Annotated in this window: 47 protein-coding genes and 1 pseudogene; 22 read left to right on the top strand and 26 right to left on the bottom strand. The window is 42.6% G+C overall.

The window, feature by feature from the left end:
• Positions 1-87: 87 nt before the first annotated feature.
• From uvrC to ACEYJ7_RS10645, 3 genes are all read right to left on the bottom strand, one after another.
• Positions 88-1923 (bottom strand): excinuclease ABC subunit UvrC, encoded by a 1836-nt coding sequence (uvrC, locus tag ACEYJ7_RS10655; RefSeq protein ID WP_373779074.1) that lies wholly within the window; start codon positions 1921-1923, stop codon positions 88-90.
• A 42-nt stretch (positions 1924-1965) separates the two neighbouring features.
• Positions 1966-2514: a CDP-diacylglycerol--glycerol-3-phosphate 3-phosphatidyltransferase gene (gene pgsA, locus ACEYJ7_RS10650; RefSeq protein ID WP_373779073.1), complete on the bottom strand. Its 549-nt coding sequence runs from the start codon at positions 2512-2514 to the stop codon at positions 1966-1968.
• A gap of 138 nt (positions 2515-2652) precedes the next feature.
• Positions 2653-3183: a hypothetical protein gene (locus tag ACEYJ7_RS10645; RefSeq protein ID WP_373779072.1), complete on the bottom strand. Its 531-nt coding sequence runs from the start codon at positions 3181-3183 to the stop codon at positions 2653-2655.
• A 90-nt stretch (positions 3184-3273) separates the two neighbouring features.
• On the opposite strand from ACEYJ7_RS10645, the gene ACEYJ7_RS10640 reads away from it, so the two are divergent.
• From ACEYJ7_RS10640 to ACEYJ7_RS10615, 6 genes are all read left to right on the top strand, one after another.
• Positions 3274-4125, top strand: coding sequence for a thymidylate synthase (locus ACEYJ7_RS10640; protein WP_373779071.1), 852 nt, complete (start codon positions 3274-3276; stop codon positions 4123-4125).
• A gap of 157 nt (positions 4126-4282) precedes the next feature.
• Positions 4283-5866, top strand: a complete 1584-nt coding sequence (locus ACEYJ7_RS10635) for an ABC transporter substrate-binding protein (RefSeq protein ID WP_373779070.1) — start codon at positions 4283-4285, stop codon at positions 5864-5866.
• A 134-nt stretch (positions 5867-6000) separates the two neighbouring features.
• Positions 6001-6945, top strand: coding sequence for an ABC transporter permease (locus ACEYJ7_RS10630; protein WP_373779078.1), 945 nt, complete (start codon positions 6001-6003; stop codon positions 6943-6945).
• Positions 6942-7724, top strand: coding sequence for an ABC transporter permease (locus ACEYJ7_RS10625; RefSeq protein ID WP_373768190.1), 783 nt, complete (start codon positions 6942-6944; stop codon positions 7722-7724). Before ACEYJ7_RS10630 ends, ACEYJ7_RS10625 begins: the two co-directional genes overlap by 4 nt.
• A 70-nt stretch (positions 7725-7794) precedes the next feature.
• Positions 7795-9195: an ABC transporter ATP-binding protein gene (locus tag ACEYJ7_RS10620; RefSeq protein ID WP_373779069.1), complete on the top strand. Its 1401-nt coding sequence runs from the start codon at positions 7795-7797 to the stop codon at positions 9193-9195.
• A 103-nt stretch (positions 9196-9298) separates the two neighbouring features.
• Entirely contained in the window at positions 9299-10012 is a 714-nt protein-coding gene (locus tag ACEYJ7_RS10615) for a YwiC-like family protein (RefSeq protein WP_373779077.1), read from the top strand.
• A gap of 38 nt (positions 10013-10050) precedes the next feature.
• On the opposite strand, the gene rluD is transcribed toward ACEYJ7_RS10615, so the two are convergent.
• Positions 10051-11028, bottom strand: coding sequence for a 23S rRNA pseudouridine(1911/1915/1917) synthase RluD (gene rluD / locus ACEYJ7_RS10610; protein WP_373779068.1), 978 nt, complete (start codon positions 11026-11028; stop codon positions 10051-10053).
• 144 nt (positions 11029-11172) lie between these two features.
• Here rluD and ACEYJ7_RS10605 point away from each other — a divergent pair, with 144 nt between their 5' ends.
• Positions 11173-11952 carry an outer membrane protein assembly factor BamD gene (locus tag ACEYJ7_RS10605; protein WP_373779067.1) on the top strand — a complete coding sequence of 260 codons (780 nt, stop codon included), beginning with the start codon at positions 11173-11175 and terminating at the stop codon, positions 11950-11952.
• An 85-nt stretch (positions 11953-12037) separates the two neighbouring features.
• Positions 12038-13072, top strand: coding sequence for a tRNA (adenosine(37)-N6)-threonylcarbamoyltransferase complex transferase subunit TsaD (gene tsaD, locus ACEYJ7_RS10600; RefSeq protein ID WP_373779066.1), 1035 nt, complete (start codon positions 12038-12040; stop codon positions 13070-13072).
• Between the two features lie 37 nt (positions 13073-13109).
• Here the strand turns inward: tsaD and ACEYJ7_RS10595 are convergent, their stop codons facing one another.
• From ACEYJ7_RS10595 to rsxA, 10 genes are all read right to left on the bottom strand, one after another.
• Positions 13110-14393, bottom strand: a complete 1284-nt coding sequence (locus ACEYJ7_RS10595; RefSeq protein WP_373779065.1) for an NAD(P)/FAD-dependent oxidoreductase — start codon at positions 14391-14393, stop codon at positions 13110-13112.
• A 343-nt stretch (positions 14394-14736) separates the two neighbouring features.
• On the bottom strand, positions 14737-15489 hold the full coding sequence (locus ACEYJ7_RS10590; RefSeq protein ID WP_373779076.1) for a class I SAM-dependent methyltransferase: 753 nt from the start codon (positions 15487-15489) through the stop codon (positions 14737-14739).
• A 119-nt stretch (positions 15490-15608) separates the two neighbouring features.
• Positions 15609-16556 (bottom strand): lauroyl-Kdo(2)-lipid IV(A) myristoyltransferase, encoded by a 948-nt coding sequence (gene lpxM, locus ACEYJ7_RS10585; protein ID WP_373779064.1) that lies wholly within the window; start codon positions 16554-16556, stop codon positions 15609-15611.
• An 8-nt stretch (positions 16557-16564) separates the two neighbouring features.
• On the bottom strand, positions 16565-17260 hold the full coding sequence (locus ACEYJ7_RS10580) for an electron transport complex subunit E (protein ID WP_373779063.1): 696 nt from the start codon (positions 17258-17260) through the stop codon (positions 16565-16567).
• A 42-nt stretch (positions 17261-17302) separates the two neighbouring features.
• The gene (rsxG, locus tag ACEYJ7_RS10575; RefSeq protein ID WP_373779062.1) at positions 17303-17935 is read right to left on the bottom strand and encodes an electron transport complex subunit RsxG; all 633 of its coding nucleotides are present in this window, start codon (positions 17933-17935) and stop codon (positions 17303-17305) included.
• Positions 17935-18990: an electron transport complex subunit RsxD gene (rsxD, locus tag ACEYJ7_RS10570; protein ID WP_373779061.1), complete on the bottom strand. Its 1056-nt coding sequence runs from the start codon at positions 18988-18990 to the stop codon at positions 17935-17937. Before rsxD ends, rsxG begins: the two co-directional genes overlap by 1 nt.
• A 106-nt stretch (positions 18991-19096) precedes the next feature.
• Positions 19097-19732, bottom strand: coding sequence for a trimeric intracellular cation channel family protein (locus tag ACEYJ7_RS10565; protein WP_373779060.1), 636 nt, complete (start codon positions 19730-19732; stop codon positions 19097-19099).
• Positions 19732-22068, bottom strand: a complete 2337-nt coding sequence (rsxC, locus tag ACEYJ7_RS10560) for an electron transport complex subunit RsxC (RefSeq protein WP_373779059.1) — start codon at positions 22066-22068, stop codon at positions 19732-19734. Before rsxC ends, ACEYJ7_RS10565 begins: the two co-directional genes overlap by 1 nt.
• Positions 22068-22670 carry an electron transport complex subunit RsxB gene (rsxB, locus tag ACEYJ7_RS10555; RefSeq protein WP_373779058.1) on the bottom strand — a complete coding sequence of 201 codons (603 nt, stop codon included), beginning with the start codon at positions 22668-22670 and terminating at the stop codon, positions 22068-22070. The genes rsxC and rsxB overlap by 1 nt, the downstream gene beginning before the upstream one ends.
• Positions 22670-23251 (bottom strand): electron transport complex subunit RsxA, encoded by a 582-nt coding sequence (gene rsxA / locus ACEYJ7_RS10550; RefSeq protein ID WP_373779057.1) that lies wholly within the window; start codon positions 23249-23251, stop codon positions 22670-22672. Before rsxA ends, rsxB begins: the two co-directional genes overlap by 1 nt.
• A 134-nt stretch (positions 23252-23385) precedes the next feature.
• Between rsxA and ACEYJ7_RS10545 the strand changes: the two genes are divergently transcribed.
• The 4 genes from ACEYJ7_RS10545 (at position 23386) to ACEYJ7_RS10530 (ending at position 27548) form a co-directional block, all read left to right on the top strand.
• Complete coding sequence (locus ACEYJ7_RS10545) at positions 23386-23661, top strand: acylphosphatase (RefSeq protein WP_373779056.1); 276 nt, start codon at positions 23386-23388, stop codon at positions 23659-23661.
• A gap of 117 nt (positions 23662-23778) precedes the next feature.
• Positions 23779-24798 carry a Fe(3+) ABC transporter substrate-binding protein gene (locus ACEYJ7_RS10540; protein WP_373779055.1) on the top strand — a complete coding sequence of 340 codons (1020 nt, stop codon included), beginning with the start codon at positions 23779-23781 and terminating at the stop codon, positions 24796-24798.
• A gap of 82 nt (positions 24799-24880) precedes the next feature.
• On the top strand, positions 24881-26533 hold the full coding sequence (locus tag ACEYJ7_RS10535; protein ID WP_373779054.1) for an ABC transporter permease: 1653 nt from the start codon (positions 24881-24883) through the stop codon (positions 26531-26533).
• 1 nt (position 26534) lies between these two features.
• Positions 26535-27548 (top strand): ABC transporter ATP-binding protein, encoded by a 1014-nt coding sequence (locus tag ACEYJ7_RS10530; protein ID WP_373779053.1) that lies wholly within the window; start codon positions 26535-26537, stop codon positions 27546-27548.
• Positions 27549-27581: 33 nt separating this feature from the next.
• On the opposite strand, the gene dusA is transcribed toward ACEYJ7_RS10530, so the two are convergent.
• The 8 genes from dusA to nfuA form a co-directional block, all read right to left on the bottom strand.
• A complete protein-coding gene (dusA, locus tag ACEYJ7_RS10525; protein ID WP_373779052.1) occupies positions 27582-28550 on the bottom strand; it encodes a tRNA dihydrouridine(20/20a) synthase DusA in 969 nt (322 codons plus the stop codon).
• 139 nt (positions 28551-28689) lie between these two features.
• The gene (locus tag ACEYJ7_RS10520) at positions 28690-30849 is read right to left on the bottom strand and encodes a TonB-dependent hemoglobin/transferrin/lactoferrin family receptor (RefSeq protein ID WP_373779051.1); all 2160 of its coding nucleotides are present in this window, start codon (positions 30847-30849) and stop codon (positions 28690-28692) included.
• Positions 30850-30866: 17 nt separating this feature from the next.
• On the bottom strand, positions 30867-31397 hold the full coding sequence (gene hutZ, locus ACEYJ7_RS10515) for a heme utilization protein HutZ (RefSeq protein ID WP_373779050.1): 531 nt from the start codon (positions 31395-31397) through the stop codon (positions 30867-30869).
• 10 nt (positions 31398-31407) lie between these two features.
• Positions 31408-31902, bottom strand: a complete 495-nt coding sequence (hutX, locus tag ACEYJ7_RS10510; protein ID WP_373779049.1) for a heme utilization cystosolic carrier protein HutX — start codon at positions 31900-31902, stop codon at positions 31408-31410.
• Between the two features lie 12 nt (positions 31903-31914).
• On the bottom strand, positions 31915-32718 hold the full coding sequence (locus ACEYJ7_RS10505) for a heme ABC transporter ATP-binding protein (RefSeq protein ID WP_373779048.1): 804 nt from the start codon (positions 32716-32718) through the stop codon (positions 31915-31917).
• On the bottom strand, positions 32715-33707 hold the full coding sequence (locus ACEYJ7_RS10500; protein WP_373779047.1) for a FecCD family ABC transporter permease: 993 nt from the start codon (positions 33705-33707) through the stop codon (positions 32715-32717). The genes ACEYJ7_RS10505 and ACEYJ7_RS10500 overlap by 4 nt, the downstream gene beginning before the upstream one ends.
• Positions 33707-34516: a hemin ABC transporter substrate-binding protein gene (locus ACEYJ7_RS10495; protein WP_373779075.1), complete on the bottom strand. Its 810-nt coding sequence runs from the start codon at positions 34514-34516 to the stop codon at positions 33707-33709. Before ACEYJ7_RS10495 ends, ACEYJ7_RS10500 begins: the two co-directional genes overlap by 1 nt.
• A 218-nt stretch (positions 34517-34734) precedes the next feature.
• A complete protein-coding gene (gene nfuA / locus ACEYJ7_RS10490; protein WP_373779046.1) occupies positions 34735-35328 on the bottom strand; it encodes a Fe-S biogenesis protein NfuA in 594 nt (197 codons plus the stop codon).
• Positions 35329-35753: 425 nt separating this feature from the next.
• Between nfuA and ACEYJ7_RS10485 the strand changes: the two genes are divergently transcribed.
• The 9 genes from ACEYJ7_RS10485 (at position 35754) to mnmA (ending at position 44240) form a co-directional block, all read left to right on the top strand.
• Positions 35754-37097, top strand: coding sequence for a Na(+)-translocating NADH-quinone reductase subunit A (locus ACEYJ7_RS10485; RefSeq protein ID WP_373779045.1), 1344 nt, complete (start codon positions 35754-35756; stop codon positions 37095-37097).
• A gap of 1 nt (position 37098) precedes the next feature.
• Positions 37099-38325 (top strand): NADH:ubiquinone reductase (Na(+)-transporting) subunit B, encoded by a 1227-nt coding sequence (locus ACEYJ7_RS10480; protein WP_373779044.1) that lies wholly within the window; start codon positions 37099-37101, stop codon positions 38323-38325.
• Entirely contained in the window at positions 38318-39085 is a 768-nt protein-coding gene (locus tag ACEYJ7_RS10475) for a Na(+)-translocating NADH-quinone reductase subunit C (RefSeq protein WP_373779043.1), read from the top strand. The genes ACEYJ7_RS10480 and ACEYJ7_RS10475 overlap by 8 nt, the downstream gene beginning before the upstream one ends.
• Positions 39085-39711 carry an NADH:ubiquinone reductase (Na(+)-transporting) subunit D gene (locus ACEYJ7_RS10470; protein WP_373779042.1) on the top strand — a complete coding sequence of 209 codons (627 nt, stop codon included), beginning with the start codon at positions 39085-39087 and terminating at the stop codon, positions 39709-39711. The genes ACEYJ7_RS10475 and ACEYJ7_RS10470 overlap by 1 nt, the downstream gene beginning before the upstream one ends.
• A 1-nt stretch (position 39712) precedes the next feature.
• Entirely contained in the window at positions 39713-40309 is a 597-nt protein-coding gene (gene nqrE, locus ACEYJ7_RS10465) for an NADH:ubiquinone reductase (Na(+)-transporting) subunit E (RefSeq protein ID WP_373779041.1), read from the top strand.
• Positions 40310-40319: 10 nt separating this feature from the next.
• Positions 40320-41546, top strand: coding sequence for an NADH:ubiquinone reductase (Na(+)-transporting) subunit F (gene nqrF / locus ACEYJ7_RS10460; protein WP_373779040.1), 1227 nt, complete (start codon positions 40320-40322; stop codon positions 41544-41546).
• Between the two features lie 149 nt (positions 41547-41695).
• Positions 41696-42757, top strand: a complete 1062-nt coding sequence (locus ACEYJ7_RS10455) for an FAD:protein FMN transferase (protein ID WP_373779039.1) — start codon at positions 41696-41698, stop codon at positions 42755-42757.
• A gap of 15 nt (positions 42758-42772) precedes the next feature.
• Positions 42773-43021 (top strand): (Na+)-NQR maturation NqrM, encoded by a 249-nt coding sequence (gene nqrM / locus ACEYJ7_RS10450; RefSeq protein WP_373779038.1) that lies wholly within the window; start codon positions 42773-42775, stop codon positions 43019-43021.
• Positions 43022-43088: 67 nt separating this feature from the next.
• A complete protein-coding gene (gene mnmA / locus ACEYJ7_RS10445) occupies positions 43089-44240 on the top strand; it encodes a tRNA 2-thiouridine(34) synthase MnmA (protein WP_373779037.1) in 1152 nt (383 codons plus the stop codon).
• 54 nt (positions 44241-44294) lie between these two features.
• Here mnmA and pyrE read toward each other — a convergent pair whose 3' ends face one another.
• Positions 44295-44936: an orotate phosphoribosyltransferase gene (pyrE, locus tag ACEYJ7_RS10440; protein ID WP_373779036.1), complete on the bottom strand. Its 642-nt coding sequence runs from the start codon at positions 44934-44936 to the stop codon at positions 44295-44297.
• Between the two features lie 12 nt (positions 44937-44948).
• A complete protein-coding gene (locus ACEYJ7_RS10435) occupies positions 44949-45788 on the bottom strand; it encodes a 23S rRNA (adenine(2030)-N(6))-methyltransferase RlmJ (protein WP_373779035.1) in 840 nt (279 codons plus the stop codon).
• 57 nt (positions 45789-45845) lie between these two features.
• Here ACEYJ7_RS10435 and ampD point away from each other — a divergent pair, with 57 nt between their 5' ends.
• Positions 45846-46397 (top strand): 1,6-anhydro-N-acetylmuramyl-L-alanine amidase AmpD, encoded by a 552-nt coding sequence (ampD, locus tag ACEYJ7_RS10430; protein WP_373779034.1) that lies wholly within the window; start codon positions 45846-45848, stop codon positions 46395-46397.
• A gap of 65 nt (positions 46398-46462) precedes the next feature.
• Here the strand turns inward: ampD and ACEYJ7_RS10425 are convergent, their stop codons facing one another.
• A complete protein-coding gene (locus ACEYJ7_RS10425; RefSeq protein ID WP_373779033.1) occupies positions 46463-47449 on the bottom strand; it encodes an amidohydrolase family protein in 987 nt (328 codons plus the stop codon).
• 234 nt (positions 47450-47683) lie between these two features.
• Positions 47684-47900: pseudogene (locus ACEYJ7_RS10420) on the bottom strand (tRNA cyclic N6-threonylcarbamoyladenosine(37) synthase TcdA); the annotation flags it as partial.

Raw genomic sequence — 47900 nt, 5'->3', positions numbered from 1 at the left:
GTTTAAGTGATTCATCAGGCGATTACCTTGCTTATTTGCCTTAAAAATTAAGGCGAATAATAGCATTATTCGCCTGATGGGTGCAATTTAACCATGATGTAAGGTATCAAAAATCGTTTCCGCAAGGGAAGCGGAAATCCCCGGTACAGACTGAATTTCTTCTAAAGTCGCTGCTTTTACCCCTTGCATACCGCCAAGATATTTCAGTAAGGCTTGACGGCGTTTAGCTCCGACACCGGCGATTGACTCTAAACCACTTTCGGTAAAGGCTTTTTGCCGTTTTTTACGGTGTCCGCTAATGGCGTGGTTATGGGATTCATCACGGATATGCTGAATTAAATGTAACGCAGGGCTGTCGGGCGGTAAGTGGATTTCCTTGTCCCATTTGCTGATCAGCAAGGTTTCTAGCCCCGCTTTGCGTTCTACGCCTTTTGCCACGCCGATAAGTAACGGTTTGGATTTATCCCATTCCACCTTGAGATTGGCAAAGGTGTCTAAAGCTCGGTTTAACTGCCCTTTTCCGCCATCAATAAAGATAATATCGGGGATTTTTTCAGGCGGAAGCGGTTTATCGTAACGCTTAAGCAGGGCTTGTTCCATCGCAGCATAATCATCGCCCCCGGTAATGCCTTCAATGTTGAAACGGCGATAGTCGGATTTTAGCGGCCCATTTTCATCAAACACCACGCAAGAAGCGACCGTTTGTTCGCCCATCGTGTGACTGATGTCAAAACATTCCATTCTTGCAATTTTTGGCAAAGAAAGCACCGCTTGTAAGGCTTCATAACGGGTTTGAATACGAGCGTCTTGCTTGAGCTGTAAGGTCAATGCCGCCATTGCATTCGTTTTGGCAAGCGCAAGATAACGGCTTTTTTCGCCACGCACCTTATCGGTAATACTCACTTTATGTCCTGCCTGTTCCGACAATACCTTTTCTAAGGCTTCCACTTCGCTCACGGGGTGATCGATAATGATTTGATGCGGAATGGTGCGATGTTGGTTCATCTGCAAATAAAACTGCCCGATAAAAGTGTCGCTTAATTCGGCAAGTTCCGTATGGCTCGGTACTTTCGGGAAATAGCTTCGGCTACCTAACACTTTCCCTTGTCGTACAAACAGAATATGCACGCAAGCAATGCCATGTTGATAGGCAATCGAAATAATATCGAGATCGTCCAAGCGTTCGTTCGATACAAATTGCTTTTCAGTGACCGCTCGAACCTGCTGAATTTGATCTCGAAAACGGGCTGCAGCTTCAAAATCCAGATCTTCCGCAGCCTTTTCCATTTTGCCGATCAAATGTTCGATCACTTGCTGATCTTTGCCTTGTAAAAACAAGCGGACATATTCCACCTGCTGATCGTATTCTCGTTGGGAATAAACGCCTTCCACGCAAGGGGCAAGGCAACGCCCGATTTGATATTGTAAACAAGGGCGAGAACGGTTTTTATAGTAGCTGTCTTCGCATTGGCGGATCGGAAACAGTTTTTGTAGCAGATTTAAGGTTTCTCGCACCGCTCCGGCATTGGGATAAGGCCCAAAATATTCCCCAGCAATTTTTTTGCTACCCCGAAAACTGGCTAAACGTGGGTGTTGGTGTTTGGTGAGCAAAATATAAGGGTAAGATTTATCGTCACGGAGCAACACATTGTATTTCGGTTGATTTTCCTTAATGTAATTGTGTTCCAACAGTAAGGCTTCTGTTTCCGAATGGGTAATAGTGGTATCAATATGAGCAATTTGCGATACTAAGGCTTCTGTTTTTCGGCTGGCAAGATGGCTACGAAAATAGCTGGACAGACGTTTTTTTAAATCTTTTGCCTTGCCGACATAGATAATCGTGCCTTTATCGTCATACATACGATAAACACCGGGGTTATGTGGTGTATCGGCAAGAAATTGTTTGGAATTGAATTTTGACATAATCAACATTTCCCCCTTTGAAAAAGGGGGAGTAAGGGGGATTTAGGATTTTAATAAGCTGCCTTTAGATGCTTTCAAGTATTGCAACATCGACCAAATGGTTAAAATCGCAGCGATATAAAGCAAGGCAAACGCAGTATATTCCATCCACGGTGCTTGTCGCCATAACAAACCGCCCAAAGCCAACATTTGTGCAGTCGTTTTCACTTTACCCCAAATCGACACCGCCACACTCGCCCGTTCGCCTAACTCAGCCATCCACTCACGTAATGCCGAAATAATAATCTCACGGGCAATCATAATACCAGCCGGAATACTGATCCACCAAGTATGGTAATATTCGACCACAGACACCAATGCAATCGCGACTAAAACTTTATCTGCCACAGGATCTAAAAATGCCCCTAAACGAGTTGTTTGATCCCATTTACGCGCCAAATAACCGTCAAACCAATCCGTCATTGAAGCAATGAAGAAAATGAACGTGGTAATTTCCGGAGAATAAGGAATGGGTAAATAGAACGACAAAATAAAGAGTGGAATCAGTGCCACTCTGAATAAGGTCAAATAGGTTGGGATGTTTAACTTCATTTTTAGGTTATCCGCATCGGGTAAAATCTAGACACATTCTATTAAAAGCAGCGCGAATAAGAAAGAGACAAGCGGTCGGTTTCAAGGAAAAATTTGCAAATTTCTGACTGAAACTGACCGCTTGTCAGAGGAGAAACGTTATTTTCCGCTTTTCGCTTTTTTCGCATCCGCTTCCACTTGTTCTACACAAAGATGAAGAATCTGCTCCGCCCCTTTATGAATATATTCATCGTCCCGCACTTTATTTTTTTGCAGATCCATCATCGCATCATGAATACCTTGGGTAATGCTGTTGGTATGTACAAAAGACCAGCAGGTCGGGCTTAAACGATTTGAATTGGCTTGAAGTTCCGCAGCATACAGCACACCGCTATAATAAGCATACACATCATGATCTAACATACGGTTTAATAAACTTGCGCGGATCTGTTCAATCGGCAGATTCACTCTTTTATTGAACCAATCATCCACGCCCTGCATAAATGAATCTATATCATAATTTTCGTTCACGCGGTCCAAGTAGGTTTGCGCTGTTGCACCATAACCGATCGCATAAGATTTTTGGTCGATTTCGGCATCCGGAATACGATTCCAACCGCTTTTACCGCTACATGCCGCAATCACAAACAATGCAGAAACCACGAAAAAAGATTTAAATAAAGATTTCATAATCTGCTCCTTGCCATCTTTAATTAAAAAACTTAGTGCAATTTTAACAAATAACTTGCAAAATTACTCAAATTCTTTTTTGGAGAAAGTATGAAACAATATTTAGATTTATGCCAGCGCATTGTGGAACAAGGTAAATGGATCGAAAACGAACGGACTGGTAAGCGCTGTTTGACCGTGATTAACGCCGATTTAACTTACGATGTGGCAAAGGGTGAATTTCCCCTTGTGACTACACGCAAAAGTTTTTGGAAAGCGGCGATTGCGGAATTACTTGGTTATATCCGTGGTTATGATAATGCTGCAGATTTCCGTCAGCTTGGTACAAAATCGTGGGATGCAAATGCCAATGAAAATGCGGCTTGGCTGGCGAACCCACATCGCAAAGGCGAAGATGATATGGGACTGGTTTATGGTGCGGTCGGACGAAACTTCCCGAAAGTCGGCGGTGGCAGTGTCGATTTGTTGCGTCAAATTGTCGATGATCTTAAACGTGGTGTCGATAATCGTGGTGAGATTTATACCTTTTATCACCCTGGAGCTTTCCATATGGGCTGCCTACGCCCGTGTTTACACAGCCACCATTTTTCACTGTTAGATGGCACACTTTATTTGAACAGCACACAACGTTCTGCCGATGTTCCACTCGGGTTAAACTGGAATATGATCCAATGTTACACTTTCCTGGCATTAATGGCACAAATTACAGGACACCAAGCAGGGCAAGCATTCCATAAAATTGTGAATGCGCATATTTATGAAGATCAGCTGGAATTAATGCGGGATGTACAACTAAAACGCACTCCGTTTAAAGCCCCAACACTCAAAATCAATCCGGATATCAAATCCCTAGAAGATTTGGAAACTTGGGTGACATTGGCGGATTTTGAAGTTGAAGGCTACGAATTTCATCCAAGTATTCAATATCCTTTCTCAGTGTAATCTATCGGGGCAAATCACAATTTGCCCCTTTCTTTTAAAACAAGCGGTCTATTTTTTCACTTTTTTTGCAAAATTGTTAATATCCCACTATTTTTTTATGGAATTTATGGCACAATACACGCCCTTTAAAAACCATTATTATTTTAAGGATATAACAATGAAAAAATTCCTCGCCCCATTTCTTGTTGTAGGTCTTGCTGTACTGGCGGTTCACTATTTTCAAGGTGATAAAGCCGTAGCACCAGAATCCACAAAACCAGCGGAACCGACAACTCAAACACAGCAAAATGATGAACTTGCTCTGGCAACAGTGGTTGCTCCTTGGGAAATCAATAGCCTTGATCCGAACCAGACAGGGATGATTTTTCAACGTATGAATTTAGCGGAAACCTTATTGGAAGCGAATTTACAAGGGGAACTCGTTGCAGGGTTGGCGACAGAATGGAATAGCAATGATGATGCGACCCTTTGGACCTTTAAACTGCGTCCGAATGTGACCTTTCACAATGGGCAACCTTTGACGGCACAAGCGGTGGCAAACAGCTTAAATATTGCATTGTCGAAACCGGGAATGTTGCAAAAAGCCTTTATTAAAGATATTCAAGCGGTCAGCCCGACAGAAATTCAAATTGGTTTAACCAAATCTTTTGTGCCGTTTCCATCTTTTTTAACACACTACACTGCGATTATTCTTGCTCCAGAAAGCTATAACGACAAAGGGGAAGTGACCCAAGTGATCGGCACGGGGGCGTTTAAAGCGACCAAAATTGAAGCTCCACAAAAATTGGAAGCGGTACGTTTTGAGCAGTATTGGGGTAATAAGCCGAAACTGGCTCAAGCGAACTACCTTGCAAGTAGCCGTAGTGAAACCCGAATGCTGATGGCACAAAGCGATAAATCCGCGTTGGTGTTTAATCTTGATACCGCCAGTGTGGAACGTTTGAAAACTGATCCGAATTTGAATTTAACCAGTGTGTCTATTGCTCGAACTATTCAGCTTAAAATGGACGTGGCAAAACCATTCTTCAATGATTTAGCGGTGCGTAAAGCCTTAAGTGAAGCGATTGATCGCAAAGCGATTGCGGAATATGTGTTAAAAATCGAAGGGGGCGAAGCCGATCAAATTCTGCCGAAAGCCTTTGCGGAATGGCGAATTGATACAACAACGGCAAAACCTGATCTTGCAAAAATCAAAGCAGATCTGACCGCTCGCGGTTATGAATTTAATAGCGAAGGCAAGCTGACCAAAGACGGCAAGCCGTTTAGTTTCACCTTACGCACTTTCTCTGATCGCCCTGAATTGCCGATGATTGCGACGATTTTGCAAGCCCAGTGGAAACAGATTGGCGTTGATGTGAATGTGTCTGTCGGTAACTTCAGTGAAATTCCTGCCGGACATCAAGACGGCAGTTTAGAGATGGCTCTTTATGCGTTAAATTATGGTAAAACCTTAGATCCTTTTGGCGTGATCGTGCAGGATTATGCGAAAACAGGAAGCGATTGGGGTGTGATGAATTGGCAAAATGTGACATTAGACAACGCCTTAACCCAGCTTGAAACAGAACGTGATCCGCAAAAAGCGAAGGCGTTAAAACAGACGGTGAGCCAAATTATTCACGATGAACTGCCGATTATTCCTGTGGTGTATTATCAGCAAAATGTGGTGGCACATAAAGACGTGAAAAATGTGACTTTAGATCCTTTTGAAAGACGGTTCTTTTTGGAGTTGTTGAGTAAATAAAAAATATTTTTATGTGGCATTCGTAGGGGCGGGGTTTATCCCCGCCCGTTAAAATGTTTATGCTGTTTCGGGCGGGGATAAACCCCGCCCCTACGAATTTTTATGGTTTACTATATTTATTGAATAGGATCCCCGTGCTTTCTATTTTATTCAGACGACTATCCCAAATCCTTTTGGTGATTTGGTCAGTCGGGACTTTAACTTTTATTTTAACTCGGCAACTGTCGGGCGATATGGCATATCGTATTGCGGCAAGTCGCTACGGTTATGATCAAACCGATGCTGCCGCAGCAGAAATGGTGCGAGCAGAACTTGGGTTGGATCAACCTTGGTGGCAGACCTACGGCAGTTGGTTAGCGGATTTGGTGCAGTTTAACTTAGGTAAATCGTTAGTCACAGGCGACAGCGTTTGGCACGAAATTGAACATCAATTCGGGCATACTTTTAGTCTCGCCGTGATAGCCTTACTGTTAGCCTTGCTTATCGGCCCCACCTTAGGCGTATTATCGGCGCGTAAACCGAACGGCGTATTTGACCGCTTGACCTTAGTCTTAAGCAGTCTATTCCGTGCCGTGCCGGCTTTTATTATTGCGATTGGGTTGATTACGCTCTTTTCCGTTCAGTTGAAATGGCTACCTGCAGGCGGATACGGCACGGCATTGCATTTTGTTTTGCCTGCACTTACTTTAGCGATAGGGTTAAGTGCCGTTTCGGTGCGTGTGACACGTCAAGCGATGGTGCAGGTAATGCAATCCGATTACTATCAATTTGCTCAACTCAAAGGCTTAAGTCGTTGGCAGACCTTTGTGCGACACGGGATCCCGAATATCGCCGTGCCTGTGATTGCTTATCATAGCGTACAACTGGTTTACCTGATTGAAGGGGTGGTGATCGTTGAAAGCCTTTTTGCTTGGCCAGGAAGCGGACACGCCTTAGTTCACGCCATCATTGCACGAGATGTGCCGATGATACAAGGCACTGCATTAGTAATGGGGGGATTATTTGTGGTACTCAATATGCTCGCCGATCTGCTTAATGCGTGGATTGATCCACGTATTCGTGAAGGGGGAACAGTATGAAATTAACCGTTGGACAACGTTGCGGAGCCTTGTTACTGCTACTGTTACTCGCCACTGCATTTTTACAGCCTTATTTCTACCCGATGGATATTGGTTTTCAAGATCTCAGCAATATGTTGGCAAGCCCTGACGCAGAAAGTTGGTTTGGCACCGATCATTTAGGGCGAGACATGTTTGCCCGTCTTGCCTCTGCCATTCGACTTTCATTCGGTTTATCGCTGTTTAGCGTCGCTTGTGCATTGGTGGCAGGCTTGTTATTCGGTATTCTGGCTGGATTATTCGGCGGTTGGTTAGATCGCCTGTTTAGCTTTATCTGTGATTTGGTGATGGCATTACCGGGTTTATTGCTGATTTTATTGTTTGCTTCGCTCTCCCCTGGTTCATTTTGGACACTCTATTTAGGCATTGCCTTAGTGATTTGGGTTGAATTTTTCCGTGTTATCAGAGCGATCACCAGTACCCTTGCCTCCAGCTCAGAACTGCAATCTTCTCGTTTGATGGGAATGCCTTGGTTTTATTGCATTAAACGTCATCTATTCCCGCGTTTATTGCCGATGGTTGCCACATTAACCGCATTTTCAATCGGTAATGCGATTTTAGCCCTTGCGACACTGGGGTTTGTCAGCGTGGGATTGCGACCGCCTACGGCTGAATTGGGGCTGATGATGACGGAGCTGTTCCCCTATTACTATCAAGCCCCACTGATTTTCCTGCAACCTGTGATTGCTGTGTTCCTATTGGTATTTAGCTTACAGTTGTTGGCGGGGAAGGTGAAGTAAGTAAATGTTCCCCTCTTTACTAAAGAGGGGAGATGTTTTATTAACACCCAACATAAAAAAGAGATATACCGTGTCATTACTCAAAATAACCAACGTCACTGTTCAAACACTCGATGGCATTGAGCTGGTCGAACCGATCAGTTTTTGTCTTGAACGTGGCAAAAACATCACCATTTTAGGCGAAACAGGTTCAGGAAAAAGCCTGTTAATTCAAGCGATTATGGGAGCTTTACCGCAAGGCTTAACCGCAAGCGGTGAGATTGTGGTGGAAAATTGCAAAATAGACGGGCAATCCGACCGCTTGCAATCTCTTTGGGGCAAAACCTTAGTGATGTTGCCCCAAGAGCCACGCCGTTCATTAAATCCACTGATGCGAATTAGCCGACAACTGTGGGAAAGTTTTCGTTTTGTCGCTGGTTTAAACCAAAAAAATGCGGAAAAAGCGAGCGAGATTTCTTTAACTCAACTGGGTTTATCTCAAGCTCAACAACGCTATCCGCACCAACTTTCAGGCGGTATGGCACAAAGAGCTTCTTTTGCGATAGCGACCGCATCAGGGGGGAAAATTCTGCTTGCTGATGAACCCACCAAAGGACTAGATCCGAATAGCAAAGCGGAAGTGATTAACTTGCTGAAACAAGCCTATGAAACAGGCGGTGGCTTGCTGACGATCACCCACGATATTGAAGTGGCAACCGCTCTCGGTGGCTACATTTTTGTTATGAAAAAAGGCAAATTGATCGAGCAAGGTGAAGCGGAAGCCGTTCTGAATCGTCCGAAAAACGCTTACACCAAAGCATTGCTCGCAGCCGCGCCTCAGCATTGGCCATTTTTGCAAAAAATAAGCCAAAACTTACCGCTTGTATCAGTCAATAATCTCACGGTTGCGCGTGGCAAACGTGAACTGTTTAAACACCTTTCTTTCGAACTGCATAAAGGCGAAATTTTAGGCATTGTCGGATACAGTGGCATAGGCAAAAGCACCCTTGCCGACGTTCTGTGCGGTTTGCTGAAACCGAAAGCAGGTGAGATAAAATGGTATTGTACTCAACATAAAAAACACCAAGTATTAAAGCTTTATCAGGATCCGCCCGAAGCTTTTGCGCCGTCTGTCCGTTTAAAAACGTTGTTAGACGATGTGATCGATCACCACAAGCTTGATCGTTCACATATTCCGGGATTACTTACGCAGTTGGCGCTTTCACCGGAAATTTTAGAACGCAGCGCCGAAAGTGTGTCCGGAGGCGAATTACAACGGGTTGCTATTTTACGTGCGTTGTTGCTGGAACCCGTCCTGCTTTTTGCCGATGAAGTGACCTCGCGTCTTGACCCGATTACTCAGCAAGAAACCATTAAGTTATTAATCGAACAGTGTCGTGCACATCACTGTGCGCTGATTATCGTTAGTCACGATCACCACTTGATCGAAAAAAGCTGCGATAAGGTCATTGATTTGGAGCAATATCGGTAGTGTTGTAAGGCTGGAATTAACCGAAAATATGGGATTAAGCTATATTCATTCGCCCATCTTTTCGTTATATTACTGCTTTTCACCAACGATAAAAATTAAAGTGATGTTTAAAGATAAGCCGATATTTTCCAATCAACACGGTGCGTTAGTGATGGCATTTGTACCGTTTATTTATGGTATTTTTGAGAGCCGATTTGTCTTACCGCATATTTGGCTTGGGCTAGCGTGGTTATTTCTCTATTTTTTTTCTTACCCATTTTTGTCGTTATTTAATAAAAAACAGCGCGATAAATACCGTAAATGGGCCATTATTTATGGGTTAATCAGTGCTGTTTTTACCTTACCGCTATTGCTGTATAAATTTGCCGTTTTGCAATTTATGCTGCCAATCTTACCGCTTGTATTGATCCAAATTCATTATGCCAAGCAGAAAGACGAACGTAATCTTATTAATGATATTGCGGGGATTTTGACTTTCGGCGTGATCGGTATGGCAAGTTTTTACTTGGCAACCTCTCAATACCGTTTTTCAATATTGATTGATCCGACGCTGTTTTTTATTGCAACGACGCTTTATGTAAAAAGCGTCGCACGCGAACGTAAAAATCCGCTTTATTTGAAACTAAGCATTGGCTCACATCTAATTTTGGGCTTGATTTACGGACTATTAGGCCAATACAGCATTATGTCGGCTTATTTTGTCGGGTTAATTCGCGCAATCGTTGTACCGAAAAAGCAGCTGAATATTAAGCAGGTGGGAATGATTGAATTCGCGGTGGTTGCGATATTATTACTCGGCTTATTTTTTAATAAATGACGCCGTGAGCAATACCTTACTCTCGGCGTAAAAATATGTTAATAGTCCAGTTCGTCTTTATACAATAAGTAATCTGCCTTTAACGCCTCAATCAACTCAACAAAATCATCCGGTAGCGGAGCATGCCATTCCATGAGTTCACCGGTGATCGGGTGATGTAAACGTAACATCGCAGCGTGCAATGCCTGACGTTTAAAATTACGCAATACCGCTAAAAATGCTTCGCTCGCCCCTTTTGGCGGACGCGGGCGACCGCCATAAAGTTGATCGCCCAATAGCGGATGGGTAATATGCGCCATATGTACACGGATTTGGTGCGTACGACCGGTTTCCAAGCGTAAACGTAGGCGGGTGTAGTTACGGAAACGCTCCATAATACGATAGTGAGTAACCGCAGGTTTCCCCATCGGATGTACCGCCATTGCAGTACGTTTAGTCGGATGACGTGCCATCGGTTCATCAACTTTACCGCCCTGAGTCATAATCCCGCTTGCCACAGCTTCATATTCGCGGGTGATTTCCCGCTTTTGTAACATGGTGACTAAACGAGTTTGAGCCGGAACAGTCTTTGCAACGACCATTAAACCTGTCGTATCTTTATCCAAACGATGCACAATACCGGCTCGCGGAACTTCAGCAATTTGCGGATAATGGTGTAATAGCGCGTTTAACACTGTACCGTTCGGATTGCCGGCACCAGGATGAACAACGAGATCTTTCGGTTTATTAATCACTAAAATATCATCATCTTCATACACAATATTCAACGGAATATCCTGCGCTTCAAAACGAATTTCTTCTTCCAATTCCGTTTGAATTTCAATGAGCTCTCCGCCGAATACTTTCTCACGGGCTTTATTGACTATTTTACCGTTGACGTAGACTTGATCATTTTCAATCCACACTTTAATACGCGAGCGGGAATAATCCGGAAACAATTGGGCAAGAGCCTGATCCAGACGAGATCCTAATAAATCCGAAGTCACTTCGGTTTGTAATGTAATTTGTTGGGTCATTAATTATAAAATTCCAAATTTATGATTTTCTTATTGATTGATGTCCTATAGAATAGCACCATTTTTCGTATGAACTTTGCAAACAATGCTGAGTCGAATCGCATTGTACATTAATTCGCGACACTTTTTATAGGTAAAATCATTATGCGTAAATTAACTTCTCTTGCTTCGATAATTTTAGCGAGTCTGATTGTTTCAGGCTGTTCTGGCTCTAAAAAAAATGAATTTGAAGGTATGCCGGCACAAGAGTTATATAATCAAGGGCAAACTTATTTACAAGATGGTGACTATACTAACGCCATCCGCCATTTAGAAGCCGTCGATATACGCGCACAACAAGGGGCTTATGGCGAACAAATTCAATTAAGTATGATTTATGCACAATATAAATTAGGTGAATATTACAAGTCGCTTGATGCGGCAGAACGTTTTGCCCGTACTTATCCGAATAGCCCGAGTATGGATTATGTCGTTTATCTTGCTGCACTCAGCAATGCACGTTTGGCCGATAACTGGGTCCAGGATTTCTTCGGTATTGATGATTCTGGCCGCTCCGTCGACAATGTACGTAATGCTTACGGCAGCTTCCAAACTCTCATTCAACATTATCCGCAAAGCCAATATGCACAAGATGCACAAAATTGGATGGTCTATTTAAAAGATCGTTTAGCTCGCCACGAGTTAGGTATTGCTAAATTCTATATGGAACGCGATGCCTATGTCGCCGTTGCAAATCGTGTTGAAGAAATGATGCGTTTCTACCCGGAAAGCGAAGCCACTTACCAAGCATTGCCGCTTTTAAAAAAATCTTTCGAGTCCATGGGTATCCAAGACTCTGCGCAAAAAGTTGCAGCGTTAATTGAAACCAATAAAGATAAAACATATCCGAGCATCCGTAAGCCGTCTTATAGCGAGCAGTTCTAACAAGCGGTCAGTTAGAGCACATTTTTTGCAAATTTCAAAGGGGGCGAAATTCGCCCCTTTCCCATTTTATTATTGAGTATTGATTATGCGGATTCTAGGAATCGAAACGTCTTGCGATGAAACCGGTGTTGCTATTTATGATGAACAACGAGGTTTAGTTGCAAACCAACTTTACAGCCAAATCGAAATGCACGCTGATTACGGCGGTGTGGTACCAGAACTTGCTTCACGCGATCATATCCGTAAAACGTTACCCTTAATCCAAGCAGCCTTAAAGCAAGCTAATTTAGCTGCTAAAGATATTGACGGTATAGCCTATACCGCAGGTCCGGGCTTAGTCGGCGCATTGTTAGTCGGTTCAACAATCGCCCGTTCCCTTGCATACGCCTGGAATGTACCTGCTCTTGGCGTACACCATATGGAAGGGCATCTGCTCGCCCCGATGTTGGAAGAAAAAGTACCGGAATTCCCATTTATCGCCTTATTGGTATCCGGCGGACACACCCAGCTGGTGAAAGTGGATAATGTGGGTGAATATGAGCTGCTCGGTGAATCAATTGATGATGCCGCAGGCGAAGCCTTTGATAAAACGGCTAAGTTACTCGGCTTGGATTACCCGGGCGGCGCGGCATTGGCGAAATTAGCGGAACAAGGCTCACCAAACCGTTTTGTTTTTCCGCGTCCAATGACAGACAGACCGGGATTAGATTTCAGCTTTTCCGGCTTAAAAACCTTTGCAGCCAATACCATTAGCGCTAATTCGGATGAAAATGGTCTGTTAGATCAGCAGACCCGCTGTGATATTGCCCATGCGTTTCAACAAGCGGTCATCGACACGTTAATGATTAAATGTCGTCGCGCTTTACAACAGACCGGCTATAAACGTTTAGTTATTGCCGGCGGAGTAAGTGCCAATAAGCAGCTACGCACCGATTTAGCCCAATTAATGCAACAAATTGGCGGTGAAGTCTTTTACCCCCGTCCGCAATTCTGTACTGATAACGGCGCAATGATTGCCTATGCCGGCTTCCTACGTTTAAAACAAGGGGAACGCAGCGATTTATCGGTAAGCGTCAAACCACGATGGCCTATGGTAGATTTGCCGCCGATCAATGCTTAGCTATAAGAAAATCCCCTTTCGGGGATTTTTTTATCAGTTAGTGTAGCTTCATCGTCGGTCTTAAGAATCGATTAATTCGTCCAACCAACATAATCAAACCGGTTTTCACACAGCCGTGTAACGCGACTTGGTGCATTCGGTAGAGAGAAAGGTATGCCATTCGAGCAATTTTTCCTTCAATAAACATAGAGCCTTTAGTTAAATTCCCCATTAGGCTGCCTACCGTACCGAAACGCGAGAAAGAAACTAATGAGCCTTTGTCGTCAAATACAAAAGGTTTAAGCGGCTTACCTTCCATCTGAGCAATAATATTTTTACCGCAAATCGTCGCCATCTGATGTGCGGATTGAGCCCTAGGAGGAACCGGTTTGCCATTTGGCTGCATTAAGAAAGCGCAGTCGCCGATCACATATACCGCATCATCCGTTAAGGTTTGGAGTGTATCTTTTACCGCAATTTGGTTAATGCGATTAGTTTCAAACCCAAATTTTTTCGTAATTTCAGGAGCTTTAACACCCGCAGCCCAAACCATCAAATCGGCTTTAAAGTTTTCATCATATTTAGTTACAAGCCCTTCGGCAGTAGCTTTAATCACCGGAGTGTTCGTTAATACATCCACACCTAATGCACGCAATTCTTTAATTGCAGAAGCGGAAACACGCTCAGGCAATGCCGGTAATAAACGGTCCCCGGCTTCCAATAAAGTGACCTTCAAGCTGGTATTATCTAACTTACCATAACCATAGGAATTTAAAGATTTCACTGCATTATAGAGTTCCGCAGACAGCTCTATCCCTGTCGCTCCACCGCCTACAATCGCAATATGCACTTCTTTCTCATTGTTATTAGAGAATTTCAAAAATAGCTCCATCATACGTTCATGGAACCGTTTAGCCTGCTCGGAACTATCTAAGAAAATACAATGTTCAGCTACCCCCGGGGTGTTAAAATCATTTGAACGGCTCCCAATGGCAATAACTAATTTATCATAATTAATTTTGCGTTCTGCAACTAACAGCTCATTATCCGCGTTATAAATCGGAGCTAACACTACTGTTTTTTCTGCCGGAATTACTTCGGTTAAATTTCCTTGTTGAAATTGAAAACCGTGATTTTTGGCGTGAGCACGATAACTTAATGCATCCGTACCATCATCTAATGAGCCAGTTGCAACTTCATGTAAGAGCGGCTTCCATAAATGACTAATATTTTTATCAATTAAGATAATATTCGCCTTTTTCTTTTTACCGAGTTTATTACCCAAATAAGTTGCCAGTTCTAACCCGCCGGCACCGCCTCCGACGATTACGATCGTTTCCATAATTTGCTCCGATTAAATTTGATTGAAATCAATATTGACGGAGTGAATTTTAGAACGAAATGAAATAAAGTCTAGCCATTTTAAAATTATTTTTTATTACAAAAAAATAGTCTGTTTGAGGAGTTTTGCACAGGCTGACATTGTCAATAGAAAAAAACCGAAAATTTTCAACTTTTTTATAAAACATCCCTAGAAAAATCATAACCTATTGATTTAAAACAGCATGTTATTTTGTATTCAATTGTAAAGGAGAACGCAAAACCCTATATAACATCAAGGTTTAAGCCTATTTAAAAAAAGTAATCCACAAAGTTATCCACAGGCTGTGTGGATAGAAAAAGCCTTATTTTTTCACTGATTTTATAAACAGTAATGGAGGACGATGACGCAGATCTTTAAATTCATTGTGCCATTGCGGGTTGTCTGCCAACATCGGTTCTTCGACTCTTTCAATCTGAAATCCCGCATCAATTAGCTGGTTCAAAATAGTCGAAAGCGTGCGGTGATAAGTGCTAAACGGCTGCTTAAACCAATTTCGTTCGCGCAAACCTTCTTCACGATAATGGTTTAACCGATAGGCCGTTTGTTGTTTATATTGATCTTTTTCCCAACGTTCCCCATTTTGATGCGCCGTCACAATCGGATGCTCTTGAGAAAAGATCCATCTACCGTTCGGCGCTAACTTTACAAAAATTTGAGCGAAAAGCTGAGCAGCATACTCTATGTAATGAAGTGCAAAAGAACTCGTGATTACGTCAAATTGCTCTTCTTCGATTTCAGACAAACGCTCCATCGGTAAACAATAGAAACGACAAGCGGTCGGTTTTACGCCTTTTTTTGCAAAATTTTCCTTAGCCTGATTTAACATTGCCTGAGAGAGATCTAACCCGATGACTTGCTCTGCGCCCAAATCGAGGTAATGTATCAAATGTTCTCCCGTACCACAGCCTAGATCAAGCACTCGCTTGCCGGTTAAATCCGGCAAAAGAGAAAACATCGTCGGTTTTTCAATAATTTCATTTACGCTAATGGGATTTTCACGAAGTTTTAAATAACGTGTAAAAAAAAGTGGAGTGTCGTAGATACTGGTTTTCATCATATTAAAATTGCGCTGAGCTTACAGAGCTCATTTACGCATAAAGATAGAAAGAATGAATTCGACTTCATCTAAAAAATCAATATGTTACCCAAAAGTGAAGACTAAAAAATCCTCGACTACCGCTTATAAATATCTTCTCCGTCACGGCGGGTCTTGAGCAAACGCAAAATCCACACGTATTGTTCGGGATTTTTCGCCACAAAATATTCAATGACTTCATTCATGGCTCGCGCAGACTGTTCGGGAGTGCCGTCAAACTCGATTTGAGGCAGAATTTCGATCTGATAAATGCCTTTCTCTGCGTTATAAATCGGAAACATTGGAATAACCACGGCATTCGCAACACGTGCCATTTTGTTCAGTCCGGGTAACGTTGCTTTTTCGGTAGCAAAAAACGGTGCATACACACTGGCTTCTTCACCGTAATCTTCATCCGGCAAAAAATAGCCCAACTCACCTTTGCGGACATCGGCTAAAAAGGGTTTGATACCATTTTGGCGCGCGTGCATTTTCCCACCGAAGCGTTGACGAACTTCGTTCCATAACCAATCGACCAACGGATTTTTATGCGGGTGATACATAGAAGTCATCGGCATTCCATAGGTATGCAGTACAATGCCCGACGCATCAATCGACCAAGTATGCGGCACCAGCAAAATCACATTTTTACCCTTTGCCCGTGCCTCACGAATAATCTCTATACCCGAATATTCACTCCGTTTTTGAATATGTTCAACAGAACGCAACGCAATTTCCCCTACGCCTAACATCGTTTGCGAAACGGTAATAAACATCTGCTCAATGACTTCCGCCCGCTTTTGTTCACTCCATTTCGGAAAACAGTAACGTAGATTTGTGTCTGCCCGATGATACTGCTTTTTGCCTTTGAGTCTTTTCGCAACAATTTTACCGAGCCAAGCCGCAAATTTATCGCGTAGGCGAAACGGCACATAAGCCAAAATCGCCAACCCCAAAATACCAAGCCAAACCCCCCAATATTTTGGATATAAGAATTCTTTTAAAAATTGATGTTGATAGCCTTCTCGATAAGTGTAGGGTTCCATTCCTGCCTCTATTTTTTGTTACGATTATCAATTAAATTCTTCAGCGCTAAAATGACTCCAAGCCCGATAAAAGCCCCCGGAGGCAAAATTGCCAACAGTAAACCTGAGTCCAAATGTAATACATCAATACGAAATACTTTTGCCCAATCGCCTAATAAGAGCTCCAAACCGTCGAATAAAGTACCGTTACCGATAAGTTCACGTAATGCCCCCAATACCACCAAACTTAAGGTCATCCCTAATCCCATTGCAAAACCGTCAAAGGCGGAATGAGCCACACTGTTTTTAGATGCAAAGGCTTCAGCACGCCCAATGACAATACAGTTGGTAACAATCAGCGGAATAAAAATACCCAATGATTGATAGACCGGGTAAGCGAAAGCATTCATCAATAATTGAATTGCCGTCACTGCCGTTGCGATAATCATGACATAAATAGGAATACGAATATCATGCGGAATCAAGTTACGGAATAATGCTACGGTGCTATTGGTACAAACCAACACAAGCAATGTTGCCAAGCCTAAACCAAGCGCATTGGTGACATTGTTCGACACCGCCAATAACGGACAAAGCCCCAGTAATTGAACAAGGGTTGAGTTATTCGCCCAGACACCGTCGGTGAATAATTTTTTCCAAATCGACGCCTCTTCCACTTTCGGAAGCTCTTCGATTTGCTGAATCGGAATTTGGTTTTGCTGCATAACCTTCTCTTTTTACACTCTTCCTGTTACGGAAAAAATAAATTAATGACAGTCTTTAAAACGCTCAATCAACTCAGGCGATTGATTGAGTTCTTCAATCACCCATTTTGCACTTTGTCGGACATTATTCACCACAGCTCGCGGCGTAATCGTTGCTCCGGTAAACTGATCAAATTGCCCGCCATCTTTTTTCACCGCCCATTGGCTTTCATTTTCAACACTAAACTGCTGACCGCTAAACGCATAGATCCAATCTGAAATCCGAGTTTCAATCTTATCTCCCAACCCCGGCGTTTCCTTATGAGCAAGGGTTCTCACACCAAGGACCGTACCATTCGGTTGAATACCTGACAGCAGTACGATATTGCCTGAATAACCGTCCGGTGCCGTTGCCTGAATGGCGTAAGCGGTCACTTTTTCGGATTTTTTTGCAATATAGATTTTATTTAAGAACTTTGCTTCGGCTAAATCGACCACTTTGCACGTCGCCAATAAATCATTATCAAAGTAGTTTTGCGGAACCACTTCGAGTAATAAAGCGCGCTGCTGTTGTGCGGTAACATAGTCAATTCTGGATTTCGTTAACAAATAAATACCGGCCGATATCACGGTACAAATTAAAGCGACAACGCCAAGAATGAAAGCATAACGTGTTGTAATTATTGAAGTCTTCATTATTTTCTGCCTCGCATTGTGCCATACAAACGGGGTTGCGTGTAATGATCGATCAACGGCACGCAAATATTGGCAAGTAAAACGGCGAACGCCACACCGTCCGGATAATTACCGTAATAGCGAATCAAATAAATAAGTAGCCCGATTAACCCGCCGAAAATTAATTTACCGCGCGGAGTAATGGAGGCGGTAACCGGATCCGTGGCAATAAAGAATGCCCCAAACATCATTGCACCACTCAATAATTGACTGAATACCGATAAATGCGTTTGCGCCGAAAAAAGATCGGTGAGTCCGCTTAGTATCACAAATACAGCTAAGAGCGAGGCGGGAATCTGCCAGTGAATTATGCGTTTATAAATCAATAGGATACCGCCGAGTAAAAAAGCAAGGTTCACTTGCCACCACCCCGTTGCCAACCCATCGCTGAAAATCGGCGAATTGATCACGCCCGCTAAACCGACTTTAGCAATATTGGTTTTCGCACTGTCTAACGGCGTTGCTTGAGAAATGCCGTCAATACTATGCAGGAGTTGATGAACGGTAAACCCATCCGTCGTTACCCCGGTAAAAATCAACGAGAAGCTGTCTGATAACGTCGGAGGCTCATTGAGTAGCGCAATCGGCACTAACCATGATGTCATTTGTAACGGAAACGAAACCAACAGCAAGGCATAACCTATCATTGCAGGATTGAAAATATTCTGACCTAAACCGCCGTAGACGTGTTTTGCCAGTAGCAATGACACCACCACCCCAATAAGAATAATCCAGTACGGTGCATAAGGCGGAATAGCTAAAGCGAGAATAAATGCGGTTAAAATACCGGACAAATCCGCCACATAAAACATCATTGGTTTCTTGCGCAATTTCGCCATCACGATTTCAATCACAATCGCTAAGCCGATTGCGATCATCGACTGAATCACGACCCCATAACCAAAAAAATACCACAGTATGCCAAATGCCGGTAACATTGCCGTAATCACCCACAACATAAAATTTGCAGTTAAATTACTGGAGTGTGTATGGGGAGAACTCACCATTTTAAACATCAAAAGTTCCTTTATTCCTAATTTTGCAAAATTTTCGTCGTTTTCGACCGCTTGTTATAAAGCTCCATTAATCGATTGTAGCGTAACGAATTAAAAACGCTAACGCCTACACCTTTGGCAAATGAACATTAAAACGAATCGTTAACATACGGATCGAAATGACGGTTAACACGGTTGCAACATCAATCCAACTGCTTTCCAAGCCAAGATGACGACATAAAATAAAAATGACGCCGCCAATCAAACTTGCCGTCACATATACCTCTTTTTGTAGAATAATCGGCACTTCATTGCGCAAAATATCACGGATTAAACCGCCAAAACAGCCGGTAACGCCACCAAGAGCGACACAAATTAACGGATGCAACCCAAAATCCAATCCTTTTTGTACGCCGATCACGGTAAAAACGCCCAAACCGATGGCATCAAAGACCAGTAAACCGTTTTTCCAACTTTTTGAATCAATATGATTACGCAATACGGCGGTAATCACCACGGCAAGGCTAATCATCAACACATAAATTGGCTGTTTCATCCAAAATACCGGCGTGCTGCCGATCATCACATCACGTAAAGTACCGCCGCCGACGCCGGTCACAAACGCCAACACAAACATACCGAAAATATCCATTTTATGTTGCCGTGCGGCAATCGCACCGGAAATCGCAAAGACAATGGTACCGATAAGATCTTGAATAAATAAAAACGACCAAGGCAACGGAGGAAAAAGTTCACTAAACATTAGAGCTCCTTTTGTTCCAACGATTGTTGTTTCGCTACTTTTTTTGCCTTTGCTCTGGCAATCGCCGCCGCGACCGCCGCTTTCCGCGGATCGGTTTCTGCCGTTTCGGCAGGCGTTATCCCCGTCGGATTTGCAAATTTTGCGTCGTTTTCGACCGCTTGTAGCGTTCCGCCGCTGTGAACATTGCCGCTTTCACTAAGGCTTTCCGTTTGCTTCGCTGCTTTTTTTGCCTTTGCTCTGGCTAACGCCGCCGCGACCGCCGCTTTCCGCGGATCGGTTTCTGCCGTTTCGGCAGGCGTTATCCCCGTCGGATTTGCAAATTTTGCGTCGTTTTCGACCGCTTGTAGCGTTCCGTCGCTGTGAACATCGCCGCTTTCACTAAGGCTTTCCGTTTGCTTCGCTGCTTTTTTTGCCTTTGCTCTGGCTAACGCCGCCGCGACCGCCGCTTTCCGCGGATCGGTTTCTGCCGTTTCGGCAGGCGTCGTCCCCGTCGGATTTGCAAATTTTGCGTCGTTTTCGACCGCTTGTAGCGTTCCGCCGCTGTGAACATCGCCGCTTTCACCAAGGCTTTCCGTTTGCTTCGCTGCTTTTTTTGCCTTTGCTCTGGCTAACGCCGCCGCGATCGCCGCTTTCCGCGGATCGGTTTCTGCCGTTTCGGCAGGCTGAATTTCCGCATTCACATTCTGAGCATCTGCTTGTTTAGCCAAACGACGGGCTCGGCGCTGTGCCATTAGCTTACTATTATCCGGTTCGCCGTTTGCCTTGGTATGAACCGCTTGCGGGGATGTTTTATCCTCTGATTTTTTCGCTTTTAAGCGGGCTAACGCCGCTTTAACCGGATCTTCACCCTCAGAAGACGCAACTTCTTCACGGCGTTTTTCTGCCGCTTGTTGAATACGGGCATTGCGAGCCTCTTTCTCTTTTTCCAAACGTGCTTCACGGGCTTCAAAACGTATTTTGGCCTCTTCGGCTTTACGAGCTTTTTCGTCCACCTCTGCAATTTTCGCTTTCTCTTGGCGGAAATATTGGATCAAGGGAATATAGCTTGGGCAAACGTAAGCGCAGACACCGCATTCAATACAAGCATCTAGGTGATATGCTTTAGATTTATCGTGATCTTCCGAACGGGCAAACCAATAAAGCTGTTGTGGTAATAGGCCGACCGGACATGCATCGGAACAGTTTGAACAACGAATACAACCACGTTCCGGTTGCGGCGGGGCGTACTCAAAATGGTCCGGAGCAATAATACAGTTTGCCGCTTTGGTAATTGGTGACTGTAGCGACGGTAAAATAAATCCCATCATCGGTCCGCCAAAAAAGACCGGAAAACGGCTATCCGCCTGATAATCCACTTGTTCAAGTAAATGGATAATCGGTGTGCCAAGGCGCGCCCAAACATTGCCTTTATTACGGATTTTATCACCGGTTAAGGTAATAACGCGTTCAATTAACGGTTCATCGTCAATAATGGCGCGTTTTACCGCAAGAGCTGTACCGACATTATGCATAACAATGCCCATTTCGATTGAGCGTTTACCTTGTGGAATTTCTAATCCCGTTAATATTTGCACTAGCTGATCGCTGGCGCCGGACGGATACTTGGTCGGGATCACTCTTAATTGAATGTCGTTTGCTCCTTTCAGAGCATTTTCAACCGCCTTAATTGCATTCGGTTTGTTATCTTCAATCGCAATCACGACTTCTTCCGGGCGAAGCACGTAACGTAAAATACGGATTCCTTCGAGCATTTCATCGGTGTAGTCTTGCATTAAGCGATCATCGCAAGTAATGTAAGGTTCGCACTCCGCACCATTGATAATTAATAATTTGCAGCGTTTATCCGCAAAACTCAGTTTGCTTGAAGTTGAGAAAGCGGCGCCACCTAAACCGGCGATCCCGGCTTGATAGACTTTTTGAATGATTTGATCACTGCTGAGCGCTAAAAAATCTTCAATCGGATGACGTTCAATCCATTCGTCTTTTCCGTCCGTTTCAATCACGACACAAAGTTCGGCAATGCCTGACGGGTGGGAAGAAACATGAGGCTGAATTGCTACGACTTTACCGGAAGTCGGGCTGTGAACCGGTAACTGTTTGTAGTGTTCCCCACGGCTTAGCGGCTGACCTTTGAGAACCTGTTCGCCTTCTTTCACCAAGAGATCCCCGGCAGTTCCGTTATGTTGTATCAACGGTACATAAAATCGTTTAGGTAGATGCAATTCACGAATCGGTTTTTGATTCGATTGCATTTTCATTTCAGGCGGGTGAACACCTCCGGGGAATTCCCACAGTTGGTTTTGTCGGATACGCGTTAATACATCTTCGTGCTGCATTATTGGTTTCCTCCGACAGTCTGTTTTTTATCGCTTTCGGTGGTATCAACGATCGGAATCCGTAAGCTTTGATCAAATTTCCAATTCCAGTTTTGTGCGGTCGTTTTTATTTTTATCATTTCAATACAATCCGTCGGGCAAGGAGCAACACAAAGTTCACAACCGGTACAAAGATCGGCAATTACCGTGTGCATCGCTTTATTCGTGCCGATAATTGCATCCACCGGACAAGCCTGAATACATTTGGTACAGCCGATACACATATCCTCGTGAATCAACGCTACCATAGGTTGCGGCTCTTCACCTGCCGGTTCCGGCACATCTACACCGAGTAATTCGGCAATTTTGACAACCGTCGCGTGTCCGCCCGGTACACATTTGGTAATCTCGTCTCCGTTGGCAACCGCTTCCGCATAAGGTTTACACCCCGGATAGCCGCACTGTCCGCACTGACTTTGCGGCAAAATCGCATCAATTTTTTCAACAATCGGATCCGCCTCGACTTTTAATTTTATCGAGGAATAGCCTAAAATCGCTCCGAAAATCAGAGCGATAAAGGTAATTGCACCGAAAATATAATAAAGAATAGGTTGATCTAACATTAGATTTTTACCAAACCGGTAAAGCCCATAAAGGCTAAGGACATTAATCCCGCCGTAATCAGTGCGATTGAAGCGCCTTGGAAAGATCTCGGCACATCTGCCGCAACCAAACGTTCACGCAACGCGGAAAAAAGCACAAGTACGAGAGAAAATCCCGCTGCGGCACCAAAGCCGTATAACACGGATTCCACAAGATTATTTGATAAATTAACATTAAGTAACGCCACACCGAGTACCGCACAGTTGGTGGTAATTAACGGCAAATAGATACCTAATAAGCGGTAAAGTGTTGGGCTGGTTTTGTGAACAATCATTTCCGTCAACTGAACGATCACCGCAATCACCAAAATAAACACCAGTGTTCGTAAAAATTGAGCACCTAACGGTTCGAGAATAAAGGTTTCTACCAGATACGCCGAAAGAGACGCCACAGTAAGTACGAAGGTGGTTGCCATTCCCATACCGATTGCAGTTTCCACTTTCTTCGACACCCCCATAAACGGACAAAGTCCTAAAAATTTCACTAGGACAAAATTGTTTATCAATGCTGTGCTGATTATTAACAAAATATACTCAACCATTGTATCCACTAAAATTTATTGCAAAATGGGGCGTATTATCCGATTTTTCGCTTTAATGAACAACAACATTTAGCTAAGATTGCATGACAAGCGGTCGGTTTTTACCGGAAATTTGCAAATATACGGGAGGCGTTATGATCTCAAAACAATTTTTCGTTTATGGTTTGGTGCAAGGTGTCGGTTTTCGTTTTTTCACTTGGCAAACGGCAAATAAAATCGGCGTGGTCGGTTCGGTACGGAATTGTAACGACGGCAGCGTTGAAGTCATTGCGTCCGGCAGCGAAGAACAAATCGAACAATTACGCGCTTGGCTACAGCATGGACCTCGCTCGGCAAGAGTTGAACGGGTAATCGAGGTGGATTATAAAGGAGACAAAACCTTTACCGATTTCGATGTTTACCATTTCTAATCCTAAATAAAAACTGTTCTTATTGACATTCACTTACGAGCAACTTAAACTTGCCCGCGTTTTAAGTTGCTTGCTGCAGTCTGGCAAGTTCCCCATCATTCATTTTGAGGAAATGTCATGAAAAAATCTTTTACTTCTCTTACATTAGCGCTTTCTGCGATGCTTTCTGTTTCTGCATTTGCAACCAATGAAGTGAACGTTTACTCCTACCGCCAAGTTTATTTAATTGAACCGATGTTAAAACAGTTTGAAAAAGACACCGGAATCAAAGTCAATACGATTTTTGCCGATAAAGGTTTGGTTGAACGGGTAAAACAAGAAGGGGAATTAAGCCCTGCCGATGTACTGTTGACTGTGGATATTTCAAGAGTGATGGAGATCGTAAATGCCGGTTTGGCGCAAAAAGTCGACTCAAAAGAGCTAGAAAAGAATATTCCTGCGCAATTCCGTGACTCTAACGGTGAATGGTTCGGTTTAACTAAACGTGCACGAGTGATTTATACGTCAAAAGATCGTGTGGGTAAATTACCGGCAGGTTTTGACTACTTAGATTTAGCTAAACCGGAATATAAAGGCAAAGTATGTGTTCGTTCAGGTAAAAATTCATATAACGTATCACTATTTGCCGCGATGATTGAGCATTACGGCGAAGCAAAAACAAAAGCATTTTTAGAAGGCTTAAAAGCCAATTTGGCACAAAAACCGCAAGGCGGAGATCGTGATCAAGTCAAAGCCATCAAAGAAGGAATTTGCGATTACGCAATCGGTAATAGTTACTACTACGGTAAAATGTTAGAAGATGAAAAACAGAAACCGTGGGCGGAATCTGCAATCATCAACTTCCCAAGCGGACAATTCGGCACTCACGTGAATATCAGTGCGGTTGCCGTTGCAAAACATTCTCCAAACAAAGCAAATGCAGTAAAATTGATTGAATATTTAAGCGGTGACCAAGCTCAAAAACTTTACGCAGAGCTGAATCACGAATATCCTGTAAAAGAAAGCGCACAACTTTCTGATTTAGTTAAAGGCTGGGGCGCATACACAGCAGATACCATCAAACTTGAAGATATTGCAAAAAACTATGAAAAAGCATTGAAACTGGTTGATGAAGTCAAATTTGATGATGTGAAATAGCAATCGATAACTGATTTTAACCCATAAAAACGGCGCGAGCATTTGCTCGTGCCTTGTTTTATTTGTGTTTTAGCATAACTCTATGAAAAACCAATACCTTTCTTGGAAATTATCAGCACTGCTCACAACTGTGCTTATCTTATTACCGCTGTTAGCAATTAGCTATCATGCTTTTGGTGGTGATAGAGATAATCTCATCCATTTGTGGAATAGCATGCTTGGCATCTATCTTATTAATTCCGGTTTGTTGGTATTGGGAACCGTTGCTCTTTCTCTCGTTTTCGCACTTCCGTCTGCTTGGATTGTTGCAAATTATCAATTTTTCGGACAACGCACGTTGCAATGGTTACTCTGTTTACCATTAGCGATGCCGGCTTATTTGATTGCTTATCTTTATACGGATTTGCTCGACTATTCCGGTGCTTTTCAAGAGCTGTTACGTTCTATTTTCGGTTGGCAAACACCCGGTGATTATTGGTTTCCACAGATCCGAACATTATACGGCGCCTGCTTTGTACTCGCTTTGGTTCTCTACCCTTATCTATTTTTGCTTACCCGCGTAGCATTGCTAGAACAATCGGAAAACTTGTTACACAGTGCAAAAATGCTTGGTTCATCACCTTCGCACATCTTTCGCCGCATTACTGTCCCTCTAATTCGCCCTGCCATTGCGGTGGGGATGGCATTAGTTGCAATGGAAACCTTAGGTGATTTTGGTACCGTGTCTTATTTTGCCGTACCAACTTTAACTACCGCAATTTATGATTCTTGGCTCGGTTTCCATGATTTAGGAACAGCAAGTCAAATTTCGATTTTTATGTTGTTGATGATCTTTTTATTTTTAAGCTTAGAACAACATAGCCGCCGCAAACAAAAAAGCTATCAGCGAGGCTATGAGAAAAAAATCGCATTTAAAAAACTTACCGGTTGGAAATTATGGGCAGCACAAATTTGGTGCTGGGGGCTACTCTCTTTAGCATTTTTGATCCCTGTCGGACGCTTGATTTATTGGTCTTTCCACTATTTTGAGCAGTCTTGGAATCTTGATTTCATACAATTTGCATTTAACAGTCTGAAAGTATCAATCATCGCCGCTATCGTTACTGTTAGCTTAGCATTATTGCTACATTTCTCTGCGCGACTCTCACAAAATAGTCAATTTTGGCAAAAATCAACCCGCTTGTCGCTGCAACTCTCTTCACTCGGCTACGCGATCCCGGGAACAGTTCTGGCTATCGGCTTACTTTCACCGCTCACCTTTGCCGATCATAAATTACATGCGATGTTGAAATCGTTGGATCTGTCACCGGTCGGTTTGATCTTTTCCGGTTCGCTTTTTGCATTAGTTCTTGCTTATACGATCCGTTTTTTAGCTATGGCAATCGGTAGTTTAGAAACCTCGTTAGGACGCGTATCACCTTCATTAGAGATGGCAAGCCAAACAATGGGAACAAATGGTATCCGTATGTTTAAACGTATCCATATTCCACTGATTTACAAGGGAATGATCACTGCGGGATTAATGGTGTTTATTGAAAGTATGAAAGAGCTCAATGCATCATTACTTTTACGTCCGTTTAACTTTGATACCCTAGCGACCCATGTATTTACTTTTACTTCCGATGAGCAGCTTGAACGGGCGGCACTGCCTGCAATTGTGTTAGTATTGGTCGGCTTAATTCCGGTTATTTGGCTTACTCGCTCGCTCATATCTCAATCCGAAAAAGAACGTTAATATGAAACTACTTGATATTCAAAATCTTAGCACACAATTTGGGCAAAATATTGTATTAAAGTCACTTAATTTGGACGTTGCTGAAAACGAGATTGTCTGCTTACTTGGGGCAAGTGGCTGCGGTAAAACCACATTGCTTAAGGCAATTGCTGGTTTACAGCCGATTTCTCAAGGGAGAATTCGTTTAGCAGGTAAAAATCTCAGCGATAAGCCTGTCGAACAGCGTAAAATAGGATTGATTTTCCAAGATTATGCGCTCTTCCCGCATTTGACCGTTGCTGAAAATATTCAGTATGGTTTGAATAAATTAGCGAAGTCAGAACAACAAGCTGTGACAGAAAAAATGCTCACGATTGTAAAGTTGCAAGGATTTGAACAACGTTTTCCCCACGAACTTTCCGGCGGACAGCAGCAACGTATTGCTATCGCCCGCGCTTTAGCGAATAAACCCGAATTATTATTGTTAGACGAACCGTTCTCCAACATTGACAGCCAAACACGCTATGCGATGATCCAAGAAATTAAACAGATTTTAAAAACCCAAAAAGTCCCTGCGATTTTCGTCACTCACAGCAAAGAAGAAGCCTTTGCCTTTGCCGATAAAATTGCGGTAATGGATCAGGGCAAGATCGTACAATTCGGCACGCCGACGGAACTTTATCATTCGCCGGTCAATGCCTTTGTCGCGGATTTTCTAGGTGGAACAAACTATCTGTCGTGTAAAGTATTAGAAAATCACTTTTTAGAAAGCCCGATTGGGACTTATCAATTCCCTGAAATAGCATATCCGCTCGGCGATTATCACTGGTTACTCCGCCCTGAACAGATCACCTTAAAGGCAGATGAAAACGGGCAAGGCATAGTCATTGAAAAGCTTTTCTTAGGGCAATTCTACCGCTACCAAATTGCAATAAACGGCAGCAAAGTGACCGCTTACCAAATGGCAGATTTGCCGTTACAGGCTAAAGTTTCGGTGAGTTTCCAGATAAGAGAATTGGTGTTATTTAACCGATAAGATAAAGGCGGGCAATATGCCCGCCTCTCACATTCACGATTCAACAAAACTTAACGCTTGTTTCACCACCTCAATTCCCGCCCCTTGTTTGCACGCATTTTCACTTAAATGACGACGCCACTGCCTTGCCCCTTTACAATTCTGAAACGCCCCGAGCATATGGCGAACGATGTGATTTAAGTAAACGCCTTGCGAAAGCTGTTGCTCAATATAAGGCAACATTTTTTCGACCGCTTGTTTCGGCGTAACCATCTCTGCCGTAGGGTCAAATAGCTCACGATCAATATAACCGAGTAGGGACGGATTTTGATAGGCTTCACGCCCAACCATTACGCCATCAACAAATTGCAGATGATATTTGACTTCGTCAATGGTCTTAATACCGCCGTTGATGCTGATGTTCAGATGCGGAAAATCTCGCTTAAGCTGATATACTCGCTCATAATCAAGCGGTGGGATTTCCCTATTTTCTTTTGGGCTTAGCCCAGACAGCCACGCTTTGCGGGCGTGAACAATAAAATCATCGCAATAAGGCTGAATTTGCTCAATAAAATTACAGAGAAATTCGTAGCTATCAAGCTCATCAATGCCGATACGATGTTTTACCGTCACAGGAATGTTCACTTCGTTTTTCATCGCTTCCACACAACGAGCCACCAATTCCGCTTTCCCCATTAAACAAGCCCCGAACATCCCATTTTGCACACGGTCAGACGGACAGCCGACATTCAAATTAATCTCCGCATAGCCACGTTCTTCAACCTGTTTGGCACATTTCGCCAACTGCTCAGGATCGCTTCCGCCTAACTGCAAAGCAACAGGGTTTTCCGTCGGATCGTAAGCCAACAGATCATATTTTGCGTGCAAAATCGCAAGGGCGGTGATCATCTCGCTATACAGCAAGCTATGTTGGGTAAATTGACGGTGAAAATAGCGACAGTGACGAGTTGTCCAGTCGAGCATTGGAGCGACGGAAAAGCGCCCACGGTAATATGATTGCATTTAAAATATCCAAGAACTGATAAAACGGCGACTATTCTAAACGTTTATGAAAAAAAGTGTAACTTAAGCAACATACAAGCGGTCAGATTCGGCAAAAAATTTGCAAAAATCTCATCGAATCCGACCGCTTGTCATTGTATTAGAACTCGTAACGGAGTCCTACATTAAAGTTACGCCCCGGGGCTGTATAAGTATCTGCATTGATTGCAGAGAGACTTGAGCTGCTTGGACCCACTGCCACAGAAGAAGATTGAACGGCAAAGTAAGAAATATCTGCCCAGTTCCAATATTTTTTGTCAAATAGATTATTTACATTGGCGGTTAGCGTTAAGTGTTTAATCGGCTTCCAATAAACGCCTAGATCCACCAAATTAACCGTACTGGTTGGGTTGTAAATCGTGCCATTGATGTCATTATCAGATTTCGCTTTTATATGGATGAGCTGAACATTGGCGCCAAAGCGTTCGCCTTCATATCCCAAACCCGCTTTTAATTTCAGCGGTTGAATGGTATTAATCGGTGCTTTTTCGCCATTATGTTCTGATTTCCCTTTGGAATAAGCAATACCACCTGAAAGATAGAAATGCTCAATAAAGTTCCAACGGGCATTTGCAGTCACACCATAAATTTTAGCTTTATCAAGATTTTGATATTGAATCAATGGGTTATGAGTTGCAGTTGCACGCGTTTCCCAATCAATAAAGTGTTTATATTTATTATAGTAACCTGCAATATCATACTGAACCTTATCGTTCGTACCTTTAAAACCAAAGCTGAAGTTATCGCCCGTTTCTGCTTTTAATTTTGGATTTCCAACAACGGCATATTGACGAATAATTCTCCCTCCCACAGCCACAGTATTTCCAAATGATGAGGTTAATTGTTGTGCTGACGGTGTTTTTACCCCTTTAGAATATTGGAAATAAGGTTCAAAAATCGGTGCAATTTTCCAATTTGCGCTAAATTTGGGCAGGAAAATAGTCTCTTTTTGGCTTTCAACGGCAGCATATTGCTCAGCAGCTTGATTATAGTCTGATTTGGATGGTTTTGAACGATAATGTAACACCCCCAAATGTGGTGTAATCACCACATTGCCGAGAGCAATTTCATCTTCTATATAAAGATGGGTTTTGCTCTGTCTAGTGGTTGCCGCAGCGTCAAACGTCAACCCTGTTGAGCAGCTATTACAATACATATCTGAGCTAAATTTTGCTTGATGATGAGCAATACCATAACGCAATACCTGTGGAATGGCGGATTCAATCAAACTGGTTAAATTGGTGATAATGCCGTAGGTTTGTTGTTTTACTTCGCCTGATTCTGTGCGATTAGAGCGAGCAGATAAACGTTGGCGATAATTTTCAGTTTGCGCATTTTGGAAATAAATTTGGGTATTTGCGCCGTTTAACCAACCTTTCTCATTTTGATATTCATGCCCGAAAGAAACCCGAGTACGACGGTTTTCATCTTCGGTAAAGCCTGATGTTTGTGTACCAGTGGCACTGTCAATTCGTACTCCATTACTTGAAAGGAGATCAGTATTTTTAATTTTTTGTTGATGCTCAACAGTAAGTTTCACTTTATGCTCATCATTAATTTGATAGGCATTTTTCACTAAAATATAGCCATTTTTATAATCGGCAGGATCTGCTTTAGTACGAGTTGCCCCTTCTCCACCGACAGACGCATGATTTTCTGTTTCATTCCCAAAACGAAGTGTCGTTAGAGCAAGCCCTTCATAGCGATCATTTTTTGCCGCACCTGCTAAAGAACCATACATGGAGTTATCGACGCTGTTGTAGCCTGCTGCCACAAAGCCGCCTACATTGTCTGATTGAATTAAATCTGTCGGTTCAAGAGTAGAAAAATCCACTGCACCAGACAGTGAGCGGTAAGATCCGCCATATTGAACCTGTGCATAACGTAATGATGTTGGCTCTACACTGTTTGCGCCGCCAAAATCTAAGCCTAGAGAAGTGAGCAGTTTATTTTCTTGGGTTTCAGGTAAGGGAATGCCATCAATACTGCTAGCAACACGGTTGCCCTGTAAACCACGAATGTTAATGCTGTCATTGCCTGAACGAGTGCGCTGTAAGTCATTGACTTGGACATCAAGTTGATTAGCCAGTAAGTCTTTTACATCTTTTGGTTGCTGTTGCTCAATCTGCTTTTTATTGATGGTTGCACGCTCTTGCGTACCAACAACTTCTACCGCTTCTAAGGTAGTAGCTTGATTTGCAAAGGCGTAGGCAGAGCAAATGGTGGTAACAAAAATAGCAAGTTGTGTTTTTTTACTCATAAGATCTCCTTGATAAATTATGCTTGAATATGTGGCGTATGACCTTTGTCTAAATGGGTGAAACTGACTAGATCGTCTGTGTTAACCTGGAATGCTTGTCCGAAGCCTTTCACAAACAGGCCTTTTTCTGGTTTAAAACTGAACAGTTTGAAGTCTGCGAGTTGCGATAAATTGGAGATGGTTTTTCCGTGGCGATTTTTGAGGGCGTAAATGGCGTTTTCCCATTCGTCTGTGTTGCGTTCTACCAAGCGGGCTGTTGCATCAAAGGTTAATCGACGGCGTGCAAAAATTTCACGGCTTTGTCTCTCATCTTCAATCAGCATGAGCGACACTTTTGGCACTTCGAGTAAATTGCGTGCATGGCGAGCCACGATTGAAATCAACACTTGATATTCACCATTATTGATCACAAAAGGCGCATAGCTCACATTGGGATTGCCTTGTGCATCAACGGTTGAGAGCAAAATAGTTTTCATCTGCTGTTTAAATTCTTGAATTTCAGGACCTAAACGATTTTGTAGGACTTCTTGGCGATTGGTTGCTGACATAGTGACTCCATTAATGAAATGCGTTGAATTTTTCGACTTGTTCTGGGAACAATTGACGCTGATCATCTCGTCCGAGATAAACTTTGAAAATCGTTTGTCCGTTATGGGCAATAAAGGCGATGTTGTAGCTCTCTTTGCTATGGAATGGCTGGCTGATAAAGGCGATATGGGCGATATTGTCGAGTTTTAAATGCCCGTGTAATGCGCCTTCTTGATCTTTCATATTGAGGTTGTAATAACCGTGTCCGATAATACCGCTTGGGAATCGGTCTTTGATCTCAAAAATACAGCCTTCTTTCTCGATTATGGTGGTAAATCTCCCCCATTGGCTGATTTCTGTCAGAATTTCTTCTGCTCGAGTAGCAGGGAAAAGTTTGACAAATTCATCCGGAAGTGCCATCAGAATAGTGCCTTCAGGCTGTTGTAGCCGGCTGGCGATTTCAAGGGTCATCTCATTCGGATTTTGTTTTATATTGTCAGCCACTAGCTGTTTTAATGTGTTCATTATTTCTCCTATTTAGTAACAAAATTGAAATTGTGGTGTTTGGGTTGCATAGTGGGGCAAGGTTTTAATTTCCGCCTTATACCACCGCTGAATCTGTGTTTCGGTCAGCACAGCATAGGGGCTGCCTTGTGCTTGAATCTGCTTTTCTGCCAACAGCAGAATGTGATCGCCATAAAGGGACGCAAGGTTGAGATCGTGCAAAATACAAAACACGGTTAGCCCTTTTTCATCGCAAAGCTGTTTCATCAAGCGTAAACAGTGTTGCTGATGATAGAGATCAAAAGCAGATGTCGGCTCATCCAGAAAAAGGAGTTTGCCTTGCATATCCGCAGACCAAAGTTGCAATAAGGCTCTCGCCAGTTGCGTGCGTTGTTGTTCTCCCCCTGACAGTTGGCGGTAAGCTTTTTGGCGTAACGATTGGCAATCGGTGATCGTAATAACGGTTTCAAGCCACTGTTCAATCTCTTGTTTACGCCGGTGATAGCCCCCCATACGAATGACATCTTCCACAGAAAAAGGGAAGTTGAGTTGGCTATGTTGTCGCATGACCGCTCGCTGATGTGCCAATTCTGTAGCAGAGTAATGCTGAATCGGCTTTTGATGAAACTCGCATTGTCCTTGCTCTGCAGTTAAGTAACCTGACAAAATGCGTAATAAAGTGGATTTCCCTGCGCCGTTCGGACCGATTAAGACGCTGAGCTTGCTTTGTGGAATCACAAAATTGAGATCGTGCAAAATCGTCTGTTGTTGCAAGCGGTAGCTCAAGTTCTTAACGTGTAACAAGCGGTCAGATTCAGCCAATTTTTTGCAAATCATCGATTCTCTTCCTTGTAACGAATCACTAACCATAGGAAATAAGGTGCACCGATTAAACTGGTCAGCATGCCTACAGGCAATTCGGCAGGGGCGATAATGGTTCTGGCGATAGTGTCGGCAATCAGTAATAAAATGGCGCCGCATAACGCAGACACTGGCAGAACCCAACGGTGATCCGCCCCCAATTTAAAGCGGACAAGATGTGGAATGACTAAACCGATAAAACCAATCGCACCGCTGACTGCCACGGCAGCACCCACCAATAACGCACCAAGTAGAATCAGTTGTTTTTTTAAACGAATCACATTAACGCCCAAATAATGAGCCTCTTCATCGCCGAGCTGTAGCAAATTCAGCTGTTTTGCCAGTAGTAGTGAGTAACAAGCGGTCGGCAAAATGACTAATGTGGCGACAAGGACAGGTTTCCACTGTGCTCGCCCAAGGCTTCCCATGGTCCAAAGGCTGAACTGGCGTAGTTGCTGATCATTGCTTATATAAGTCAAAACACCAACGGCAGCAAAACATAGGGCATTAACGGCAATCCCAGCCAGTAATAATTTATTCACTGAAGCCTGTGAGCGATAGCTCAAGGCGTAAATCAAACTTGAGACGATTACACTACCGATAAATGCAGCAACCATCGTGCTGTAAAGAACAAATTCTTTGGGTAACAAACTCGGGATTAAGATAGATAACCCCACGGCAAGTGCCGCACCGCTGTTTACACCGATTAGTGCAGGATCTGCCATCGGATTATGAAATAGCCCTTGGAATAAAGTCCCAGATAAAGCCAGTGCCAAACCGACGATCACCGCCAATAAAATTCTCGGTAAACGGATATTGAGCCAAATTTGCCACTGACTTTCATGAATTTGACTTTGCCAAAGATCTTGCCAAGTAAGCGACAATGCGCCGATATTGGACGTAATCAACACTGTAAGGCAGAGTAAAATCAGCGTACCAATCAACCAAACAGGGCGGTTTACCATTATTTTTTCACCTGTTCAGCCGCTTGGCGAAGTGCGAATAAGGCTTTTGGCGTAGTTAGCCCAAAGGACATAAAGGCTATATCGTCCACAACCACAAGCTGCTTATTTTTACCTGCATTGGTGTGGGCAATACCGGGAAGCTCCCAAACTTTGTCCGTAGAACCTAATCCTTTCACGCCTAAATGCGTCATCACAATCAAATCAGGATTGGCGGAAATAACCCCTTCTTGCGAGATCGGCACAAAGCGAACATGGCTACCCATCGCATTTTTTGCCCCGATTAATTTAATCGCTTCATCAGCAACGGTATCTTTACCTGCCACGGTTTGATTGGCGCCTGTACGGTTTAGCACGAACAGAATACGCACATCGAGCGGTGAATTCGGAATGGCATGAAGTTCATTGGTAAATTTCTGCGCTAAAGTAACCGCTTGTGTTGGTTTACCAAGGCTCTCACCGACTTTTTGAATTTTCTCCAACACGCTTTCGGCGTTGTATTTGAAAGGAATGGTATCCACTTTGATACCTGCGGATTTCAACTGCTCAAGTATGATCGACGGTTGCGCCACTTCACTGACAATCACTTTTGTTGGTTTTAACGCCAAAATTCCTTCCGCATTGAGTTGACGCATATAACCCACATCAGGCAACGTATTAACTTCTTTTGGGATCATGCTTGTGCTATCTCTACCAACCAAATATTGTTGTGCGTCTAAGGCATAAATAATTTCAGTCACATCGCCACCAATGCTCACAATACGATCTTGTGCATTAGCTTGAACCTGAAATAAAGTGAGAACGGAATAAATTGAAAGTAGTTTTTTGTGAATTTCATCTGAATCTCCTTTTTATTTTTTTGTTATTGATAATAATTCGCAATAAAACCTTATTCAAGATTTTTATGTTAAAAATTGTTAAAAAAATGAAAAAAGAAAATGTTGTGGAGAAAATAGGCATGAAAAAGCGGTCAGAGCCGACATAAAATTGCAAAATTTTTGCCGAATCTGACCGCTTGTAGAAAGAAAAATTAGTAGTAAGAGTGTTCGCCGTGCTGATGTTCGGTCACATCTTTTACGCCGACTAATTCGTCAGGGAATTGCGCAAGAAGTTGTTTTTCGATCCCTTCTTTTAAGGTGACATCCACCATTGAACAGCCGTTACAGCCACCACCGAATTGTAGGATTGCATATTTATCATCCGTCACTTCAATTAACGTGACACGTCCACCATGGCTTGCCAGTTGGGGATTGACTTGAGTTTGAATCACATAGTCCAAACGCTCAATAAACGGCGCATCGTCTGCAACTTTTTTCATTTTGGCATTCGGTGCTTTCATTGTTAACTGAGATCCCATCGGATCTGTCACGTAGTCGATTTCCGCTTCGTCTAAAAAAGGTAAACTTGTCTCATCAATAAAGGCTGAAAAACTCGTAAATTTTAATTCCGTATCGCTGCTTTCTACAGCATTCGGCGGACAATAGGACACACCGCACTCGGCGTTTGGCGTCCCCGGGTTGACGACAAAAATACGAATATTCGTCCCTTCTTCTTGTTGATCGAGTAAACGGCGGAAGTGGCTTTGTGCCGTATCTGAAATTGTAATGTTCATTGTTGAATCCATTTTTTATTTGAGAAAGATTATCAGCTATTCTAGCTTTATCGTGAATGTTTGACTAGCATCAATTTTTGTTATGCTTTTTGCAAAATTGTAAACGAAACTGACCGCTTGCAAATAACAAATGTTATATTTTTGAGCATACTATTGTTGAAATCGGCTAATAAATATTGACTTAGTTCAAATTTTCAAGGGCTAAATGTTAAAAAAATGTAGTTAAACTAGAAATGAATCGCCTTTTTCAGGTACAATAATGTGTTTATTTTATCTATGAAAAAACAAGATAAAAATCAGGTTTGAGAACTTAATGTGATCATCAAAATCAAGTGGGGGAATCAACGTTTGGTTTTGACTAATGATTGCGGCTCAATAGAAGCGATTGTGGTTTTCCACAATCATATTTTTAACCCAACAAAAGTAGTGCAAACAATATGATTACAATTAAACAAGGCTTGGATCTTCCTATTGCAGGAAAACCTGAGCAAGTAATCCATAACGGCAATGCCGTTACTGAAGTTGCTGTGCTTGGCGAAGAATATGTGGGTATGCGTCCTTCAATGAAAGTTCGTGAAGGCGATGTAGTAAAGAAAGGTCAGGTACTTTTTGAAGATAAAAAGAACCCTGGTGTAGTATTTACGGCTCCTGCAAGCGGTACTATTACTGCGATTAACCGTGGTGAAAAACGTGTTCTTCAGTCAGTCGTCATTAAAGTTGAGGGTGATGAGCAAATTACCTTTAGTCGCTATGCGACTGCAGACCTTGCGTCTTTAACAAGCGAGCAAGTGAAACAAAATTTAACTGAATCAGGTTTATGGAGTGCGTTCCGTACCCGTCCTTTCAGTAAAGTACCTGCACTAGATGCAGTTCCGTCATCGATTTTCGTCAACGCAATGGATACCAATCCGTTAGCCGCTGATCCGGCAATCGTGCTTAAAGAACATTGGCAAGATTTTATCGATGGTTTAACCGTATTAAGCCGTTTATTCCAAGATAAAAAATTGCATTTATGTAAAGCCGGCGATTCGAATATTCCGACCGTTGATTTAGCGAATTTAGCGGTACACGATTTTGGTGGTGTTCACCCTGCCGGGTTAAGTGGTACACATATTCACTTTATTGATCCGGTAAGTATCACTAAATCCGTATGGTATCTAAATTATCAAGATGTGATTGCGATCGGTAAATTATTTACCAGCGGTGAACTCTATACGGATCGCATCATCTCTTTAGCCGGTCCTCAGGTCAAAAATCCGCGTTTGATTCGTACCCGCTTAGGAGCTAACCTGTCTCAATTAACTGCCGGAGAACTCAATAACGGAGATAATCGTGTGATTTCCGGTTCTGTCTTGAGCGGTGCAACCGCTGTCGGTGCTCACGATTATTTAGGTCGTTACGCATTACAGGTTTCTGTGATTGCTGAAGGTCGTGAAAAAGAATTATTCGGCTGGATTATGCCGGGTGCGAATAAATATTCGATTACACGTACCGTGTTAGGTCACTTTAGTAAAAAATTATTTAACTTTACTTCCGCACTACACGGCGGAGAACGTGCTATGGTGCCGATTGGTGCTTATGAGCGCGTTATGCCGTTAGATATTCTTCCGACACTGTTATTACGCGATTTATGCGCAGGTGATACGGACTCTGCTCAAGCACTGGGTTGCTTAGAGTTGGATGAAGAGGATTTAGCGTTATGTACCTATGTGTGTCCGGGTAAAAATGAGTACGGTCCACTATTGCGTGCAGCGTTAGATAAGATCGAGAAGGAAGGTTAAAATGGGTTTGAAAAATCTTTTTGAAAAAATGGAACCCGCTTTCCATAAAGGTGGAAAGTATGAAAAATGGTATGCCCTTTTCGAAGCGGTTTATACTGTCTTATATACTCAGGGTACCGTAACACGCAAGGATGCTCACGTTCGTGATGCTATTGACTCAAAACGGATGATGATCCTCGTGTGGTTAGCATTATTCCCGGCGATGTTCTATGGTATGTATAACGTTGGTGCACAAGCTATTTTGGCAACCAATCATTTAGGTACGCTACAAGAGTCTATTGCCAATAACTGGCATTATGCACTTACGGATAGCTTAGGTTCATTAACCGATGCCGGTTGGGGAACCAAAATGTTATTGGGTGCAACTTACTTCCTTCCGATTTATCTCACTATTTTCTTAGTGGGCGGTTTTTGGGAAGTATTATTTGCCATGGTGCGTAAACACGAAATCAATGAGGGTTTCTTTGTTACGTCTATCCTTTTAGCATTAATTGTTCCACCGACACTACCGCTCTGGCAAGCGGCATTAGCTGCGACCTTTGGTGTTGTTGTTGCAAAAGAAATCTTCGGTGGTGTAGGTAAAAACTTTATCAACCCTGCGTTAGCCGGTCGTGCATTTCTGTTCTTTGCTTATCCGGCACAAATTTCCGGTGATTTAGTTTGGACCGCAGCAGACGGCTATTCCGGTGCAACTGCATTGGCACAATGGGCCGTAGGTGGTCAAGGTGCGTTAAAACATACGGTTACAGGTGAAACTATTACTTGGATGGATGCATTCATTGGTAATATTCCGGGATCTATCGGTGAAGTTTCAACAGTAGCATTGATGATTGGCGCGGCAATTATTGTCTTTGCACGCATTGCCTCTTGGCGAATTATCGCCGGTGTCATGATTGGTATGGCATCTATGTCTACCGTCTTTAACCTTATCGGTTCGGACACTAACCCATTATTTTCAATGCCGTGGCATTGGCACTTGGTATTAGGCGGTTTCGCAATCGGTATGTTCTTTATGGCGACAGATCCTGTATCTGCAGCGTTTACCAATAAAGGTAAATGGTGGTACGGTATTTTAATCGGGGTAATGTGCGTATTGATTCGTGTAGTAAACCCTGCCTACCCGGAAGGTATGATGTTAGCGATCTTATTTGCTAACTTGTTTGCTCCAATCTTTGACTACTTTGTGGTTCAAGCTAATATCAAACGTAGGAAGGCACGCAATGGCTAAGTTTAATAAAGATAGCATTGGCGGAACAATCACCGTCGTTGTGTTGTTAAGTTTAGTTTGTTCTCTGATTGTTGCAGGGGCAGCGGTACTTTTAAAACCAACACAAGAAATTCAAAAAGCATTAGATAAACAAAAAAATATCTTGCAAGTCGCAGGTTTAATGCAAGAGAAGACAAATATTCAGGAAGTGTATAACAAGTACATTGAATCCCGTATTGTCGATCTTGCTACAGGTGATTATGTTGAAGGTATGAAAAATTTTGATGCCAAATTAGCACTTAAAGATCCGTCTCAAACAATACACATTGCACAAAATGATGACAAAGCAGGCATTAAAATTCGTGCGAAATATGCTGAAGTTTATCTTGTAAAAGATGACAGCGGTAAAATCACTCAGGTGGTATTACCAATGTATTCAACAGGGCTTTGGTCTGTAATTTATGCTTTCGTATCTGTACAACCGGACGGCAATACCATCAACGGCTTAACTTACTATGATCAAGCTGAAACCGCAGGTTTAGGTGGTGAAATTGCAAATCCACGTTGGCAAGCGTACTTTGTTGGCAAAAAATTATTTGATGCAAATAATCAAGTAGCCATTACCGTAGGTAAAGGTGCTTCAGCAAACAAAGAACACGGAGTTGATGGACTTTCAGGTGCAACGATTACATCAAATGCCGTAGATGGTTCATTCAAATACTGGTTCGGTCAACAAGGCTTTGGTCCATATTTAGCAAAACTAAAAGCGGGGGCTAACTAATGGCTGATAAAAATAATCTTAAACATTTACTGCTTTCACCAGTAATTAGTAATAACCCAATTGCGTTACAGATCTTAGGTATCTGTTCTGCCCTTGCGGTAACAACGAAGTTAGAAACAGCAGTAGTAATGGGTATTGCGGTAAGTTTAGTAACCGGCTTTTCAAGCATGTTTATCGCAATGATCCGTAACTATATTCCAAACAGTGTACGTATTATCGTTCAAATGGTAATCATCGCATCATTGGTAATTTTAGTTGACTTAATATTGCGCGCTTATGCCTACGATCTTTCTAAACAACTTTCGGTATTCGTTGGTTTGATTATTACTAACTGTATCGTAATGGGTCGTGCAGAAGCTTTTGCAATGAAATCGGGAGCGGTAGAAAGTTTAGTTGACGGTATCGGTAACGGTTTAGGCTATGCGGCAATTCTTGTGATTGTTGCCTTTGTCCGTGAATTAATCGGTTCAGGTAAACTTTTCGGTATGACTGTATTCCAAACTGTCCAAGACGGTGGTTGGTATCAAGCAAACGGCTTATTCTTACTTGCACCAAGTGCGTTCTTCCTTATCGGTTTCCTGATTTGGGGTTTAAGAACGTGGAAACCAGAACAAGCGGAGAAATAAGATGGAACATTATCTTAGCTTATTTATAAAAGCCGTGTTTATCCAAAATATGGCACTTTCGTTCTTCCTTGGAATGTGTACCTTCCTTGCTGTATCTAAGAAAATTTCAACCGCTTTCGGCTTAGGGGTTGCAGTTACTGTCGTATTAGCAATTTCTGTACCGGCAAACCAAGTGGTTTACGAATATGTTCTTAAAGACGGGGCATTAGTTGAAGGCGTAGATTTAAGTTTCCTTAACTTTATTACCTTTATCGGTATTATCGCAGGTATCGTTCAAATTCTTGAAATGACCTTAGATAAATATTTCCCTGCGCTTTATAACGCTTTAGGGATCTTCCTACCGTTAATCGCCGTAAACTGTGCGATCTTCGGGGCGGTATCTTTCATGGTTCAACGTGAATATAACTTCGGTGAATCTGTGGTTTACGGTATTGGCGCAGGTGTGGGCTGGATGTTAGCCATTGTTGCCCTTGCCGGTATTACAGAAAAAATGAAATATTCTGACGTACCAAAAGGCTTAAAAGGTTTAGGTATCACCTTTATCTCCGCAGGCTTAATGGCACTTGGCTTTATGTCATTCTCAGGTATTCAATTATAAGGAGCATAAGATGGATAATTTTATTTTCGGTATTATCGCTTTTACTGCTCTTGTATTAATCCTTGCGGTGATAATCCTTGTTGCAAAGTCAAAGCTTGTTGACTCTGGCGATATCACGATTTCAATTAATGACGATCCTGAAAAAGCGCTCACACTGCCTGCAGGAGGTAAATTACTCGGTGCTTTAGCTAGCCAAGGGATTTTCGTTTCCTCTGCTTGCGGTGGCGGCGGTTCTTGCGGTCAATGTGTAGTCAAAGTCAAAAGCGGTGGCGGTGACATTCTTCCAACCGAGCTTTCTCACATTACCAAACGTGAAGCGAAAGAAGGCTATCGCCTTGCTTGCCAAGTGAATGTAAAAAGTTCTATGGATGTGGAATTACCGGAAGAAATCTTTGGGGTGAAAAAATGGGAATGTACTGTTATTTCTAACGATAACAAAGCAACCTTTATCAAAGAGCTTAGATTGGCAATTCCTGAAGGAGAGGAAGTGCCGTTCCGTGCCGGCGGTTATATCCAGATTGAAGCGGAACCGCATACCGTCAACTACAAAGACTTCGATATTCCGAAAGAATATCATGAAGATTGGGATAAATACGACTTATGGCGTTATGTTTCCAAAGTGGATGAACCTATTGTGCGTGCGTATTCAATGGCCTCATATCCGGAAGAAAAAGGCATTATTATGCTGAACGTACGTATTGCAACGCCTCCGCCAAATAACCCTAATGTTCCGCCGGGTCAAATGTCTTCTTATATCTGGTCACTCAAGCCGGGCGACAAAGTGACGATTTCAGGTCCATTCGGTGAATTCTTTGCGAAAGAAACCGATGCGGAAATGGTCTTTGTTGGTGGTGGTGCCGGTATGGCGCCGATGCGTTCGCATATTTTCGACCAGTTAAAACGTTTGAAATCTAAACGTAAAATGACCTTCTGGTATGGCGCACGTTCTCGCCGTGAGATGTTCTACGTAGAAGATTTTGATGGCTTGCAAGCTGAAAACGACAACTTTAAATGGTACGTCGCACTTTCGGATCCGCAGCCGGGCGATAACTGGGACGGCTATACCGGCTTTATTCACAATGTGCTTTATGAAAACTACTTAAAAGATCACGAAGCACCGGAAGACTGTGAATACTATATGTGTGGTCCGCCAATCATGAATGCATCGGTAATTAAGATGCTGAAAGATTTAGGCGTAGAAGACGAAAACATCCTATTGGATGATTTCGGCGGTTGATCAACCTAAAACAAGCGGTCAGATTTGCAAACTTTTTTGCAAATCTGACCGCTTGCATCATTAATTGTTAATGGACAATGGATAGAAAATATCTCTCATTGTCCATTCTCCATTAACAGTTATTCAAATTATATTTAAAGAGGATTTTCGTGAAATTCAAAGCTGCATTAACTTGGTTACTTTCAGCAAGCCTTGCGTTACTGCTCACCGCTTGTGACAATGAAAAAACACAAATTGCTCTAGAAGGTAAAACGATGGGCACAACCTATCACGTCAAATATATAGATGACGGGATTAAAAATTTGCCTACACCTGAAGAAATGCAAGCTCATTTAGAGCTGTTATTGAAAATAGTCAACGATGAGATGTCGACTTACCAAAAAAACTCCCAAATCTCTGGTTTTAATGAATTACGCAGCACTTCCGACTACAGCGTATCCAATGATTTTGCCAAAGTACTTGAAGAAGCAATTCGCCTGAATAAAGTGACGGAAGGTGCGCTAGATGTAACGATCGGCCCAATCGTTAATCTATGGGGATTCGGTCCGGATAAACGCTTAAATAAAGTCCCGGCGAAAGAACAAATTGCTGAGCGGGCAAAATCTGTCGGAATTGAAAAAATCGAAGTCTCTTTTGAAGATAACGATCGTAAAAACGGTAAAGGTATTATTCGTAAAACCGACCCTGATCTTTACCTCGATTTATCTTCTATTGCCAAAGGATTTGGCGTAGATAAATTAGCAGAGCACCTTGAAAGTTTTGGCATTAAGAACTATCTGGTGGAAATCGGCGGAGAACTACGCGGCAAAGGGAATAACCTACAAGATCAGGCTTGGCGTATTGCGATTGAAAAACCTGAATACGAACAAGGTAAATCCACTCAGATTACCGTCCCGTTACACAATCTGGGTATGGCAACGTCCGGTAACTACCGTAACTATTTTGAAGATGAGCAAGGCAATCGCCTTTCTCATATCATTGATCCAAAAACGTTACGTCCGATTGACCATAATTTAGCGTCAATTACCGTTTTCGCTAACACAGCGATGACTGCCGACGGCTTATCTACCGGTTTATTCGTACTTGGTACAGATAAAGCATTAGAAATTGCAGAACGTGAAAAATTAGCAATATTTTTGATTATAAAAAACGGGAAAACATTCGATACCAAAATGTCGAGTGAATTTAAAAAACTTATTGAACAGAAATAACGACTCGGAGTGACAATGGAAACTATTTTATTTACTTTCGGTTTTTTCTTAATCATCATTTTTCTCATGGCTACCGGCTTTATCTTTAAAGGTAAAGCATTAAAGGGAAGCTGCGGAGGAATTACCGCACTTGGTATGAAGAAAATGTGTGATTGTGAAGAACCTTGTGATAACCTTAAAGCCAAAATTGAAGACGGCACGGCTGATCCTAAAGAGGTTGCCCGTTTTGAGAAAAAAGAAACACAATTTTATGAAGTAAAATAAGTTCTTTTTAGGATAAAACTTCATAGGGTGGGCATTTGCTCACCCTATTCACATTTAAGAGATAATAATGAAATCAATTACTTATGATAAATATTTTCCAAAATTTTCACCTGAAAAACTTGCTGAAAATGCAGCCAAGAAAGTGATTTGCGGAATGTCCGGCGGAGTGGACTCCTCGGTCTCCGCTTTTATCCTTCAACAACAAGGCTATCAAGTTGAAGGATTGTTCATGAAAAACTGGGAAGAAGATGACGATACCGATTACTGCACGGCAGCAGCCGATCTTGCCGATGCCCAAGCGGTATGCGATAAATTAGGGATTAAACTGCATAAAATCAATTTTGCCGCAGAATATTGGGATAATGTATTCGAACATTTCTTAGCGGAATACAAAGCGGGCAGAACGCCAAACCCCGATATATTGTGTAACAAAGAGATTAAGTTTAAAGCCTTTTTGGAATATGCCGCCGAAGATCTCGGTGCAGATTTTATCGCCACCGGGCATTATGTCCGCCGCCCTGCACTTGATCAGCAACCTAAATTACTACGCGGATTAGATGCAAACAAAGATCAAAGTTATTTCCTGTACACATTAAGCGAGCAACAAATCGGGCAAAGCCTGTTTCCTGTCGGTGATATAGAAAAACCGATTGTACGGGCAATCGCCGAAGATTTAGGTTTAGCTACTGCCAAGAAAAAAGATTCCACAGGAATCTGCTTTATCGGCGAACGTAAATTTAAAGATTTTCTCGCGCGCTATCTACCTGCTCAACCGGGAGAGATCAAAACCGAGGAAGGTGAAGTGATTGGAAAACACCAAGGCTTAATGTATCACACATTAGGGCAACGTAAAGGGTTAGGTATCGGCGGAGTGAAAGGAGCCAGTGAAAATGCTTGGTATGTGGTGGAAAAAGATCTGGTGAACAATGTATTAGTTGTTGCACAAGGTCAGGACAATTCGGCTCTTCTTTCAAACGGCTTAATTGCAAGCCAGCTTCATTGGGTAGATCGCCAACCGATTCGCCAACCATTGCGCTGTACGGTGAAAACCCGTTATCGCCAAGCGGATATTGATTGCCGTATTGAGCCGATTGATGATGAAACTATTCGCGTCATCTTCGACGAGCCGCAAATTGCGGTAACCCCCGGACAATCTGCCGTATTCTATCAAGGTGAAGTCTGCTTAGGTGGCGGAATTATTGAATCGCAATTGAAATAATCGACACTAAACGCCCGCATACAAGCGGGTCGTTTTAGCATTTATTTTGCAAATTTAAACACCGTATTGCTCACGATATGCTTTCATTTTTGGCAAATAAGGCGCATATTGTGTTGAGTATTCAATAAACTGCAATAGGTCATCAAAATCCACAATCGAAAAGACCTGACAACCATAATCACGTTCTACTTCTTGAATCGCCGAAAGCTCACCCTTGCCTTTCTCTTTACGATTTAGAGCAATCATCACTCCTGCCAGCGTTGCATTATTCGCGTTGATAATTTCCATCGATTCACGAATCGCCGTACCGGCGGTAATCACATCATCGACTAACAAAATTTTACCCTTCAACGGACTACCGATAAGATTCCCACCTTCACCATGATCTTTCGTTTCTTTGCGGTTAAAACAGCAAGGTTTATCGACATCAAATTGATTTGCAAGCGCTACCGCAACCGTCGTCGCAATCGGAATCCCTTTGTAAGCAGGTCCGAAAAGTACATCATACTCAATTTGGCTTGCTTGAATCGCTTTAGCGTAATATTCGCCTAATTTGGCTAAATCTTTCCCGGTGTTAAACAAGCCGGCATTAAAGAAATAAGGGCTTTGTCGGCCTGATTTTAGGGTAAATTCGCCGAATTTAAGCACATTTCGACTTAACGCAAACTCGATAAAGTCGTGTTTGTATTGTTGCATTTTATCTTCCTCTTATTCAGGTGTAATCCACTCCACCGTCCAACTCCCCGTTCCTTCAGGCACAAGTACGTCGGTTAAATACGGCAGAATATTCTTCATCTGGCTTTCTAATTGCCACGGCGGATTAATCACAATCATACCGCTTGCAGTCATCCCGCGTTGATCTGAATCAGGGCGAACAGCTAATTCAATTTGCAAAATCTTACGAATGCCGGTTTCCTGCAATCCTTTCACAATCCGTTTGGTATGTTGACGTAACACGACGGGATACCAAATCGCATAAACACCGGTTGCAAAACGTTTATAGCCTTCGATAATCACTTTTACCACTAATTCATAGTCTTCTTTCAGCTCATAAGGCGGATCAATCAACACTAAACCGCGTTTTTCTTTCGGTGGTAATGCCGATTTTAATTGTTGAAAGCCGTTTTCACGTTTGGTCACGACATTCGGTTTTTTAGCAAATTCCTGACGCAGTAATGGAAAATCATTCGGGTGCAATTCCGTTAATAAGGCGCGATCTTGTTCACGTAACTGTTGCACCGCCAACAACGGAGAGCCGGCATAATAACGTAACTTACCTTTATTCATTTTCTTTAATTCATTGATATATAACGCAACTTCTTCAGGTAAATCCGTACGAGACCAAAGACGGGCAATACCTTCAATATATTCTCCGGTTTTTTCCGCTTCGGCACTCAGTAAACTATAGCGCCCAACTCCGGCGTGGGTATCTAAATAAAAAAAACCTTTATCTTTTTGTTTGAGGGATTGGAGGATTAAGGTTAATACGATGTGTTTTAGCACGTCGGCATGATTGCCGGCGTGAAAACTATGACGATAGCTAAGCATTTTAATTCTCTTTCTAGTAAAATCGGCATATTTTAACGTATTTGGCTTTTTTAAACTATGCAGAACGCTTTAAAGATTGAAAATGGCTGGCTTACCGAACAAAAACAGGTAATTTCACCACATTTTAGCCCTCGCCCTGATAAAGAAGATATTTCATTACTGGTGATTCATTACATCAGCCTTCCTCCAGACGAGTTCGGCGGTGATTTTATTGATCGTTTTTTTGAAGGTACGCTCGATTCAACACTTCACCCCTATTTTGAAGAGATCAAAGCATTACGGGTTTCCGCACACTGTCTCATCAATCGACAAGGGCAAATTACTCAATATGTGAATTTCAACGATATGGCATGGCATGCGGGCGTTTCTTGCTTTGCCGGGCGAGAGAAATGCAATGAATTTTCGATTGGCATTGAGCTTGAAGGCAGCAACAATCAGACTTTTACCGAAGCCCAATATCGCACCTTAGCGACACTGACCCAAGCGCTCATGCTGACTTATCCGCAAATCACCTCGGAAAGAATCGTCGGTCATAATCACATATCTCCGGGTAGAAAAATCGATCCCGGTCAGTATTTCAACTGGAACTATTTTCGTTCTCTGCTTTAATGACAAGCGGTGAGATTCCGCGAAAAATTTGCAAAAAATCCGCCGAATCTCACCGCTTGTAAAGACTACAATAAGCCTAATACTTTGCGTCCGTTAATACTGGCGATATTTGCCATTTCATCAAGATTAGTAAAGCGGCACCCCGCCGAAAGCAAGCTCAGTTCTTGCCACATATCTCCTTCGCATAATGGCACCATATAATCACAAATATTATCCGTACCGATAGCTACGGTAATACCTTCCGGGATCATTTCATCAGCCGGCGTTAAGGCATTGTGAAACGGTAATACTTCATCTTTACGCGGGCTGTCAATCCACGCCATCGGGCATGCAATCACCATCATTTGGCAATCGCGCATTTTTTTATAAAGCATTTGACGATATTCACGCGGATGCGCACCGATAGAAATTCCATGAATTGCCACCACTCTGCCCTGCATACCGTGTTCAACGGCTTTATCGCAAAGCTGCTCTGTCTCTTTTTCTTTTTGAGTATTAAATTGATCAACGTGAACGTGCAACATTTTGCCCTGAGATTTTGCGGTGTTCATCAAAATATCCATCGCTTCCAAACCTTTACCGTAATCCAATTCATCGCGATACGGTAAGCCGCCAATCATATCCACCATTTCCGAGCCGATATCAAACCAACGGCGGGCATTCGGTTCAATCACACCTTTTAAAGTTTGATTGGCAAATTTCAAAATAATGTCATTTTTATACACTTCACGCGCTTTATGCGCAGCAATAATCGCACGGTCTTCACACACTTGGTCGATATCAACGAAAGTCCCGAATGCCGTTACTCCTTGTGAAATCATTAATTCTATCGCTTGGCTAAAACGGCGATAATAATCTTCAACCGTCGAATTGCGTTTGACTTCATCCACTAAATCCCATTTCTGTTGAAGATTCGCCTCTTGGTAGATCTTAATCTTCTCCGGCGTCATCGTAAAAGCACGGTCGGCATGGGCGTGAGAATTCACCCAACCCCCTTTTTTGATCACTTCATCACGAATATGGCTTTTTAATGTACGAATTAACTGACTCATTGATTATTTATCCTCTTTTTCTCAAATTTTGGGCAAAAAAAAAGATCTCTTGTTTTAGAGATCCTGATTTAATAAAAAAACAACTAAACCTCGTGATTTTACAAGGTTTAGCTGAGAAAAATGTTTAGACTTTGTGAAACTTGTTTGATACTGCATATCTAGTTCCTTATTGGCACTAGGAGTGTAGTATATTTTTTTCAGCCATAAAATGCAAACGATTGCGCAGCTCAAAGACTAAATATTGCGTAATAATTTATCAATAACACGACTCACCGCAAAAAAGCCAAAGGTTGCCGTCACCATTGTTGCTGCCCCAAAACCATTGGCACAGTTCATCGTAGCAGACACTTCACAACCTTCGCTCATTTTCGGAAAAATTAACGGCTGAGTTGAAAACACACAATCAATTCCAAATTTACGCTTCGGGTTTTGGCTGAAATTATACTCTTTG

This window comes from Glaesserella sp. (genome assembly GCF_041814905.1).
In the GTDB taxonomy this organism is placed as follows: Bacteria; Pseudomonadota; Gammaproteobacteria; order Enterobacterales; family Pasteurellaceae; genus Glaesserella.
This window is presented reverse-complemented; position numbering and strand designations above follow the sequence as displayed.

Bases quoted from the DNA above. Each gene is read 5' to 3' on its own strand.
- ACEYJ7_RS10475 (WP_373779043.1), top strand. From the start codon at position 38,318: ATGGCTAAGTTTAATAAAGATAGCATTGGCGGAACAATCACCGTCGTT.
- hutZ (WP_373779050.1), bottom strand. From the start codon at position 31,397: ATGTCAGCAACCAATCGCCAAGAAGTCCTACAAAATCGTTTAGGTCCT.
- ACEYJ7_RS10545 (WP_373779056.1), top strand. From the start codon at position 23,386: ATGATCTCAAAACAATTTTTCGTTTATGGTTTGGTGCAAGGTGTCGGT.
- ACEYJ7_RS10500 (WP_373779047.1), bottom strand. From the start codon at position 33,707: ATGGTAAACCGCCCTGTTTGGTTGATTGGTACGCTGATTTTACTCTGC.
- pgsA (WP_373779073.1), bottom strand. From the start codon at position 2,514: ATGAAGTTAAACATCCCAACCTATTTGACCTTATTCAGAGTGGCACTG.
- ACEYJ7_RS10425 (WP_373779033.1), bottom strand. From the start codon at position 47,449: ATGAGTCAGTTAATTCGTACATTAAAAAGCCATATTCGTGATGAAGTG.
- ACEYJ7_RS10595 (WP_373779065.1), bottom strand. From the start codon at position 14,393: ATGGAAACGATCGTAATCGTCGGAGGCGGTGCCGGCGGGTTAGAACTG.
- uvrC (WP_373779074.1), bottom strand. From the start codon at position 1,923: ATGTCAAAATTCAATTCCAAACAATTTCTTGCCGATACACCACATAAC.
- nfuA (WP_373779046.1), bottom strand. From the start codon at position 35,328: ATGGATTCAACAATGAACATTACAATTTCAGATACGGCACAAAGCCAC.
- rsxG (WP_373779062.1), bottom strand. From the start codon at position 17,935: ATGAAGACTTCAATAATTACAACACGTTATGCTTTCATTCTTGGCGTT.
- ACEYJ7_RS10625 (WP_373768190.1), top strand. From the start codon at position 6,942: ATGAAATTAACCGTTGGACAACGTTGCGGAGCCTTGTTACTGCTACTG.
- ACEYJ7_RS10605 (WP_373779067.1), top strand. From the start codon at position 11,173: ATGCGTAAATTAACTTCTCTTGCTTCGATAATTTTAGCGAGTCTGATT.
- ACEYJ7_RS10615 (WP_373779077.1), top strand. From the start codon at position 9,299: ATGTTTAAAGATAAGCCGATATTTTCCAATCAACACGGTGCGTTAGTG.
- ACEYJ7_RS10590 (WP_373779076.1), bottom strand. From the start codon at position 15,489: ATGAAAACCAGTATCTACGACACTCCACTTTTTTTTACACGTTATTTA.
- dusA (WP_373779052.1), bottom strand. From the start codon at position 28,550: ATGCAATCATATTACCGTGGGCGCTTTTCCGTCGCTCCAATGCTCGAC.
- ACEYJ7_RS10540 (WP_373779055.1), top strand. From the start codon at position 23,779: ATGAAAAAATCTTTTACTTCTCTTACATTAGCGCTTTCTGCGATGCTT.
- ACEYJ7_RS10480 (WP_373779044.1), top strand. From the start codon at position 37,099: ATGGGTTTGAAAAATCTTTTTGAAAAAATGGAACCCGCTTTCCATAAA.
- ACEYJ7_RS10580 (WP_373779063.1), bottom strand. From the start codon at position 17,260: ATGCAGCAAAACCAAATTCCGATTCAGCAAATCGAAGAGCTTCCGAAA.
- rsxA (WP_373779057.1), bottom strand. From the start codon at position 23,251: ATGGTTGAGTATATTTTGTTAATAATCAGCACAGCATTGATAAACAAT.
- ACEYJ7_RS10435 (WP_373779035.1), bottom strand. From the start codon at position 45,788: ATGCTTAGCTATCGTCATAGTTTTCACGCCGGCAATCATGCCGACGTG.
- ampD (WP_373779034.1), top strand. From the start codon at position 45,846: ATGCAGAACGCTTTAAAGATTGAAAATGGCTGGCTTACCGAACAAAAA.
- rsxD (WP_373779061.1), bottom strand. From the start codon at position 18,990: ATGTTTAAAATGGTGAGTTCTCCCCATACACACTCCAGTAATTTAACT.
- mnmA (WP_373779037.1), top strand. From the start codon at position 43,089: ATGAAATCAATTACTTATGATAAATATTTTCCAAAATTTTCACCTGAA.
- ACEYJ7_RS10485 (WP_373779045.1), top strand. From the start codon at position 35,754: ATGATTACAATTAAACAAGGCTTGGATCTTCCTATTGCAGGAAAACCT.
- ACEYJ7_RS10505 (WP_373779048.1), bottom strand. From the start codon at position 32,718: ATGATTTGCAAAAAATTGGCTGAATCTGACCGCTTGTTACACGTTAAG.
- nqrF (WP_373779040.1), top strand. From the start codon at position 40,320: ATGGATAATTTTATTTTCGGTATTATCGCTTTTACTGCTCTTGTATTA.
- ACEYJ7_RS10520 (WP_373779051.1), bottom strand. From the start codon at position 30,849: ATGAGTAAAAAAACACAACTTGCTATTTTTGTTACCACCATTTGCTCT.
- ACEYJ7_RS10565 (WP_373779060.1), bottom strand. From the start codon at position 19,732: ATGTTTAGTGAACTTTTTCCTCCGTTGCCTTGGTCGTTTTTATTTATT.
- rluD (WP_373779068.1), bottom strand. From the start codon at position 11,028: ATGACCCAACAAATTACATTACAAACCGAAGTGACTTCGGATTTATTA.
- ACEYJ7_RS10535 (WP_373779054.1), top strand. From the start codon at position 24,881: ATGAAAAACCAATACCTTTCTTGGAAATTATCAGCACTGCTCACAACT.
- ACEYJ7_RS10470 (WP_373779042.1), top strand. From the start codon at position 39,085: ATGGCTGATAAAAATAATCTTAAACATTTACTGCTTTCACCAGTAATT.
- nqrM (WP_373779038.1), top strand. From the start codon at position 42,773: ATGGAAACTATTTTATTTACTTTCGGTTTTTTCTTAATCATCATTTTT.
- ACEYJ7_RS10645 (WP_373779072.1), bottom strand. From the start codon at position 3,183: ATGAAATCTTTATTTAAATCTTTTTTCGTGGTTTCTGCATTGTTTGTG.
- ACEYJ7_RS10635 (WP_373779070.1), top strand. From the start codon at position 4,283: ATGAAAAAATTCCTCGCCCCATTTCTTGTTGTAGGTCTTGCTGTACTG.
- pyrE (WP_373779036.1), bottom strand. From the start codon at position 44,936: ATGCAACAATACAAACACGACTTTATCGAGTTTGCGTTAAGTCGAAAT.
- tsaD (WP_373779066.1), top strand. From the start codon at position 12,038: ATGCGGATTCTAGGAATCGAAACGTCTTGCGATGAAACCGGTGTTGCT.
- ACEYJ7_RS10640 (WP_373779071.1), top strand. From the start codon at position 3,274: ATGAAACAATATTTAGATTTATGCCAGCGCATTGTGGAACAAGGTAAA.
- ACEYJ7_RS10530 (WP_373779053.1), top strand. From the start codon at position 26,535: ATGAAACTACTTGATATTCAAAATCTTAGCACACAATTTGGGCAAAAT.
- nqrE (WP_373779041.1), top strand. From the start codon at position 39,713: ATGGAACATTATCTTAGCTTATTTATAAAAGCCGTGTTTATCCAAAAT.
- rsxB (WP_373779058.1), bottom strand. From the start codon at position 22,670: ATGTTAGATCAACCTATTCTTTATTATATTTTCGGTGCAATTACCTTT.
- rsxC (WP_373779059.1), bottom strand. From the start codon at position 22,068: ATGCAGCACGAAGATGTATTAACGCGTATCCGACAAAACCAACTGTGG.
- lpxM (WP_373779064.1), bottom strand. From the start codon at position 16,556: ATGGAACCCTACACTTATCGAGAAGGCTATCAACATCAATTTTTAAAA.
- hutX (WP_373779049.1), bottom strand. From the start codon at position 31,902: ATGAACACATTAAAACAGCTAGTGGCTGACAATATAAAACAAAATCCG.